The following is a 57,671-nucleotide window of genomic DNA, read 5'->3' on the forward strand; positions in this document are numbered from 1 at the left end:
AAAAATCAGCGGCGGCACCCAGAATTCCCACCCCTGCGTAATGGATTCCACAACAGCACCAAGACTAGCAACTGTGATGATTATCAGCACAACGTTGTGCATCCGATCATTTATGGTTGTTTCGTCGTTCACTGTAATTTACCTTCCTAACAATAATATTTTACGGTTTTACGCACACATAATCTCGAAAAATTCTATAAAATTTTATATTACTGGATATATGTCAACGTGGTTTTTCTAAAGCAGCTGATCATACGACATATGGCTGAATAAATCAGTCCAAAACCATAGACAATACCGATGGTATTTTCCTTTTTAAAAAATACAATGCAGCTGAGTGCAATGATCATATCCACAAGACCATGGAAAAACTTCAGTTTCCAGGAACCTGCACCTACTCTCCTGGACTCCATGGCTCTCAATATCTCCACAAGGCCGGCAAAGGCATGGATAGTTGCCAAATATAGCAATATATAAATATTTGGTACGCTGAGAATTGAGACTGAAAAAAGCCCCAGGTCCAATAGGACAAGGCCCTTGAACAGTATAAGCCGACCGTTCACCATAAACCTTGCCATATTAAAGAAATATGCCAAGGTGTTTAACCCGGAAAAAGTCAGTGCCAGGGCAAGCAGGGATAAAACCCTGCTACTGCTTCCATTTGGAAAACCAATAAGATCAATCCCCAGCAGAAATATGATCAAAGCAGCAAAAAAAGATTTTATACGTTGAAACTTTGTCATCCGATTTCAGCATCTCCTATTCTGAATATCTCTTTTGAAAAACCTGCCAGAACATTCTTTGATTTGTAAATCCTGTTTGTTACCATGCTCTTTTGGGCTATGGCTCCATCAATAAATTTACCGAGAAACGTATCCTTTTTACTATCCTTGGAAGCATCAATATACTCCTTCGTATATTTTTCCAGCTCGAAATCTGCGATACTTTCCCCGGAAAGCTCCTCACCAAAAATTTTCCAATCGTCGCTTGCAATAAGTTGTCTTTTTTCAAGGATCTCCTGAATTCTGGAGGAACAGTTCTCTATGGCGTCATAGTCATACGTTTCCAGTTCAAATTTCTCTGATTCTCCTCTGATAAATTTCATAGCATAGATCATCTGGCAAAAAGCCTTTCTATAATCAGAGGGGTTATCCTTTGTGATAACAGTGTAATCACCCCAGGCGGGAACATATTTATACCTCATAAAGCAATAATCCGGAAGATGTCCTGCCCGGCCATGACCAAGATTCATAATTGAATTTTCATTGGTCTGCGTGATGGAATTAGTAAAAATGCCATTTTCCAGATCATCCGGAACAGAGGTACTGTGTCTGAACTTAATGGCCCTTTCGCTCTTATTTTCCCCTGTCCCGAGAATTTCTGTAAAATCATAATCTGTATTATTGATAACCAGTGACGGGGTTCCCGCAAAATTAGAATGTGCCCAGGTATCCGCAAGAACATGCATGGCTATCCCAACTGATTGAACCGGTTTGTCCTTCGCTAAGGTAACGGTATCCTTGACAAGGCTGCCGTTAGGTCCGCAGATAAGCCTGTATTTATACATATAGCGCCTTGTTCTGCCCTTTTTCTCAGCATACAGGTCTTTGGGTAAAAAGTGAAAGGATGCCCATATTCTGGTTATATCCTGAAGCCCTAAAATATCAGTTCTTGCGTCCATAAGCTCCAGCGAAAGCTGTGTTGTTGCCGCATCCGACGGGCCATGTATCTTAGATAAAAATGATCTTGAACACAGATCCACAAATTGCGCACTGTAAGCTATATCAAGGCTTTCTTCATGGGAATAACCGGCCAGAAATGCGGCGCAGTATGTGGCATAATAATGAAAATCTTCCTGCATGTTACTGCCTTTCCTCATGCTCTAATTTACGTTCAATTTTACTGATTCTAATGGTGGAAATAACTATATCGATAAGCACAATTATGAGAGTTATATCTATTAAGGCAGATGTTATTGCTGTATCAAAGTTTTCTATATTTCCCTTCAGGTCCTCAAATGTTTGAGGAATGGAAGCAATATACCATACAGCAGTCAAAGCAGTGGGGATAAGGAAAAATCTTTTCCTTGAATAATACCTGCCCACCTTCATGGCACATCGCCCCAGGTAATAATGTACCAGGATCAAAATAATAATAAAAATAGCAGCAAAAATATAAATAAACATAAGCTCTGCAGCCGGGTTTTCCGCATCAAGTTCAATTTCATTAAGACCAAGAACATCATCATCTGCTATTACAGATATTGCCACCTTCAAAAGACTCCATACTCCGTAAAGCAAAACGCCCAGTCCGCTTATATAAACTGTATGTCTTAGTTTTCTCAGCTTCTGTTGTTCATCCATAACAATCACTCCAAATCCTTATAAGACACAAAAAAATCATGATAAAATATCGTTTTATTAACAATATTTTACCATGATTTAGTAATCAAGATATGAAATTATCTATCAATATAATTATTTACCAAATACAGCAAGGTAGTCCTTCTGGAACTTCTCGATACCAGCATCTGTTAAAGGATGATGTGTCATCTGCTCGATTACCTTGTAAGGAACTGTAGCGATGTCAGCACCTGCAAGAGCGCAATCTGTTACGTGCATAGGATGACGGATGCTTGCTGCGATGATCTCTGTCTCGATGTTGTGGATGTTGAAGATCTCAGCAACCTCAGAAATAAGGTCCGTTCCACGAACGCTGATATCATCAAGTCTTCCAAGGAATGGGCTAACAAATGCAGCGCCTGCTCTTGCGCAAAGAAGAGCCTGGTTAGCTGTGAAGATAAGAGTCATGTTAACCTTGATGCCTTCCTTAGAAAGAACCTTACAAGCCTTAAGTCCCTCTACAGTCATAGGAATCTTAACAACCATGTTAGGATGGATCTTGGCAATCTCACGTCCCTCAGCGATCATGCCCTCAGCATCTGTAGTTGTAGCCTTAACCTCACCGCTGATAGGTCCGTCTACGATTGAAGCGATCTCTGCAACAACTTCATATACATCACGGCCTTCCTTAGCGATAAGTGAAGGGTTTGTAGTAACACCGCAAATAACGCCCATGTCATTTGCTTTTCTGATTTCGTCAATGTTAGCTGTGTCGATAAAGAATTTCATAATCACTCACCTCTTATAAACGTTAATAATTTAATTAAAACACCAACACACATATTAGCACTATTTCGTCCCTAAAAACAGACAATTATTGCTTTTTTATATTCACATAGTGCTTGAACTAATCTAATCTTACAGAAACAGTTGTCTCTGAATGATATTCAGACGGCATGAAAAACCTTTTACCTTCATCAGGATAAAATTTCCCAATCCTCTCAATGCGATTCTGTTCGTATACGTAACCTATATATTTGTATTCGCCGAATTTATACAAAGTCTCCTTGTTATATGCAGTTCCGGGTTTATTATCATATTTATAGCTAACGCTAATTTTATTATGTTTATAATTTTTTACTGCAATATCACACTCGGTAAAAACATTAACAGTAAATGAAGTAGTTTTTTCATTTCCATAGGTTTTTACATTAAATTCATCGGGATCATGTATTTCTTTTTCATAGGATGATTCTTTAAAGCTGTCTGACTCCGGGTCATAAGCAAATGCTTGCTTGTATGTGTCATAATACTCTATTTTAATCCCCTCTGCCGGCTCATATATTTTATTCTGATACATGTTTATAAAGTATTCATCATCAAGTTTAGCAGTTTTATCATATTCTGATTTTTTCATATATTGATCAGTATTATAGTCATATATTTCAGGATCCTCATCAGTAGGGGAATTAATTATATATCTATCATGAGAATCACATACATACTCCACAAATCCATCATTGCAGTATAAAGTAATTGAATATATATGATCCCGGAAGCTCAAATACTTATCAAAGTCTAATATGCTCTCATATTCCAGGCAGGATTTAGAACTGATAATATAGCAGTCATTAATGTTCGAAGAGTTGCTGTTTAAGACATAGTTTTCAACGTCTTCTTTCGTAAACGAAGAGGGAAAAAGGTTACTTCTTACGGTATCCTCGTACTTATAGGAAGGATTTCTGTAAGAAGTAGTGGTTATAAAATAATCAGGTTCAAAAGTAAGAACAAGATCATCTTCATCAGATATCCCAAGCTGCTCCTTAAAGTATTCTGCAGTATACTCATTTGCATATTCCACAAGATCATCAGTATAGTACTCATCTGAAGCCAGATTATATGAAATTCTATGCTTTTTTAACTTGTAGTAATAGGTTCCTGTAACTAATTGAGTCAAACCATCAGTTTGAGTAAATCCTCCCCAATCAGTTTCATTACGTACTGAAGTAAGTTTACTAAAGGGTTTATTCATTAAAAGCCAACCGGTAAGATAATATCTGCCTACCGCCTTCTGAATAAGTGCACTTGAAATGCTATATCCCCTGCCGCAGCCGGTAATCGTTGCAGAAAAAATCATTATGATAAATAAAATAACTACTCTCTTTTTCAGTCTAAACTTCATAGTCTTATCCATTCTCCCAAAGTCAATGGTGTATAATCTGATCTTTTACAAAAACAATTTATCATATTACAGGGAATTGTGCTCTCGTGCTCACTGCCAATAGGAGTATAGGGAGTTTCTCTGATCAGATTGATGATCCTCTGCATAAGGATCTCATCTCTTGTTTCATGGACATGACCATACATCATGTAGACTTTGGGATCGCCGTTATGCCTTTTTCTATACTGTCCTTCATAAAATGGTATCGGATAATGGCAGCAGACAATCTTTTTCTGTGAATCAGTTATTTCTCTATAATTGTCTATCCATTCAAATCTACCGGAATCAAAGTCCGGTGAATCAACAAACTTATCATGATTTCCTTTAATAAGGCAAAGCTTACCCTTCAAACGATGGATAAGCTCATTGGTCTCTTCTACTTTTCCAAGAGACAGGTCCCCAAGAATTATGACAGTGTCCTGATTGGTAACCTTGTCATTCCACTTTTTTATCATGTATTCATTCATTTCTTCCACATCCGCAAAGCCCCTGTGGTCCATCTTGGTATTGAGGGCTGCGTGGTAAAAATGACAGTCTGCAATATAATAAATCATAAATATATCTTTCTAAATTTACTTAAGATCTCCGCCGTCATCATGTAACAATGTGGCAGGATCAGCATCTGCAGCGGTGGTGGCCAGTTCGTCGCACCTCTCATTTTCAGGGTGTCCTGCGTGCCCCTTTACCCAGTTCCACTTGATCTTATGGGGTTCTGCGGCTGCAAGAAGTCTCTTCCAGAGTTCAACATTCTTAACAGGCTTCTTTCCTGCTGTTTTCCAGCCATTCATGATCCACTTGGGAATCCAGCCCTCATTGAAAGCACTGATGACATACTTGGAATCTGAGTACATCTCAACTTCGCAGGGTCTGTTCAAAGCCTCCAGACCCTTTATTGCTCCCATGAGCTCCATACGGTTATTGGTGGTCTTGTCATAGCCTGCACTTATCTCTTTTTCATGAACTTCGCCCTTAGGATCCACATAGCGCATCACAACGCCATATCCTCCGGGTCCGTCCGGGTTACCTCTGGCAGAGCCGTCGGAATAAATTTCTACTTTCATAATTACTTTCCTTTAATCCCAGTGTCCTGTGCTAAGGAACTTCTCAGCAAGACTCTGGGCATTATCTACGATATTCTCATCATAGCCCAGTACATTAAGGAGCTTGATGGCATTTCTTGTGGTGGCAGGGCCACTCTTTATCTTATAGTCAAAGTGAACGTCGTTATCTGTGATCTCTCCTTCGAAATGATATATTCCGAAGTAATCCTTCAAAAGGCTTGTGAGCTCGATATCATGGGTTGCCGCAAGGCACATGATATTTTTACCTGCGAAGTTCTTAAGAATCTCAGTAGATGCAGCGATTCTCTCAACTGTGTTGGTTCCTCTAAGGACCTCATCCACAAAGCAAAGTACCGGATTTCCCTCTTCCTTGGATGCATCCAGAATTCTCTTGATGGATTTTATCTCAACTATGTAGTAGCTGTCTCCTTCAAAGATATCATCCTTGAGAGCCATGGAGGAATATATCCTGTAAAGTGGTGCCTTATACTCTTTTGCCAGAACAGTGTGTATGGACTGGGCAAGGAGTGCATTAAGAGCACAGGTCTTAAGGAATGTACTCTTACCTGAAGCGTTTGAACCTGTGATAAGAACTCCTCTGTCTGCGTTCAGATCATTGGCAACAGCGTTCTCGATAAGAGGATGATAAAGATCTTTAGCCACATAGTTATTGCCTTCAAAAATCGGCAGACAATAGTTATCCTTAACAGATTCTCTATAGCAGGCGATTGAGATATAGGTTTCTAAACGACCTGTAATCGTAAGAATGGCATCCAAAGAGTCCTTGTGGGCCATGATCTGTACATACATCTGATTAAACTTGATGATGTCAATGTGGGTAGACATCCTGAGGAAATCCACCAGAGCTTCGATAGGATTACCGGAGTTCATTCTGGTAGGTGACATCAGAATATATGAGCCTCTGATAAAAGACTTAAAATCTGCAGCCGCATCATTGAGAGCCTTGATATCATCGCTGATCTCAGGATCATCAATTTTGGAAAAAGCATCAACAGACTGAATAACTCTCATAATATAGCCATAGCTTGCGAGATACTGCTCAATCTTTCCTTTATACCTGAAGTACAGGATGATGTTGATCATAACAAGCAGTACAAAGACAGCAAATCCGACAGTAAAATTGAAAAAGCAGCCAGCTATAGCTAAAATCATAAGGCCGATCATTAGGAAATGCTTTTTATTACTGAAATTCTCAACATTATCAAGATACTCGATATAGTCGTAGATTGAATACCTGATTCTTCTGCCAATCTTGGCAAAAAGGACCTGCATTTTGCGGCGCTTCTCATGATTTTCCGCAAAGAACTTTATCTTCTTTTCCATATCGGAGTAATCATCAGTCTGGGAAGGAGTTCTGAGAATATAGTACAGATATTCCTCACCGGTGGCACTGAAGCAATAGTTCATTCTTGCAAAAACGCCGTCCATATTCAGGTCATTCCAGGTGGCATCATCTATCTGAAATCCATCCTTGTGTTTCAGATAATACCCCTGCAAATGATCAAGATCATCAGCCTTATACTCTCTTTTTGGAGCCTGACCAAAATCTTTTGTAAGCTTGGCAATAAGCCTTTTTTCAAGTAATTTCTCATCCCTGAGGCCCAGAAGGTATGCTAAAAGACACACACCTGTAAGGGCAGATAAAAAAATAATCGCTTCCATAAAAAAATCCTTTATGCATATAATCTTTTTGAAATCTCATAGGCCTTGGCATAGATCTCATCAGGCTCTGCTCCGATATTGAACTTGCCTCTGTTATAGCGGATTATACCACCGATCATGGTCATAAGAACATTGCTCTTAGATCCGCTGTAAACAATATTCTTAACAATATTATTCTCAGGCTGCATATTAGGCTGGGTCATATCAAGCATGATGATGTCCGCCAGCTTGCCCTCTGCAAGAACATCAGCATCCTTCAGTCCCATTGCATGAGCCCCGTTAACGGTAGCCATCTTAAGAACCTCTGACGCATCCATGCTGGCAGCATCCATATTCCTTATCTTGGAAAGTGCGGTAACCAGGAACATCTCCCTGAACATATCAAGACAATTGTTGCTGGCAGGTCCGTCAGTACCTATAGCCACAGGTATGCCCTTTGCCACATAATCTGATATAGGAGCCACTCCACTGGCCAGCTTCATGTTGGAAGCCGGATTTGTAACGGCATAGAGACCTCTCTTTTTCATGATCTCCATGTCCTTATCATCGGTCCACACAAGGTGATATCCACCTCCGCCGTAATCGAAAAGTCCCAGGCTGTCAAAGAATTCCACAGGAGACATTCCATAGCGGTCACGGCATTCCTTAACCTCGCTCTCAGTCTCAGATATATGAGCCCAGAAAGGCGCTTTATATTTGTGAGTAAGCTCTGCTGTCTTCTCCAGGAGTTCCTTGGAGCAGGTATACTCCGCATGAATACCGAGGATAAAGGAGTTGTACTCATCCCTGCCATTAAGGTCTGTATAATATTTCTCAAGCAGTTCCACGGACTGGCTGAAATTGTTGACACAACTGGTCTGAACGCACCTGAAGCCGCAGTCTCTGAAAGCATCTGCCACTGAAAAAGGTGTCAGATACATCTCAAAGGCTGCAGTCATGCCGCTTGTAAGATATTCCATGATTGAAATCTTAGAAAGATGATAGATATCTTCTACTGTCATCTTGGCTTCTATAGGGAAAATCTGTGTTCCCAGCCAGTCAGACAACGGAAGGTCATCAGCCTTGGATCTCATAAGAGCCATGGCTGAATGAGTATGTGCATTTTTAAAACCCGGCATCAGAAGATTCTTCTTGCAATCAATCTCTTCATCCCATACAAGGATTGTGTCCTTGTGGGAGTCACAGTAATGCCTTCCCTCTTCTTCTGTTCCGACAAAAATAATCCTGTCCCCGACTACCCAGAGCTCTCCCTCGAAGATATCCCTTCCATCCTCCATGGTAAGGATTCTTGCGTTATAAAAACGTGTTCTCATTATTAACTTACACCCCAACAAAAGTTTTTAATATCAGATGGTAAATCTCTTGATTGATTCTGTTACAAGCTTGGTAAATAAAGGAGCTGCCTTGTCTGCTGCCTCCTGAACCTCTTCATGGGAAAGAGGGCTGTCTGAAAGGCCGGCTGCAAGATTGGAAATACAGGAAACTCCGCAGATCCTCATACCCATGTGATTAGCAGCAATAGCCTCATTAACTGTACTCATGCCAACTGCAGAAACACCGAGTTTTCCAAGAAGTCTGATCTCTGCGGGAGACTCGAAAGAAGGTCCTGTAAGCTGAGCATAAACGCCTTCCTTAAGGTCAATTCCATTCTCCTTGGCAACCTCTCTGATAACATCCTGAAGATCCTTTTTATAAACATTGGACATATCAGGGAAACGAGGTCCGAACTCATCAATATTCTCGCCAATAAGTGGATTGGGAGCAAACATTGAAACATGATCAGTGATAAGCATAAGATCACCGGCTCCAAAGCCCTCTCCGAGACCGCCTGAAGCATTGGTAAGGAAAAGGATCTTTGCTCCCAGCATCTTCATAACTCTGTGAGGAAGTACAACATCCTTAATGTCATAGCCTTCATAGAAGTGGATCCTGCCCTTCATGCAGACAACCTTAACATCTCCAACATATCCGAAGATGAATTTTCCTGCATGTCCGGGAACAGTTGATACCGGAAATCCGGGAATGTCACTGTAAGAAACCTCTGCCTCTATCTTGATGTTCTCTGCGTAGTTACCAAGGCCTGATCCAAGAACCAGGGCCACGTCGGGCACAAAAGAAGTCTTGGCTCTGATGGCCTCTACACATTTTGCAACCTTTTCATAAGCTGATGTACTCATAATCTATACCTCTCTTAATTAGTCTAAGTCAATTTTTCTGAAACAACATACATAGTATATCATAGAACCCTTGAATTTTCGGCATTTTCTTACTTTTTATGTATCTTCTTCAATATCTTCCGCATCTGTTATAACTACTTCTGAAGAATGCGTAATTTCCTTACCTTCTTCTGCAGATTCTTCCAGTTCATCAATAACAGGTTCAATGTACTCCGGCACTGACAGCCTTCCGTGTATTACCGGCTGGAAGGTATTCTTTACCGCATGAACAAAGGCTTCTTTGACACCTCCTTTATAAAATCTGTTGATAAGCATACCCTGCATACCGCCAAGCCCCTCTGTACTCATGCTCATTATTGCATCCATAAGCATTACGGTGCCGGGAGTTTCAAGAAGTCTTATCTGAATGCCGGCAGGAACGGAAGGGTGAATGAAAGTCCCTTTTCTGTCCTCTCTGTCTGTGGCATCATCATCAAAACAAATATTAAGGGTTCTGGTGCAGGCTTCCTCTAGAAAACTGATTTCATTTCTTATCACAAGCCTGTTATATTCATCAGTCTTGCAGAAAGAAGTAAGTGAAACCTTATAGATCTCGCCGTGCATATTGATGTCGCTGATATATCTCTTGCCGCCAAATCCGCATCTTAGCTTGTAGATGGCGCTTCCTTCATACAGATCTATGTAAAAAGAGTTATTCTCCCCTATCCTAAAGCCTATCTTATGAATTCCATCGGTAAAGTTGTTATGGACCACCTGCATCATAAGAGGGAAAATACCAACTCCGGTGACATCCAGATCATAGGTCTTTCCGTCAAGCTTTTTAAACCAGGTGCCCATAAGTTTATTTTCATTTCTCACATTGAAGGAATTGACCTGGGCCTTGAAACTGCCCCTTCTGTTTTCGAAGGAAGCAACTTTTTTCCTGGGTCTTCCGGTGGTCATGGTCACAGTTCTCTGTTTCCAGCCTCCTGAGCATATGATCGGATACTCAGCATTACACCCACTTACGGATTTTGCAAGAGCCTTCAGGTCAGATAATGCAGCAAAGTCCTCGGGAAGCGGCTCGTCGCTGACCTTTATCCTGTTCTTAAAGGCTTCTCTTATATACGTGGCCATGGGACTTGTCTGGAAAATATCACTGTTTCCGGCATTGGTAACTACAACCATATCAATGTCGGGATATACAAAAACATTCTGTCCAAGCATTCCGTTATAGGCAAAAGAACCCGGTCTGTCATCATTTATCCACAGCTGATATCCGTAATGCCCATTATCTTCTTTTCCTGTCTCGATCTGCCATTTTATGGATTCCTCAACCCACTCTGCAGGAACGATCTGATTACCGTCCCACATACCCTTGTTAAGGTATAGCTGACCGAGCTTTGCCATGTCCTCAGCCCTGATAAACAAGCCCCATCCACCTTTAGTGATACTCTGGGGACAGCTCTCCCAATATACCCTCTTGATACCCATGGGATTAAATATTCTCTCCTTACAAAAATCAAAGGCTGACTGTCCTGTGATCTCTGTAATAATGGCTGAAAGCATGTAGGTATTCATGCTGTTATATTCAAATTGTGTTCCGGGATCAAACTTAAAAGAACTTTCCAGATAGGCTTTCCTCCAGTCATTGCCGCTGATTGCACCGGCCTCACTGAAATCCACGCCGCTGGACATATTAAGAAGATTGTGGACAGTGACATTTTTCCTGAAAAACCCAAAGGGGCTTACTCTGGCACTGAAAATGTCACTGAGTTTATCATTGGTAGAAAGCTTTTCTTCTCCCACAAGTATGCCTATGGCCATTCCAATTATACTTTTACACATGGAATAAGACACATGCCACATATCCATGCTGTAGGGTTCGAAAGCACATTCCGCTATCACATAGCCATGTCTTAAGAACATGAGCTTATGCACATTGCAATCTTTATTCTCTGACAGAAATCTTATCAATTCAGTAAAAAAAGCAGAACTGACGCCCTGTGATTCAGGTGTTCTTCTCTCAAGATAAGTCTCCCCAATGGGGGTAAATTCCATAAAGGCGGGTTTCTGAGGTTTATAATCAACCTTGCTGATTTCCCCGGTCTCTCTGGCAACTAACTTTAAAAGAAGCTCTCCAACGTCAAGTCCTGCTCTGGCCATTGCATATCCCTCCGATAAATTAGTCCTTATACTTAAGCGCTCTCATGGAATTAAGGATTGCAATAACAGCCACTCCGACATCACCAAACACTGCAAGCCACATGGTTGTAAGTCCCAGCGCACCAAGAATAAGGATTGCCAGCTTCACAGCCAGAGCAAATACAATGTTCTCTTTAACAATTCGGATAGTCTTTCTTGCTATTTTAACAACTGATGAGATCTTTCTGACATCATCATCCATAATTACTATATCAGCGGCTTCAATTGCTGCATCGCTGCCCAGAGAACCCATGGCGATACCTACATCAGCTCTCATAAGAACAGGAGCATCATTGATTCCGTCTCCAACGAAAGCAAGCTTATTATTATTATCCGATTTTAAAAGTAATTTTTCAACCTCGCCCACTTTGTCGGCAGGAAGCAGCTCTGAATGAACCTCATCGATGCCGATCTGCCCTGCAACATACTCTGCAGCAGCCTTTCTGTCGCCGGTAAGCATAACAGCCTTCTTAACACCGGCCTTCTTCATACGACTGATGGCATCGGCTGCGCCTTCCTTGATGACATCTGAGATAACTACACAGCCCGCATATTTGCCGTCATAGGCCACATATACGATTGTGCCGGCTTTATCAGATGCTTCGTAGGTAATCTTCTTATCCTCAAGAAGTTTGGTATTTCCGAGAAGGAGCTCTTTTCCGCCATAGACAGTACTGATACCTCTACCGGCAATCTCTTTTGTCTGAGAGCCATCAAGCTCTTCAAATGTAGCATTACCGTTGGCCTCCGTATAAGCTGCCAGAATGGATTTGGCTATAGGATGATTTGATAAGCTCTCACCGGCAGCAGCCAGCTTAAGAAGCTCATCTTTGTTAACTGTGCTGTTCTTAGAAGGAACCACATCAGTAACTCTGAACTCGCCCTTTGTAAGGGTTCCTGTCTTGTCAAAAACAACTGTTGTGATCTTGGAAGCTGCTTCAAGGAAGTTACTTCCCTTAACCAGGACACCTATCTTGGAGGAAGCACCGATACCTCCGAAGAATCCCAGAGGAACAGAGATAACAAGGGCGCATGGGCATGAAACTATAAGGAAAATGCAGGCCCTCTTTATACTGTCTGCAAATGCCATGTATCCGAAAAGCGGAGGAAGTATGGCAAGAAGTACTGCTCCTATGGTAACAACCGGTGTGTAGTATCTTGCAAACCTGGTTATAAAGTTCTCCATTCTGGACTTCTTATTGCTGGCATTCTCCACCAGTTCCAGGATACGGGCAACTGTGGAGTCCTCGTAAGCCTTCTCTGCTCTTATCTTAAGAAGTCCCTCACCGTTGATACATCCGCTGATAACATTATCTCCCTCAACAGCTCTTCTCGGAACGGACTCGCCTGTAAGGGCCGCTGTATCAAGATAGGACTCACCTTCTGTTACAACGCCGTCTACAGGAATCTTTTCACCTGCTCTTATAAGAAGTATATCACCAATAGATACCTCTTCCGGGTCTACCTCATTAACACTGCCGTCTTCAGCAATCACATTGGCAAAATCCGGTGCTATGCTCATCATATCTGAAATGGACTGTCTTGATTTTCCTACAGCCACAGCCTGGAAAAGTTCTCCTACCTGGTAAAAAAGCATAACTGCCAAGGCCTCAGAATATTCTCCGATGCCAAAGGCACCGAATGTAGCTATCATCATCAGGAAGTTTTCATCAAACACCTGACCATGGCTGATATTTATAGCCGCTTTTCTGATTACGTCATAGCCTATGATCACATAGGGCACCAGATAAATGGCAAACTGTACAAACCGGGGTACAGGCTGCATGATTCCTGTCTTATCCAATATCAGCAATGCAAAGAACATTACAAGAACTACAATTATTCGATTTCTAACTTTTTTCTGCTTTTTTGTCATACTGTCACCTATAATCCCACATGATTTAAATGCCATTTCGAAGTGAAATGGCATTTTCTAATAATCTCATTCAGATTTCAATTTCGCAGTCAGGCTCAACCTTCTTGCAGGCCTTAACTGCCTGATCCAGTACAGAATCAAAAACATCATCTGCAGCCTCTAAAGAAAGTTTCTGAGTCATAAAATTAACTCTTGCACTTACCACTCCCTCAATCTTCTTGATAGCTTCTTCCATCTTAGCTGCACAGTTAGCACAATCTACTTCACACTTATAAGTCTTTTTCATATCATTATCCCTTTCTGCCTTAGGCAAATAATTTACTCGGTAATATGGTTAATTCCCTGAGCAAGAATGGTTCTCACATGCTCATCAGCAAGAAAATATATAATAGACTTGCCATCTCTTCTGTTACCTACAAGCTTGCTCTGCTTGAGTATCCTGAGCTGATGGGAAATAGCTGACTGTGTCATATTCAGTGTCTCAGCTATGTCACATACACACATCTCTGATTCAAACAAAGCCACTAGAATTCTGATCCTGGTTGAATCACCAAAAACCTTAAAAAGCTCTGCCAGATCATAAAGAAGATCATCGTCAGGCATCAGATTATTTACGCTCTCAACCTTATCGCTATGAACGTGTACTTCTTCGCAGCACTCTACGTCATTTATAGCCATATGCTTCATCCTTTCATTTATTTTGAATTACATATGAATATCTGTTCATATGTTTAATATATCCTTCAATCACTGATATGTCAATACTTTTTTATAAAAAAAAGCCTCTACCCATATAGTAGAAGCTTCTTCCAATTAGTCAGATTATTCTTTTGTCATGGAAACAATGCTGTATCCATCAAAAATACTACTGATATTCTTCTGAAGTACAGCTGTATAATTATATTCTGTAACATCTGATCCATCTAAAGATGATTTTTTGAACTTTCCTATTACAGTGACAGTTTCACCATTTACTTCCGCCTCCCAGGATTCAATGTTTCCATTGTAATAACCACTGGAAGTGTTATAAGCATCAATTGCGTCGCCATCAGAAAGGGATTTAAACTCAATCTTTTCTCCTGTGAGATCATAGGAGATGCTCTCAACATCTTTTTTACTTAAAATGCCATTTCTGGTCTTTATAAAGTCATTGAGATGTCTTGTGGCAAAATAGCTGTTCTGTAAAAAGAAGTTAATGAAGTCCTTCTCCCAATTATCAGCCTTAACTGCCTCTTTGGATTCAAAACTGTCATAAATAAGAGCAATTTCCTCAAGAGCATCCTTCATGTTATCCCCGAGATAGAATCCGTTTTCAGGAATGATATCTCCTATTTTCGTAGAAAGAATACTCCAGTTGGATTCATTACTGCGATCTACAATCTTGAAGCCCTTATAGGTCTCAAGGTAGAACCACATATCTCCCGTCTTGGAAATCTTGTAAACATTGCAGCAAAACTCAATGTCCTCACCGGAAAGATAGCATTTATTTACATCCAGCTCATTATTGTCCCTGAGAATGATCTGCACGCCTACGCAATCAGACATGTCATCATATAAAGATGCGATATTATTGGCTTCCTCAAAAGAAACCTCTTTTGCTCCGTAGAGTTTGTATACGCCATTATCAGCATAAAGAGCATATGGGATATTGCTTCTGGCATAGAGACACTCTTCAACGGTGCTCTCGGTATTGTCAGTCATTGCATAGCTGCAGTGGGCGTCAAGAGTCCAGAACAACTCATTGTTCTCATCAAAGGTCTTGGTTCCTCTGAAATTAAGATCAGGAACCGCATTAAGGAGCTCGTCATTCTTAAGAGTAAATACATATCCAATCTTATCTGCGCCGCAATAGCCGTTGAGAGTTATGTAATTTAAGCCCCCGATCTCCAGATACTGCTGCTTGGATGCTATTTCATTATCCGGAGCAGTCCCTTCAAGTAAATGAGGCGTAAGCTTCTCATCCACAAAATATATATCGGCCGCATATACGTAGTCCAGGGTATCCTCGCTGTCTACATCTCCTGAAATCTTACCGATAAAGCCCGGCAGAACAAATGCCTCATTCTTCCCATCATTATCCAGATCTACCACAAAACTGCAGAACTTCTCTTTTGTTCCCAGTTCAACATCAATGGCAGCGGTAAACTCGTTTTCACCAAAGCTAAGAGCTATCTCACCTTTTCCTACCTCGATATCCAGAGATTCTTCTTCCTCTTCTTCAATCTCCTTAGCCACCTCAGAAGTAGCTGTTATAGCTGCATCATCAGCTTCAGCCGGTTCCTCTGTAAAATTCTGTGGAAAAAGATCCTCGTCAAAAGATGAAAGTCCAATGGTGCTGTTCTCCGGTATTTTATCTTTACCACATGCTGACAGCACAGTGGCTGCCAGCATGCATACTGTAATAATGTTTTTTCTCATATCAGAACTCAGCAGTTACCTTCTTGTAAGACTTCTTACCCTTGCGGACCATAACGCCTTCGCCGAATACATCCTTGGTGTAGGTTGACTTAACATCAGAAACCTTCTCCTCATTAAAGGTTACACCGCCCTGCTCAACTGCACGTCTTGCTTCACTTCTTGTAGCGCAAAGGCCTGCAGAAACAAGAACCTGAAGAATATCAACAACGCCGTCTCTGAAGTCCTCTGCCTTAAGAGAAACAGAAGGAACATTGGACATATCTCCGCCGCCTGCGAAAAGTGCTCTTGCAGCATCCTGAGCCTTCTGAGCTTCCTCCTTGCCGTGAACGAGAGCTGTAAGCTCGAATGCAAGGATCTCCTTCTTCTCGTTGATTCTGGATCCATCCCACTTCTCCATCTCAAGGATCTCCTCGATAGGAATGAATGTGAGCATCTTGATGCACTTATCAACGTCAGCATCGCCAACGTTTCTCCAGTACTGGTAGAAGTCGAAGGGTGATGTCTTGTTAGGATCAAGCCATACAGCGTTTCCTGCTGTCTTGCCCATCTTCTTGCCCTGTGAGTCGGTAAGAAGTGTGATGGTCATAGCGTGAGCATCCTTACCAAGCTTACGACGGATAAGCTCTGTACCACCAAGCATGTTGCTCCACTGATCATCTCCACCGAACTCAAGGTTGCAGTTGTACTTCTGGAACATGTAATAGAAGTCATAGGACTGCATGATCATGTAGTTAAACTCAAGGAAGGAAAGTCCCTTCTCCATACGCTGCTTGTAGCATTCAGCACGAAGCATGTTATTAACTGAAAAGCAAGCACCAACCTCACGAAGAAGCTCGATGTAGTTGAGGTTCATAAGCCAGTCAGCATTGTTTACCATCATAGCCTTGCCTTCGCCGAAGTCGATGAACTTCTCCATCTGCTTCTTGAAACACTCAGCGTTGTGATCGATATCTTCTCTTGTAAGCATCTTTCTCATATCGGTTCTTCCTGAAGGATCACCGATCATTGTTGTACCACCACCGATAAGAGCGATGGGCTTGTTGCCGGCCATCTGAAGTCTCTTCATAAGTGTGAGAGCCATGAAATGACCTGCTGTAAGAGAATCTGCTGTACAGTCAAAGCCGATATAGAATGTTGCCTTACCTGCATTAACAAGTTCTCTGATCTGTTCCTCATCTGTAACCTGTGCGATGAGGCCTCTTGCCTTAAGTTCTTCAAAAATCTGCATATAGCACCTCCAAAATAAATTCGATTGGAAGGACGGTTTTCTGCAAAAAAATAGTCCTTCGCAATCATGTTAATGATTACAAAGGACGGAAATACCGTGTTACCACCTTCATTCACGCATAGTTCACACCATGCGCCTCATCAAGTACACCGCTCATGCACTAAGGCATTCACATCATACTCATCCGATGTAACGTATCGGAAATCGTCACAGCTTACTAGACAGATCAATCATTCTTCTGTGCAGCTCACGGAGGTATTCGTCCTCATCCTTAACCAGCGCCTCTCACCAACCGGCAACTCTCTGTGGTCAGACTATGAATCCTACTTGTTCCGATCAAAGCCTTTGTTTATTAAACCTACGCTTTATTTTATATTATCTCAGATTAATGTCAATATTCTTTTAGTATAAACACAGAAAAAGGGCGCATACCCGAAACTCAGGTATGCGCCTATATAATTATCTCTTTTCCTTATTAAGCGAAAGGATTCTCTGTAGGATAAGGAAGTGATGCAGGCTGGTTGTAGCCGATTACTTCTGCTCCAACATACTTGAATACTTCGTAGATAGCCTTTCCGTAGTGACCAAAAGCAACTGCTCCGTGGTGAGGGAAGTTGTGCTGTATAAGAATGTGTCTGTAGAATCTTCCCATCTCAGGAATAGCGAATACACCGATACCGCCGAAGGATCTTGTAGGAACGTTAAGTACTTCGCCCTGTGCAACATATGCCTTAAGGTGGTTGTCAGATGTGCTCTGCAGTCTGTAGAATGTGATGTCGCCGGGAGCGATATCACCTTCAAGTGTTCCCTGTGTAACTTCCTCAGGAAGGTTTCTAGCCATAATTCTCTGGAACTTCATCTCGCAGCTTGAAAGCTTGCTTGTGCAGGTATTTCCGCAGTGGAAGCCCATGAATGTATCTGTGTGCTTGTAGTCGAACTTGCCCTTGATGGACTCGTTGTACATATCAGCAGGTACAGAGTTGTTGATATCAAGAAGTGTAACAGCGTCATCAGAGATGCATGTTCCGATGAACTCTGAAATAGCGCCATAGATATCTACTTCGCAAGATACAGGAATTCCGCGTCCTGTAAGTCTTGAGTTAACATAGCAAGGAACGAATCCAAACTGTGTCTGGAATGCAGGCCAGCACTTACCGGCGATAGCAACATACTTCTTGCCACCTCTGTGTCCCTCGATCCAGTCAAGAAGTGTAAGCTCATACTGAGCAAGCTTCTCAAGGATTTCAGGCTTCTTGTTACCTGCGCCAAGGTCATTCTCCATATCCTTAACAACATCAGCGATTCTTGGATCACCTGCGTGCTTGTTAAAGGACTCGAAAAGATCAAGCTCTGAGTTCTCTTCGATCTCTGCACCCATGTTGTAGATCTGCTGAATAGGAGCGTTACAAGCAAGGAAGTTCATAGGACGAGGACCGAAAGAAATAACCTTAAGGTTAGCAAGTCCATCAAGTGCTCTTGCGATCGGAACGAACTCGTTGATCATCTTAGCGCACTCATCAGCTGTTCCAACAGGATACTCAGGAATATAAGCCTTTACTCCACGAAGGTGAAGGTTGTAGCTTGCGTTGAGCATTCCGCAGTAAGCATCTCCTCTGCCGTCGATAAGGTCACCCTGTGACTCCTCAGCAGCTGCGCAGAACATAACAGGTCCATCAAACTTCTGAGCAAGAAGTGTCTCAGAAATCTCAGGTCCGAAGTTTCCAAGATATACGCAAAGTGCGTTACATCCTGCCTTCTTAACATCCTCAAGAGCCTCAAGTGTCTGAGTCTCGCTCTCGATGATACATACAGGACACTCATAAACGTCCTTATCGTTGAAGTTCTTCTTGTAAGCCTCAACAAGTGCCTTTCTTCTGTTTATTGCAAGTGAAGCTGGGAAACAGTCACGGCTTACTGCAACAAGTCCAATTTTAACCTCTGGAATGTTAATCATAAAAAATCCCCTTTCTAAATCCATAAAAAATCTTGTTATATTTGAGGGCTTTCGCCCTTACTGCCATATTTAGTTAATTCAAAATCAAAGCTGTGCAAGCTCTTTGTAATCATCCTTAAGATCAGCATAAAGCTTCTGATAGAGCTTGTGATACTTAGCATACTTCTCAGCATTCTCTGCTACAGGAGCTGTCTCAGCTGACTTGGTGATGATCTTGTCGCAGGCTGCCTGAACAGACTCAAATACACCGCTACCTACACCTGCAAGAATAGCAACACCGAGAGCCGGGCCCTCTTCCTGCTTGATAGTAGCTACGTTGCAGCCATAGAGATCTGAAAGCATCTGTCTCCAGATCTTGCTCTTACCGCCGCCACCGCAGGCCATCATATCGTTAACCTTAACGCCCATCTCATTGAGGATCTCGTTGCAATCGCAAAGTGAGTAGGATACGCCCTCCATAACGGCTCTCAGAAGGTGCTTCTGTGAATGGAAGCCTGAAAGTCCGAAGAATACGCCTCTTGCCTCAGCATCAAGGTGAGGAGTTCTCTCTCCGTTAAGGTAAGGAAGATAAACAAGTCTGTCACTTCCTACAGGAACGCTTGCGATATCCTCGTTGATAAGATCATAAGGATCAACTCCAAGCTCCTGAGCCTTGGTAATGTAGCTCTGGCAGAAGTTATCTCTGAACCACTTAAGCGAGAAACCTGCAGCCTGGGTAACACCCATGATGTGCCATGCGCCCGGAACTGCGCAGCAGCATGTATGAACACGACCCTTAGGATCAATGCTAACCTTATCTGTGTGAGCAAATACAACACCTGATGTACCGATGGTTGTAAATGCTGTTCCTTCTCTTACAACACCTGTACCAACTGCAGCTGCGGCATTATCCCCGGCGCCGCCTACTACAACGGTCTCTGTTGAAAGACCAAGGTCTGCGGCAACATCTGCCTTAACCTTGCCTGTAACCTCACAGGACTCGTACATCTTACCAAGAAGTGCTCTGTCAATCTCAAGCTTGTCAAGAACCTCCTGAGACCAGTCTCTCTTGGCTACGTCCATGAGCTGCATACCTGAAGCATCTGAAACCTCAGTAGCGAACTCACCTGTAAGGATATATCTGATATAGTCCTTAGGAAGAAGAATGTGCTTACATCTCTTGTAATTCTCGGGCTCGTTCTTTCTAACCCAGAGGATCTTGGCAGCTGTCCATCCTGTAAGAGGTGGATTGGCAGTGATCTCAATCCATTTCTCCCTTGGCATGATCTTGAGCATATCCTCTACTTCAGCGCCTGTTCTCTGATCACACCAGATAATGGAAGGTCTGATAACCTCACCATTCTCATCCAGCATAACAAGACCATGCATCTGACCGGAAATACCAATGCCCTTGATATCATCAGCAGCTACGCCCTGCTCCTTAACAACCTCTTTTACAGTGTATAAAACTGCGTCTCTCCAATCCTCTGGTCTCTGTTCAGCCCAGCCGTTGTGAGGTGTAAGAAGATCGTACTCTTTTGACTTAGATCCAAGTGCAACTCCGTTCTCATCAAAAAGAACAGTCTTGGTTGCTGATGTTCCAACATCAATTCCTAATAAGTATCTCATACCTTTTCTCCAATCTTGTCTTTCCTCTTAAAGCCTGATGTGTGTACGTTAACACATCACTTAAAATATTAAAAAGGAACCCAGTGTTTGTCAATAGACATGGCCTCATAAAAATGACCAAAATTAGAGGTCAAAAACTGATAATAATTCCTTTTTTTCAAAATTAAAATCAAATATTCTGTTCAATGTGTATGCTAAGTTCGGTGTAATTAACCTTGCTGGGTTGAATGCCGTAGGCAAGATAATTAAACAAAAGCTCCAAAGGCAGCTCTCCCTGTTTCTCCGGCTCCTGACATATGGTGGCACTTATGATACCGTCCTTGAACATGTCATACTGGATGGGAACCAGGTCGTTGGTGATGATCTTGATCTTATTCTCCTTGTCCTCTGCCGCTATGATTCTGCATATGCTGTAATCCATAGGATTGATAACATAGACAACATTGGTCTCAGGAGCCTTCTTAAGCATCTGCCTCACTGCTCTCTTGTTCTGAGCCTTGTCTGAGGTAATATCCCATTTTCCCAGGATCTTCATATCAGGATATCTGATATTCGCCTCCTTGAGGAAGCCGTGAATTCTCTCGTCCGCACTCTCGCGGATGCTGCCAAATTCAGAGAAGAAGCACACCTTGGAATCGGCGCCGCCTGTCATGGCTGCAAGCCCTGCTGCAAGCCTTCCGGAGGACACATAATCGCATCCCACATAGGCTATGGAGTCAATTCCCTCTATCTTACTGTTGTAGAACACGATGGGGAAAGGTCTTTTCCTGGCCTCATCAGCAATAAGCTTGTTAATCGATGAATCCTTACCAAGAATACATGCTCCATCATATTTTCCAATCTCTGCGGTAAGCTTCTTGATAAGCTTATCCTCATCGATACTTCTCTCAGGATAGTCATAGACATCCGTCTCAACACCGTAGGCCTTCAGCTCCTGAATCTTCTTCTCAGCGCTTTGCCTCACAGGAATGAAAAAGGGATTATGCAGGGTCTTGGGAGTCATGTAGAGGAATCTAAGCTTCTTCTTCATAACTGCCAGTCCCTGCGCTACCCTGTTAGGCTCATAATTAAGTTGTTCCATGGCCTTCTCAACCTTGGTCCTGGTCTCTGCCTTGACATAGCCCCTGTTATGAAGGACTCTGTCAACGGTACCTATTGATACACCGGCCATCTTAGCAATTTCAATTATTGTCGCCATCTATATCAATATTTACCCCGAAAAGACCCTCGTATGCTCCGTCCTTGATCTCAGAAGCATCCTTGTGAGCCAGAAGCCATTTATTAGTTGCAAAAAGAGTTCTGTCATCAAGGTTCTTACCTGCAGTCTTAGCATTGCCAACATTAGTCCCCTTAGGAAGTGCAACAAGTACCTTGAAGCCCTTAGCCTTATCAGCATGGCAAGGAGCATAGTGAAGTGTTGTAGCGTAAACCTCTACAAGAACTCCCTTAGGTACGAAGAACGCCTTAACCTTGGATGTATCAAGCTTGCCGTCCTCAAGATCGGAAAGTCTTGCGAGAAGAAGAACGAAGTCCTCTGTTCCCAAGTTGAACTCGCTGTCTCTGTGGTACTCAAGGCAATTGAGCTTGGTGTTGTGGCCATTGCAGTATCCAAACTGGAAAGGCATGCCACCGAAAAGGCTGGTTCCAAGTTCCTCAGTCTGTGCCAGCTTATGAAGCTCTTCCTCTTCAGGCTTGTAAACAACGTCATCAGGAAGTGGTGAGCACTCATCAAGAGTCTTAAGGATCTGGTCTACCTCATATCCCTCAACAACTCTTCCATAGGTCTTGAATTCAGGATCTGTAACATTAATAAACTGCATAACTCCTCCAATCTGTATGAAACAATATAGTTTTTACCCGTTTTATAATCATACATTTTTAGTAATAATCATTCTACTGTGTTTTGCACAAAGATTTCAAATCATATTTTGCTATTATCACAACAAATATTGCCTAAATAGCTTGCATATCCTATTCGAATAAAGTATGATTAGCACGTAAAAAAAATAACAAATGCAGAGTAGACCTTTAAGCGTCAAGTGCCGGGTGAACAGGGAGTTGTCATCCGGACGAAGGAAACAAGCTGGTTTCCGCGGTTTTTGGGTCGCATCCCGCTGCTACATCAAAAGGCTTATACTGTGTCCTCCGATGTGGTTAAAGGAAAAAACTGCAGAGGAGGAAAAATTATGTATAACGAAAACAACAAAAAACGACTGAGCTTTTCATCCGTTGGACAGCTCAAAAACATCTATGTCCTTTGTATCTGTGGTCTTATGGGTGCACTTGCCATAGCCCTTCACGGCGTTGCCACCATCAAAGTCGGTGATTATCTTCGAATTGGTTTTTCAAATATTCCCAATGAAATAGTTGCGTTTCTCTTTGGTCCCTGGATTGGAGCAATCTTCGGTGCTGCCATGGATATCATCAAATGGTTCTTATTCCCTACCGGCGCATTTTTCCCGGGTTACACCCTCACAGCCCTGGTTGCAGGCATAATCTACGGCGTATTCTTTTATAAAAGGCCTATCAAGATCTGGAGAATCCTTGTGGCAGAGCTTTTGGTAAAGATTTTCTGCAATCTTGGGCTTAACACCCTCTGGATCATGATGACCACAGGAAATGCATTTAAGGCGATCGTTGTTCCAAGAATTGCCGCCAACGCTGCTAAATTACCGGCTGATACAGTTATCATGCTGATCCTGTTCCCGGTTATCAGACACATCATTCAGCCCACTCTTCTTAATATCCATGACAAAATGAAACACAAAAAGCCTGAAACAACTGAGGAATAATCCATATAATGGCAAAAAATAACAGATAACCTTGATAATTCAGGGTTATCTGTTTTTGTTATGTCTTATTTACCAATCCAGAAGGCTGCTTTCAACCTTCTTATCTCTCATCATAAGCTCTTCCAATACTTCTGAAGGAGCCTTTCCTTCAAAAAGGATATCGTTAACGCCTTTTACAATAGGCATCTCAACATCATATTTCTTGGCAAGCTCCAGTGCTGCCTTGGCGCTGTATACGCCCTCGACAACCATGTGAACCTCATCCATGGCTTCCTGCATGGATTTGCCCTGTCCGATAAGAATTCCGGCTCTTCTGTTTCTGGAATGCATGGAAGCACATGTAACAATCAGATCTCCGATTCCTGACAGACCGCTGAAGGTCTCAAATTTGCCTCCCATAGCCATTCCCAGACGACCGATCTCTGCGATGCCTCTTGTTATAAGTGCTGCCTTGGTATTATCCCCGCAGCCGTAGCCGTCAGCCATTCCTGCAGCAAGAGCTATAACGTTCTTAAGAGCGGCTCCGATCTCAATTCCCAGCATGTCAGGACTGATGTATACCCTGAAAGTATTGCTCATGAAGGTATTCTGAACATATCTTGCAATTTCTTTGTCAAAAGCACCTACAACAATGGTTGTAGGCATATCCTTTCCAACTTCTTCAGCGTGGGAAGGTCCGGAAAGAACACATACATTACAGCCCGGGATCTCGTCCAGAATAACATCTGACATCACCATCAGAGTGTCTTCTTCAATACCCTTGGTACAATTGACGATTATCTGCTTATGTTCATCATTTTCAAGATCTATGAAAGGTGCTATTTTCTTAACAGTCTCTCTCATATGAGCCGAAGGAACCACAAGAACTATTATATCCTTGTCCCTGACAGTCTCTTCAATGTTGCAGGTGAATCTCACGCAATCTGGCAAAATTACACCGGGAAGCTTATCCTCATTGCCGTGGTATGCAGTCAGTTTGTCAACAGATTCCTGACTTCTGCTCCACACAATAACATCATGTCCGTTCTTAGTAAGAAGATAAGCCAGCGCAATTCCCCAGCTTCCGGCTCCTACGATTCCAATCTGTTTGCCCAAATTTATGTTCTCCCCTTTGAAATCTATTAGTCAATCTTATTCTTTTTGAAAATATAGGTTTTTCTTTCCTGGCCTGCAAGGAGCTTCTTGATGTTACCTCTGTGCTGATAAAAAGCCAGAGCTGTAAGAATTCCCACAAGGATATATACTTCTATAAGCGCTCCCTGAGGAAGTGCTCCGAAAAGTCCCATCTGTCCATAGATAATGGTCATAACCAGCAGCGCAGTGTAATAGAAAAGGCTGCATACGGATACGATATGGAAAAGATTAAAGGGCAGGAAAAATGATATAACACCCATCAGGATAAAGAGCCAGTTAAACTGAATACCAAGATAGATGGTATAACCTGCGGTACATGCGATTCCCTTGCCGCCCTTAAACTTAAGGTGAATGGGAAAATCATGACCAAGAACCGCGCCTGCTGCTGTATAAGCCATGTACAAGATTATGTAAGCCGGATTATTCCTTCCAAAAAGCAGGTATGTGATAAGAATGGCAGCCATACACTTGAGCATATCTCCAAGAAGAACGATTGCTCCTGCCTTAGGGCCCATAACCCTCAGAGTATTGGTTGTTCCCGCATTTCCGGAACCAACGCTTCTGATATCAACACCCTTCATCTTGCCGTAGATAACAGCAGTCTGAAAGGTCCCGAATACATAACCGATCAATGCACAGATAATTCTCTCCACCAACAAATTCCCAACCATAATTACTTGTCCTCTTTTCTCTCCCTGATGATGAATCTAAGGGGCGTTCCCTTAAATCCAAAGGCCTCTCTTATCTGATTTTCGATATATCTTGTGTAACTGAAATGCATCAGCTTCTTGTCATTGACAAAAATAACGAATGTAGGCGGCTTAACAGATGCCTGAGTAATATAGTAAAGCTTGAGCATCTTACCCTTATCGCTGGGTGGCTGCTGCATTACCACAGCCTGAGTCATGATCTCGTTAAGCACACCGGTAGCTACACGGAGTGAATGATTCTCGCTGACCATATCGATCATGTCATAGAGCTTGACAAGTCTCTGTCCTGTCTCTGCTGAAATAAAGATAATCTCAGCATAATTCATAAAGGACAGTGTATTGCGGATATCCTTGGTAAACTCTTTTACAGAATGATTATCCTTCTCAATAAGATCCCACTTATTAACTGCGATGATAACAGCCTTGCCGCTATCGTGGGCAATTCCTGCGATCTTGGCATCCTGCTCTGTTACGCCCTCTTCAGCATTGATAACAAGGATAGCAATATCCGCTCTCTCAACGGCACCTACGGTTCTTACGATCATGTAGTGCTCAAGCTCGTCCTTGACCTTATTTTTTCTGCGAAGTCCGGCAGTGTCGATAAAGGTGTATTTCTTGCCGTTGTATTTAACTTCAGTATCGATGGCATCTCTGGTGGTGCCTGCGATATCTGAAACAATAAGTCTGTTCTCACCGATGAGCTTGTTGATAATGGAGGACTTACCTACATTGGGCTTACCGATAATGGCAATCTTGGTATTCTCATCCTCTTCCTCATTGGTTGAATCCTTGGAAAAGTGGCTTACAACCTCCTCAAGAAGATCGCCTATACCCTGCTTGTTAACCGCCGAGATAGGGAAAGGTTCGCCGATTCCGAGGTTGTAGAACTCATAAACATCCAGGGAATCTCTGTTGTAATTATCAACCTTGTTTACGCAAAGAACCACAGGCTTGCCGGATCTGCGGAGCATGTCTGCAACCTTGTCATCCGCATCTGTAAGTCCCTGCTTAACATCAACCATGAATACGATAACATCCGCGGTATCGATGGCGATCTGAGCCTGCTCTCTCATCTGTGAAAGGATAATATCCTTGGAATCAGGCTCAATACCACCGGTATCAATGAGAGTAAAGCTGTGATTAAGCCACTCCACATCCTGATAAATTCTGTCTCTTGTTACGCCGGGGGTATCCTGCACAATGGCAATCCTGCTTCCGGCAAGGGCATTGAATAATGTGGATTTTCCAACATTAGGTCTGCCCACTACTGCTACAATATTTTTTCTGCTCATAAACTATTCCTTACTTCTAAAAAATCAAATACTATTTACTCAGGCTCTACCCCAAAGAGGATAGCTGCCAGATAGTGTCCGTCGCACTTGGAAATACCCACAGGAACCTCCAGGGCCTTGCTGATATCTCCTATGGTCACATCATCCAGAAGATAGTCTTCTCCGCTTCTCAAAAGGTTCTCAGGAAGGAAAAGCTCCTGTCCCAGTTCCCTGCCCTTAAGCTGTTTAATTATATCCTGTCCTGTAAGAAGACCTGAAACTGTGATCCTCTCGCCAAAAAACTCGTTTATTATCTCATAAACATGTATCTTTATGCCAGGGGAAATTTCAGAAACTTTATCCGCAAGCTCTTTTATGCAGGGATAAACCAATCTTCCGGTGGCAATGGAGATCTCCTGCTTAAAGTCCTTAAGCTTATCTCCATATCGTTGCTTTATATCCTCAACAGCTTCATCAAATTCATTTATAAGGAGCCTCATCATGCCCACGCCATTTTCAAGCTGAATATAGCCGTCGTAGCGCTCCTCCTCGGGGAACGGCCTGCCTGCCAGGAAATACCACTCATCACTGGCATGGATAAAGTGAATTCCGTGCTCTGCATAGATCTTTTTCTGCCAGCTCTCAATCTCGTCAATGACCTTTTTGGCATCTTCTGAATCAAAGGGTTCTAACGGATAAAGGCCGTCTCTGTATTTGGAAAGTCCCACAGGTACCACTGATACGCTCTGAAGATTCGGGATATACTTGGTCAGGTCCGAAATAGACCTCTCAAGCTCATCTCCGTCATTTACTCCCTTGCAAAGTACGATCTGTCCATTGATCTCTATTCCTGTTCCGGGAGCACAAAGCCTGTCAACCTTCTTGAGGGCCTCTCCGGCGAATCTGTTGCCAAGCATCTTGCAGCGAAGCTCTGGATTGGTTGTCTGGAACGACACATTTATGGGGGACAGGTGATATTTCAGGATCCTGTCGATGTCCTTGTCAGACATATTGGTAAGGGTAACATAATTGCCCTGTAAAAACGAAAGTCTTGAATCATCATCCTTAAAATAAAGGGTTTCTCTCATGCCCTTGGGCATCTGATCGATGAAGCAAAAGATACATTTATTGCTGCAGGACCTGTAATCATCCATGAGCCCGTTCTCGAACTCAATTCCCAGCTCCTCATCAAAATCCTTGTCTATATCAAGAAGCCATTCTTCTCCGTCAGCCTTCCTGATAAGTATATCCAGGTGATCCTCCTGAACCATGTACTGAAAATCGAAGATATCCTCGATTATCTCATCATTGATCTTAAGGAGAAAATCTCCCGGTTCTATATTAAGTTCCTCGGCTATGCTTCCTGGCATGACCTGACTTATCTTGTGTCCATTATATTTCTTCAATACTAATTCCTCTGATACTTCAAAAAATAAACGCTTAAAATTAGGGTGCCTAATGTACAAGCAAAAAGCACCCCAATTAACTCCGCTATTTCTACCATTATACATGAAATTTCTTGACGTGTCAGTAGCTGTAATGATAAAACAGTATATGGTAAACTATGAAATTTCCAAAATGAAGGGGACAATTATGCCGGATTTTCACTCTCTTGAGGGCACTATTCCTGTAGCGCCGCTCAATCTTATTGTAATGGAATCAGCCAAAGAGCTTGGAGAAAGCGTCAATAATTATATTTCCCAGTTCAGACATGAATTATATAAAATGCCCGAAAACGATCCTGCTTTTCACGGATACGTAAAGGACAATTACATGATCAGCTATAATCTTGACCGTTTCGGAAGCGGTGAAGCCAAGGCTACCATCAAGGAATCTGTTCGTGGTAATGACGTTTATATTCTCACAGACGTTTGTAACTACTCTATTACCTACAAGATGTACAACTACGTTAATCACAAGTCTCCCGATGACCATTATCAGGATCTTAAGCGTGTTATCGGAGCTATCACAGGTAAGGCCAAGAGAATCAACGTTATCATGCCCTTCCTTTACGAAGGAAGACAGCACAAGAGAAACGGCATGGAGTCTCTTGATGCAGCTCAGATGTTTAAAGAGCTTCATGACATGGGCATTTCCAATTTCATCACCTTTGATGCCCACGATCCACGTATTTCCAATGCCAAGCCCCTGGGAGGATTCGACAACTTCCTGGCTTCTTATCAGTTTATGAAGGCTCTTTTATCACATATTGATGACCTCATTGTAGATAAGGACCATCTGACAGTAATCTCTCCTGACGAGGGAGCCCTTGACAGAGCCGTATATTTTGCCAACGTTATCGGCGCTGATACAGGTATGTTCTACAAGAGACGCGACTATGCACACGTTGTTAACGGAACCAACCCTATCGTAGCTCATGAGTTCCTGGGTTCAGACATTTCAGGCCGCGATGTTATCATCATCGACGACATGATCTCCTCAGGATCTTCCATGATCGATACAGCCAAGCAGCTTAAGAACATGGGCGCCAAAAGAGTATTCATCTGCACCACCTTCGGTCTTTTCACCGACGGTATGAGCAAGTTCGATGAGGGCTATAAGAACAACTACTTCGATGCAGTTATCACAACCAACCTTACATACATGAATGATGATGTTAAGTCCAGAGAATACCTCTTCGTTGCAGATATGGGTAAATTCCTTGCAACCATCATCGACTTCCTGAATCACGATGCTTCAATGTCTACAGTTAACATGCCTACAGACAAGATCCACGAGATTGTAGGCAAATACAATTCAGGCTGCAAGACACCGGAAGAACTTTTCGACTGATTAAATAAGATTACAAAAATAAGCCAGGGCCAAAACCCTGGCTTCAGACTGAAGACAAAGTCCACGGCTTACGCCGTGGATTTTTCTATACAAAAACTGTTTATTCTAATATTTTTATAAATTGACTAAAGTTTTGCCAATAATATGCAGATATATATCTATATGGGCTTCTATACACAAAAATCTTTTTAGGATCATAATCCGGGAGGTATTAAAATGCGCAACAAACTCCTATCATGTGTTTTAGTTCTGGCTATGACACTGAGTCTTTTTACTGCATGTGGCAAACAGTCTGCTAATGACGGAAATGAGGTGGCTGACACAGATGCTTCGCAGGAAAATGCCGCAGACGATAGCGCCGGCACAGGTTCCGAAGCTACCTGGCCGACCACCCTGACCAATTCTGTACACAACAGCGCAGCCCCTGACTGGACTGAGTACAATCAGCTCATCTTTAACATTAAAAACACCACTGACTACAATGAACGTGAGGTAATGATGCACCGCGCAGAAGATATCCTCATGTCTACAGGTGCTGTGGTGCCGCTCTATTATTATAATGATCCTTATCTTCAGAAAACCTCCATTAATGGAATCTATTCATCTCTCTTTGGTACCAAATACTTTATGTATGCAACAGGCTGCGCAGACAACATTTTGAGGGTGAGCCTTTCATCAGATCCCACATACTTGGATCCCACCCTTAACTCCTCTGTAGATGGAGCATGTCTTGTGGCAAACACCTTTGCCGGACTCTACACCTATAATGCGGAAGGAGAATGCATCCCGGCTCTTGCGGATCCGGCAAACCCTTATGAAGTATCGGAGGACGGCTTATCCTATACCTTCCATTTGAGAAAAGATTTAAAGTGGTCCGATGGGTCACCTCTTACAGCATCGGATTTCGTATATTCATGGAACAGAGCAGTCTCATCATCTCTTAATGCAGACTATGCTTATATGTTCAGTAATTTCGCAGGCTATGATGATGGCAAAGTTAAGGCGAAGGCAATTGATGATAATACCCTCACCTTCCCCCTCACATCTCCCTGCGCATATATCCTTGACCTTATGGCCTTTCCTATATTCTTCCCGGTAAATCAGGCCTGTGTTGATGCTGCAGATCCTGATGGAGTTAATCCCGGGGCCTGGGCAGAAAATGTTGGCTTTGTAGCCAGCGGAGCCTTCACTTTGCAGGAATGGATTCCCGGCGACAAAATGGTATATGTCAAGAATCCATATTTCTACGATGCAGACAACGTATCGGTAGATCAGCTTGTCTTTTTCACGACAGCTGACGAAGAAGTGATATTCAGCGCTTACAAAAACGGAGAAATTGACTTTGCGGATTCAGTACCCACTGAAGCAATTCCGGGTTTTCTTTCCTCCAACGATCCTGAATTTGTTATAGCTCCAAGCCTTGGAACCTACTACTTTGCTTTTAATGTAAACAGCCATATGTTTGACGGTAAGTCCTCAGCTCAGGCTGCTGCCATGAGACGTGCCATGGGGCTTCTTATTGACAGATCTTATATCGTAAATAACATCGGACAGACAGGACAGGTCATTGCAACCTCTTTTATTCCTGAGGGAATGCTTGACGGTAATGGCGGTGTGTTCAAGACCAGTGATGATAAATATGCTTTCCCGGATGCATCTTCAACCGGTTATTATCCTGCAGAGAAGACAGATGCATCTGTCAATGAGGCAAAAGCGCTGCTGGAAGAGGCGGGATATTCCTTTGGTTCAGACGGAAAGCTCTCACCGGATACTCCTATTGCTTTTGATTTCCTGACCAATAACAGTCAGTCCCACATTCTTGTAGCAGAAGCAATTAAAAAGGACCTGGCAGAGGTAGGAATAGAGGTAACTGTAGTGCAGGAAGATTGGCCAACCTTCCTGCAGGACCGCAAGGACGGCAATTATGATGTGGCCCGCGAAGGCTGGCTTGCAGATTTTAATGATCCTATAAACATGCTTGAGATGTTCATTACAGAATCCGGAAACAATGATCCTCAGTTTGGCCGAGAGCCCTTTGATGAAGAAGAATAAGGAGGGAGCCATTTATGTTTAAGAAAACAAGTTTACTATCTAAGATGCTCCTTGGAATAATTCCTGCTGTTGCACTGGCACTTATTCTTGTAACAACAGTGAGCGTGAGCAGATCATCAGAGTCAATACAGACTCTGACAACGCAGAAGGCAGAAGAGTCAATTCTTGCAAATGTAAGTGATATAAATGCTACCCTCATGACCCTAAGGTCCACTGCAGTAACCCTGGCAAATACTGTGGGCGGAACCTACAGTTCCACCGATCTTGATGTGTACCAGGCTATTTTTAAAAAGGCTGTTTTATCAAATGATGTTATTTCAGGAGCCGGCATATGGTTCAAGCAGGGAGTATATGAGCACAGGACATATGCAGGTCCTTACTGGTACAGAGACGGAAATACCATCACTTATACTGATGAATACTCCAATGCAGAATATGATTATTTTTCACAGGAGTACTATACAGTAGCAGCAACCCTTCCCGAGGGACAGTGCAACATTACAAATCCCTATTATGACCCATCCAGCGGAAAAGTAATGGCAACCTGTTCAGCTCCTATTTATGATGTTGCCGGATATTACTCAGGCTGTATAACTGTTGATATATATCTGGATTCGATCCAGAACATGGTATCAGGCATCTCCCTGGGCAAAAACTCTGCTCCGATACTTCTTGATTCTGAGGGCGCATATCTCTATGATGCAGACGACGGTAAGATCTCACAGGCACTTAATATTGCCAATGATCCCAATGCTTCCCTTGCAGCTGCAAGTACTCAGGTGATGGCCAATTCATCAGGTGTGACCTCTTTCACTCAGGATGGTCAAAAGTATCTGTTATTCTACGGTACTGTTCCGGATGTTAACTGGAAGCTGGGCGTAACGCTCCTTGAAAGTGAGATGAATGAGAGTATAAATTCCATAAGGACATTCCTTCTTTTTATAGGCTTAGTGGCACTTATTATCTGCGTTGCCATCATAACTCTGCTGGCACTGTCCATTGTTAAGAATGTCAACAGCGTTAAGGCCTTTGCGGGAGAGCTTGCAAAGGGCGACTTTACTATTGATCAGATTAAAACCAGGAGTTCTGATGAACTTGGACAGATGTCCCTGTCCTTAAATAACATGTATGAGAGCAATAAATCTGTTATTACACAGGTTTCAGAGGAGTCCGGAAGAATCGATGAAGCTTCTACAAATCTTGGAAACATGGCTGAACAGCTCACCAATGATTTCCAGATGATCAGAAACAACATGACCGGCGTTAATGATGCCATGATGAGTGCATCCGCTGCGACGGAACAGGTTAATGCTTCAATCGAAGAAGTTAATGCTTCAGTACAGATGCTTTCCGGTCAGGCCGATGAAACCAGGACTCAGGCAGATGATATACAGCGCAAGGCTGCAGATATCGAAGAAAAATCAAGGAAGGCCAGTGAAAATGCTGCTCTCATTGCTTCTGAAAGAGAAAGAGATGTTGAGGAAGCCAATTCTCAGGCAGAAGTCGTTAAGGAAATCGGATCCCTTGCTGATTCCATTGCGGAGATTGCAGACCAGATCAATCTTTTGTCATTAAATGCTTCGATCGAGGCAGCAAGAGCCGGCGAACACGGCAAAGGCTTTGCGGTTGTTGCTTCCGAGATCAATAAGCTTGCGGGAGAAACTGCAGAGGCCGTAGGCCAGATTCAGGGCACAGTAGAAAATGTTCAGGCTGCATTTGAGAACCTTCTGAATGCCACCAATGAGCTTCTGAAATTCCTGAATGAGACGGTAAAGAGCGATTATGATAACTTTGTAAATATTGCGCAGGAGTATGGTAATGACGCCGCATCCTTTGGCCGCCAGTCAAGCTCCATCGCTGAAATGGTGGGTACAATACGTGGCGCAATGAATGAAGTAAGCAGTGCTATTCAGAATATTACAGAATCAACACAGGATACCGCATCAAGAAGCTCCGAGATCACAGATACTGTCAACACCGTATCCGGTGTGGTTGACAGCGTATCCGATATGTCTGTCAAACAGCAGGAGATTTCCAGAACTTTGTCGGATGTTGTCGGAAAGTTCAAGTTAAGAGCATAAAGTTCAGGTTAAGATCACAAAAGTTAACGGGGACGGTTTGAACCGTCCCCGTTTAAAATATACGTATATTTATAAATTTGTCTTAGTTACATGATAGAGTCTGATATAGCACTTACCTGAGAAATACTTGGCGTGATCTCCTGTATAGGAAACTCTCTGATTATTCTTCCAGACGATTCCCTTACCGTTTCTCTCATATCCATCGGTAATGGTGATTCCGTTTTTGTCATAGCCCATAAGTATCATGTAGTGGGTGATATTGTACTTCTTGGCACTAACGGGATCGTGGCACCAGATAATATCTCCGGGCTGTGCGTTATTGGCCTTAAGAAACTCATATATTTCGGTCTTTCCAAGCTTTTTCTTGGAATCAATGATCTTGTAGCTGTCGGGAGTGGAGTATCTGCCGATCCCCAGAGCATTTTCCCAAATCTGGTCCGTCAAAGCACAGCACTGGATGGATTTAACCACACCCTTGTACTTGTATGTAGGATTAAACTTACCTTTCAGTGACTTAACGTAGGAATTGATTGTCTTAACTGCCGAACTGTTCTGCCATTTGTAATATAAATAGGAATTCTGATTCTCATAGAAATACTCATCAACTGCCCAGGTAGCATAAAGTGTGACATCTTCTGTGATCTCGAAGCAATATCCACCTGAATATACGCAGGAAGAATCCCCTGTAAGGCTCCATCCCCAGAAAGAATATCCCTCTTTATAGGGCTCAATATAGGAAACCATCACGGTATCACCTTTTTTGTAATAGGTGTTATCTACAGGAAGGTCTGCCACACCATTTTCTTCACTTACATATCTGACGGTGAAATACTGATCCTTTTCGTTTTCAAGAGCATTCTCGGAAGTATCCTCAGAATCACTTGCTCCGTTATTTCCAAAGTCTTCAAAATCAGACTCTTCCTCTACATATGAGTCAGAATCCTCTTCACATTCTTCTTCAAAGAAGTCCTCATCAATATCTACATAAGGCTCCTCGTCATAGACCTCGTCAGCTTCCTCGTAATAGTCTTCTTCGTAATAATCTTCGTTATCGGAATTTTCTTCATCAAAGACTTCATCAGAAAGAGTTATCTCCTCTTCAGATAACAATTCTGAGTCATTTTCTATGGCATTAGCAAAAATGCCAAATGAATTAAAAACCAGAACAGCAGAAAGAATAACCCCCGCTCTTCGGAAGATGAATCCATTCATCATTTTTCCCTCCAATTACATAATAGGCTGCGAAATCCTTTTCTTCGCCGAAGCGCATCAATGCTTACATTAAATTATAAAATAATTTAGGTCCTTGGGTCAAATGAACAAATTATTAATAGATCATTCTTCCGGATCTGCATCTGCAGCGTCAAATTTGAGAAATACAGTAAAAAGATCCCCATCAATCCTGATATCGAACACACCTCCCTGGATCTCAGTCAGGCTTTTCGCAATAGAAAGGCCCAAACCGCTTCCTTCGGTGGTTCTTGACACATCTCCTCTGATAAACCTCTCTGTAAGCTCGGTTTCATCGAGGCTGAGTTCATTGGCGGAAATATTTTTTATTGAAAATACGACAAGTCTCTTTCCGGTCTCAGCATCATCCTGATATCCAATTCCCAGGAAAACCCTTGTTCCTGCCAAAGCATATTTACATACATTATTAATCAGATTTTCAATAACTCTCCACAAATGACGGGGATCAGCCATTATCTCCATCTGTGGTTCATGAGAATGAACAACCGGTTTAAGTCCATGCTTCTCGAATTTTTCGTAAAACTCCCCTACAGTCTGGTTCATGAGCTCAACAAAATTAATCTTTGAAAGAGTAATATTGATATTACCCGAAGAAATCTTGGACACTTCCACAAGGTCCTCTGTGAGCTGTTTCAGTTTATAGGACTTAACTTCAAGAACATCAAGGTACTCTTTTACCTTTTCATTCTCTATATCCTCTCTCTTCAAAAGATCAACATAATTGATAATAGATGTAAGTGGAGTCTTTATATCATGGGAAACATTGGTAATAAGATCAGCCTTGAGCTTCTCATCCTTCATGCTGGTATTAACCGCAAGGCTGATTCCTTCGCTGATGGAATTTACGGCTCTGGCCAGATTAATATTATCAGTATGAAACTCATGAATGTTTACCTTCGCCTTACTGTCCCCATTTTGAATATTCTCAATAACATGTATGATCCTGTCTCTGTCAAGGTTCTGTCTGTAGAGATAAATTCCTACAAGGATATCAAGAATTGCAGCGATGACAATACCGGATATTCCCAGATTTATCAAAAGGATATTCAAAACCACAAAAGTGAGATAAGGTACCCATGTTCTGATAATGATATTTCCGTTATCCGTGGTCTTAACAATTACATCTTTCATTGCCAGACCGATAAAGTTCATGAAACTGTCTTCCCACAGTCTGCCGGCTTTAGCCTTGGATGCCAGGGTATATACTATGAAAAGCAGCCCAATATCCATGACAAAAGCCATCCCTGCAGCCACAAAAGGGAAGAATGAGAGTTTTACAAGCTTTCCTATTCCATTGCCTGAAATATAGCTGTAAGCCAAAAGAGTAACTATGGGAATTGCTATTACCACTCCTCCCATAAGGATAATCCCTTCGGTAAAAAGGCTATGTTCTCCTTCAGTCTTATTCTCAGATGAAATATTCCTGAGATTAAAATACAGACAAAACAAGTACAGCACAGCTGCAATACCTATAAGTATAAGCATTTGCCTTTTATAGGGCATATATTTGGAAAATCCACGTTTTCCCTGAGCAATGCTATCTAAAACTGTATATTGGTTGGTATCAACAGCAATATAAACCTTGATCTGATCCGGGAAAGCATAACCATATTTTTTGATGATCTCTCTTAGAACATCCTCTTTTATCAGAGTGTTGGTCTCATAATCCAGCTCGTAAGGGCAATAGTAAATATATTTTCCATAACTCTCAAAAAGCCCCATGACATCCACACCTGCAGTCTCTGTCCTGAGGTTATCGATATTAGTAAAAATCTCATTCTTACCATTAACAGTTCTAATGATAAAATACCTGAGATTGCTGTTCTCATAGCTATAATATGATGACAGTTCCTCATATTCCTTATAATTCTTCTGAAGTTCCTTGGAAGCCTCTTCCACATAAGAACAAAGGAGGTTATACTCATCCCAACCCGCCACGAGATTTTCAATATTTTTCCCATTGGCAGTCTGATATCTCTGCAAAAGAACTGTATGGTCTCCGCCGGAATTATCAGTGTTTCCGGTAACAGAAAAGGCGACACTGTTATTTTCAATCTGGGAACTCAAGTAAGAATTCATGCCCCCGGAAGCCATGTTGTTTTTTAGGTGGGTATAAGTAGTGGAACTGCTGAGAAAAGCAGCACTTTCCTCCTGAGTAAAGCTTCTGGTCTCATAAGTAAAACCGGCCTGGGCCCACTTCAAAAGATCTGAAACCTTATAAACAGCAGTAAGATAATCACCGAAAAGAACTGAATTTCTATTCACGTAGGCAGTTACATCAAGCTTTTTCTCCCCGTCATACTCTCCCCTGGTCTCAAGCTGACTCTTCTGGGCAGCAAGCCTTATAACATCCGACAGATTATTACCAAGAATGTTATTAAAAAGATATGAATCCTCATAGCTGCGATTCTTGTCAGATTCGTAAAGGTTATAAGAATAGTCCCCTTTTACTCCGGATATAATAATGTCAGATCCGGTCAAAACAAGTATAAAAAGCACTGCTGTCACAGCTGCAAGAATATGTTGTATAAGTCGAATAGCTCTTATATTTCTAGTAAAAAAGTTCCCCATTAAATTAAGTCATCCTCTATCTTATATCCAACTCCCCAAACAACCTTCAGATATTTGGGATCCTTCGGGTTAATCTCAATCTTTTCTCTGATGTGCCTTATGTGAACAGCTATGGTATTGTCTCCTCGCCCTCCGACACAGTCCCAGATTGCTTCATAGATCTGTTCAATAGAAAAGACCTTGCCTTTGTTTTTTATAAGAAATGCAAGTATATTGTACTCGATAGGGGTAAGCCTTATCATCTCGCCAAAGACTGTAACTTCTTTGGAATTATCATCAACCATCAACCCGCCTGAGGTATAAACATTGGGCCTTGTCTTATAATTTCCAAGATCTATATATCTTCTTAGATTGGACTTGACTCTGGCCACAAGTTCCAACGGATTAAAAGGCTTACAGATATAGTCGTCAGCTCCGACATTAAGTCCCAAAATCTTATCTGCATCCTCGGATTTGGCAGAAAGAAAAATAACAGGAATCTTACTGAACTGTCTTAACTCTTTTACAAGTCTTATGCCATCCATTCTTGGCATCATAACATCAACGATAGCCAGATGTACCTTGATGCCCTTAAGAACTTCAAGCGCTTCTATGCCGTCATAGGCCCTGATGGTTCTGTATCCCTCCTGTTCCAGATAAATCTCGATAGCATCCACTATCTCTTTGTCATCATCCACAACCAATATATTTTCCATTACAATTTCTACACTCCCTAATAACTTTTAATCTCGTTTTATAGATAAAAACGCGCAGAGATTTCCCCTCTTTTCCCCATGAACTCTGTGCGAGAACAGAAGCTCCGGATTACATTTGGTACAAATATCGGTAACCAGAATGTTTTCTTCTTTTACACCGGCTTTTAGCAGGCTAAGCCTGATGGCATTCCACAAGAAAAGCCTGTACTTATTATTCGGATAAGGCACTAGGATTCCGTTATCCCGCAGTTCCTTTTCTGTGTAAGCTGTGGCAAATTCCTGCGCAACATCCTCCCCTATTTCATAGCAGTCTCCGCATATGGAAGGTCCAATGGCACAGATGCAGTCAGAAGCTGCAGTTCCATAGTTATCCCGCATCTTCTCCAATGTGACAGCAGCAATATTCCCCCTTGTTCCCTTCCAGCCTGAATGAGAAAGGCCAATTGCCCTGTTTACAGGATCAACAAAGTAAATGGGCGGACAATCAGCATGAAACGTGCCAAGAATGATTCCGGGAACATTGGTCACGAGGCCGTCAATATCCGTATAATCCCTGGCAATTGCCGGGCCTTTTCCCCTGTCCTTTTCTGTAACCACCATCACATTGGTGGTATGGGTCTGAAAAGTCAGGACAAAATCATCCAATATCCTGCCATGCCCCATAACATCGGCTATTCGTCTGTAATTCTCATCAACCGCTTCTTTTTCATCCCCTCTTGTATAACTGAGGTTCATCTCACTGTATGGCCCCTTACTTACTCCGCCAAGGCGGGTACTGAAAAGATGATCGACAAAATCAATCTCATTAAGTCGTGGAAATTGCAGATATGTCACGTCCCTGGTATTCTTAACCAGCATATTTCCTGAGCCTTCGCATCTTTTAATCTCAATATTCATCTTATTCTCCCAACAAACTCACTCAATATAATCAAAGGCATTTTTATGCCACTTTACTGTGACAGCCCCCTGTTCTCCGCTAATTGCTATAACATCATATCTAATGGGAATTTCATCGGATTTTAGAATGAAATAAAGAAAATGTCTAGATACTTTGGAAATCTGTCTCTGCTTTCGATAGTCAACTGCCATTTCAGGCTCGCCGCATCTGTTGTCCCTGCGATATTTGACCTCAATAAAACAAGTGTATCCGCCATCATTGGCCACCAGATCGATTTCTCCGCTTCTGGTTCGATAATTTCGTTTTACTATTCTGGCCCCCTGCTGCTTGATGTATTCAGCCGCAAGATTCTCGTACCAGGTTCCGGTATTTCTTTTATTCATAATTTTATTAACCAATCTATCATAATCATGTGTTTTTTCTGTGATCTTTTGCCTTAATCTTGTCCATTGCATCCACAAAAACAAGAATCTCAGCCACCACCTCATATAGCTCAGGAGGGATCATCTCCCCGATCTCCAGGCGTGAAAGAGTATCCGCCAGTTTGTCGTCCTCATGAACCGGAATATTGTTATCCCTGGCCTGTTCGATGATCTTTTCCGCAAGGGCTCCTTTACCTGATGCAATAACCTTAGGAGCTCCGTCTTCGTTGGGATCATAGCCAAGGGCGACAGCAGTTTTTACTTTTTCTTTTGAATTATTCTGATAAGCCATTCTATGCCCTCGCATCAAAAGAAGCTGTTGATAATACTGGTGTCTTCATTACATTCAGCATCTCATCAACAGCAGCATCCTCACCATCTATCTCATCCTGAAGGCTCATTTTGACAGTAAGAGAATAACCTCTTTTTTCAAGCCTGTCATTAAGGATGTAGATGTTATCGTTAATAAGATCCAGCGCTGATTCATCAGCAACATAAAAGTTGGTGGTTACCTTTGTATCTATCATTTTGACATATACATCAACGGGGCCGAGATTTTCCATATCGAGATGAAGAATGGCGCTTACTGAGCCGTCTTCACTCATTTTCTTGTTCTTATTTTTGTACACATAAAGATCTCCGTGTACATTCTGCCCTGTCATCTGAAGCGGCAGCTGAACATATTGGAACATCTGATTTATCTGGTTCATAAAGCCCAGATTGTTACTGAGGTTGTTAGCTGATTGAGAAAGCTTTGCCTCAGCGCCAAGGGTGTTATTCATGGTCTCCGCAAGGGCTTTGGCCTGATTTCCAAGCCTTTGATAGAGATTCTCAATATTTTCCTTCTTTTCCACATCCGTGGGCTTAAGAAGCCACTGGGATTCGATATTATCCTTAAGCATCTTGTTATAGGTATCATCTGAAAAGAGCTTTTTCCATGCTGCCGTCTCCACCGGACTTGAAAGATCGGCCTCTTCAAAAAGAGTGGATAATTCCTTCAAAAGAGCGCTCTGGTCCTTTAAGGTAATTCCCTCTTTAGCTGAATTCATAATATTGTTAATGGTCTTCTCAGAAACACCAAGATTCCTTAAAGTGTTGTCAAAGCCCTCAAGCTTATAGTTATATCTGACAGTCTGCTCATTTGAGGCATCCTTAACCAATGGAGACGAATCATCTTTTGCAAGAGTTTCCGTTGCAAGAGCGTCTCCGGCTTTAGGAGTCTGTCCCTGTATCTGCTCTGTTTCTCCATGAACCTGCCCTGTCTCACCCTGGACCTGACCTGCCTCGGCCTGTGTCTGAGATACTTCTCCGGGAATCTGTTCTGCCGCAGTCTCAACGCCTTCAGTAAACAGCTTTAATACATTTCCATACAGATTAACTGCGCCTTTATCATCACCGGCGGCAATCAGCTCATTAAAGGCCTCAGGGATCTCATCCATGATGTTCTGCATTTCACCAATTACCTGATGCTCATAATTCTTGTAACTGTTATACTGAGCCAGATTGTTATCGGTTATAGGTATATTAAGGCTTTTCATCTCTACCAGTATAGAAATTGATGCGTTGGGGTATGCTGACAGATTTTTGTTCATTTCAAGAAGGGAATTCTTGTCGATTGGAAGGGATGCTGACATCATCTCCTTTACCATCTGAACAGTGTCATTATTTATCTCGATTCCTGCAGCCATCAGAGCCTTCATGGTGCTCTGGTCCACAGATGTATTCTCATATAAAGGGGTTATGGAAACAGTGCCGTTTCCCTGTCCCCTTACCATAAAATTCAGGAACTGTCCCTCTCTAAGCCCCATTTCACTGGAAAGCTTAGCATTTATCATGTCGTCTCCGATATTTATCAGAGCAGTTTTACCATCTTCTCCCTCGGTAACGGACACAACCGTTCCCTGAATGGTAGATCCGTTCTTCAGAACCGGAGCATTTTGCTGCTGGCTCTGTTCAGGCTGTTCATTACCATTCACATAAATGGGAGCATTAGATTGTGTCACACCTGTAATATTGCTCATACAAAATTACCTATAAAGGATCTTCTGTGAATAGGACAGGGTCCGTATTTTTTCAGGGCAGCTATATGATCCGCACTGCCATAGCCCTTATTTGAATCAAAACCGTACTCGGGATATTGAGCGGCATATTCTTTCATAAGCCTGTCCCTAGTAACCTTGGCTACAATGCTGGCAGCGGCGATTGAAATGCTCTTGGCATCTCCCTTGATTATAGAAACCTGCTTATAGGCTTCCAACTGAGGAATATGCACAGCATCAATCAAAAGAGCATCCGGCTTTGGCGTAAGACTATTAACAGCCTTAGTCATGGCTTCATAGGTTGCCTGGAGAATATTTATCTCGTCGATTCTCTCAGCTTCATTGCTGCCAATTCCAACAGCTACAGCCTTCTCCATGATAACATCATAGAGCTCTTCTCTCTTTTTTTCGGTTAATTTCTTGGAATCATTTAGATATAAGATGTCGCAATCCTTAGGCAAGATAACAGCCGCTGAATAGACCGGTCCGGCAAGAGGGCCTCTGCCCACTTCATCAATACCGCACAACAGCCCCAACTCCCCATACTGTCTCTCGTATTCGCTCATCTTATAGATTCTGTCAATTTCTTTTAAAAGATTATCAAGGCGCTTTTTTGCGGTATCAACCATTTTGATAACGCCTGCCCTGCCATCATCAGAAAAACTCTCGATAAAACACTCTAACTTTTCTCTGCCTGAAGCAGCCTGTAAACATTCCTTTATTTCTGATATAGACTTCATTTTCTGATCGCTCCAAAGCTGTCGAAAGGATAAATTCTTATAAATGCTCGTCCTAAAATATCTGACTTCTTAATGCTTCCAACAGAGACATCTCTGCTGTCCATGCTGTGATTTCTGTTGTCTCCCATTACAAAAAACTCATCACTGGCCAAAGTAACCTCTTCAACGGCACGACCGGGATCCAGAATAACCTCAGCACCGTAATTCTCCTGAAGAAGCACATCATTTATATATATATTTCCTTCGTAATCAATTCTAACAGTCTCACCGGGAAGGCCTATTATTCTCTTGATAAAAAACTCGTCCTCACCATATCTGTAAGGGAAAATAATGACATCAAAGCGCTCAGGGGCTTTGAATCGGTAAGTGATCTTGTCCACCAGAAGCGAATCCTTATCATGAAGCGTAGGCTCCATAGATTGGCCGCTTACATCTGTTCTCTGCATAACAAATGTAATAAACAAAAAAGTTAGCAGAAAAACAATAGCGAAATATAAAACTGTGTTAAGAATTTCCTTAATAGCCTTACTCATATGTCACACCGCATTTCCGTGCAAAAGCACTGTATTATGGTCTTTCCAAAGAAATCCTGCCAAGTCTTCCGTTTCGAAAATCATCCAAAAGTAGCCCGGCTGCCCTGTCCATATCGGGCTCAGCTCCCTGTTTATAGCACTTTCTGTTGATTGCTATAGCAGAAAGCACAGCACTCAGAGGTGTCTGATACTCCATATCCATGAGTTCATCCACCTGCTCCTTAGTTATATTATACTTCTCATAAACAGCATTTGGATAGGACTCTTTAAGAATATTTATAAGCTCACAGGCAAGTTCAACACTGTCAAGGTTCTCATCATTCATAGATCCGATAAGAGCAAGGTGAAGTCCCACTGTCTGATCCTCAAATTTGGGCCAGAGAATACCGGGAGTATCAAGAAGCTGCATATTCTTACTAAGGGTGATCCACTGTTTTCCCTTGGTAACACCGGGCTTGTTACCGGTTTTTGCAGAAGCCTTTCCTGCAAGCTTATTGATAAAAGTTGACTTACCAACATTGGGAATTCCGGCAACCATGGCTCTGATAGGTCTGCCAACGATTCCTCTCTTCTTGTCTCTTTCTATCTTCTCGGCACAGGCAGATGTGATCATTTCCTTCACTTTTCCTGCCTCATTTCCTGTTTTGGAGTTCATCTCCATTACAAAAAGTCCCTGTGCCTGATAATACTCACGCCATTTCTTGGTTACCACAGGATCCGCCAGATCTGCCTTATTAAGAACTATTAGTCTGAACTTGTTTTTGCCAAGCTCGTCTATATCCGGATTTCTGCCTGCCGCAGGAATCCTGGCATCAGTAAGTTCAATTATGATATCTATCAGCTTGATGTTTTCCTGCATCATTCTGATAGCCTTAGTCATATGACCCGGATACCACTGATAATTCATCAATTCACCTCATATTTCAATAACTGAATCAGTCAAGAATAAAACCGGCGCCGCCCTGTTGATTCTTGACCTTAAACCATGCTTTGCCAACCATCATCCTTGTGGTAACCACTCCGATGTTGGCGCTTCTGGAATCTTCACTGCTGTTTCTGTTATCACCTAAAAGGAAATATTCTCCACTTCCAAGCTTCAGCTCAGAAGCAGCAATTCCTGCATCTTCCATTTTATCATAATCAATGTTGCCTGTTTTCGAAACAACTCCATTGATATAGAGATCACCGTCAATGATCTGCACCTTGTCACCGGGACAGCCCACAACCCTTTTCACATAATAATGTGAATTGGTATTGCCGTTAGGTAAAAATACTACAACATCGCCGTTCTTTGCGCCGAAAAGCTTAAAAATCAAGCGATCAACCAGTACTCCCTGTCCGTTATATATTGTAGGTTCCATGGAATCTCCAATGACCTTAACCTGCATTCCGAAGGCTGTAACTATAACAAATGCCAAAAACACAGCCATAACAGTAACAAGTATCCAGGAAAAAATCTCTCGTATCAGTTTGGGTGTTATTATTCTTTTCTTCTGATGAAATGTAAAAGTGTTTTTCTTTTTTCTGAACATAATATCCCCGAAATCCCCTATTATACGAGAAAGAGGCAATTACTATAAAGTAACTGCCTCTCAAATAACAAATTATCTGGTAACAAGCTCCTTAACCTTAGCCTTCTTACCTGTGAGTCCCTTAAGGTAGTTCAGCTTAGCTCTTCTTACCTTACCTCTTCTAACAACCTCAACCTTCTCAACGATAGGTGAGTGAAGGGGCCATGTCTTCTCAACGCCAACACCGTAAGACTCTTTTCTTACTGTGAATGTTGTACGGTTGCTTCCGCCCTGGATCTTCTTAACAGTTCCCTCGAAAATCTGTACTCTTTCACGGTTTCCTTCTTTGATCTTAGCGTGTACTCTTACAGTATCGCCAGTGTGAAACTCAGGTGCGTTAGCGTTCAGCTGCTCTTTCTCGAGCTCTTCGATAATTGTACTCATAATTCTTTCTCCTATTCCATGGACGTTCTTAATACATAGGTTCTGTAACAGAGGACCGTCTGATTGTCACAACGTACTATACTATACCATAAACCCATGGAATAAGTCAAGGCAAATATACTAATGATAATTTTTGATCAGCCCAAAAGATCCTTAGGGCCAAATCTGTAGGGCAAATTCTCTACCAGAGTCTCTGTTCTGTACTCATTCTCGGACTTGGCGGTAATAATGAGGAAATCGTCCTTGCAGAATTCACTCATAACCTGCCTGCACACGCCGCAGGGAGCACAATAATCAAGCTCAGTAGCCCCGTCAGGACCACCTACTATTGCGATAGCTTCAAATTCCTTAACACCCTCGCTGACAGCCTTGAAAAATGCAGTTCTCTCCGCACAGTTGGTTGGTGTAAAGGATGCATTTTCAATATTGCAGCCGGTATAAATTTTGCCGTTTTTAGCCAGGATTGCAGCTCCCACATTAAAATGGGAATAAGGAGTATAAGAAAAATTCCTCATCTCCAACGCCTTAGCTATCAATTCTCTGATCTTACTTTCTTCCATAAAATTACCTTGATCCCTTATCGTATGGAATACCCTCTGCCTTGGGAGCTCTTGAATTAGCTGATGTAAATGCAAGAACTACCAGTGAAATAATGTATGGCATCATGTTATATACAGATCCCGGAATATTAAGTGCAGCCAGGAAATCAAAGCCTGAATATACGTTGGAAAGGGCTCTGAAGAATCCGAAAAGCAAAGCTGCCAGTCCGATATTGATAGGCTTCCACTGTCCGAAGATCATAACCGCAAGAGCAAGGAAACCAAATCCTGCTACACCTACTTCGAACTTCCACTCACTAACGCCGGCTGTAATATAAACGATACCGCCTACGCCTGCCAGCATACCTGAAATAAGTACGCCTGCCCAGCGCATAGCATAAACATTGATACCTACTGAATCTGCAGCCTGAGGATGCTCACCGCAGGCCATAAGTCTTAAACCGAATTTGGTCTTGTAAAGTACTACATAAGCAGCGATAAGTGCTATAAGAGCAACCAGCATAAACCAGTTAAACTGGAAGCTTCCCATGTTGACTACAAGAGCCTTTTTGGTCTGAACGTACTGAACGTTGGATGAAACGTTATCAGGGTTCTCTGCAATGTTGATTGACTTAACAATAACAGTTGCAGCTGCTGCAGCAAGCATGTTAAGAGCTGTACCTACCAGTGTCTGATCAGCCTTAAGGTTGATACATGCCACAGCTAAAAGTGTGGAGTACAATACTCCGCAAAGGATTGAAGCTGCCAAAACAGCTAAAACAATCAAAAGTGCCGGTGTGCTGGGAGAAATATACTTAAGTGTAAGGGCTCCTCCCAAAGCGCCCATAACCATGATTCCTTCAAGTCCCAGGTTGATAACTCCGGAATGCTCGGAAAAGCATCCGCCGAGAGCAACAAGAATCAGAACTGAGGCAAATAAAAGTGTGTACTGAAGAAGCAGAATCATTCTTTCTTACCTCCTTCCTGATTATTTGCTGAAGAAATTGTCTTCTCTTTTGCCGTCTCCTTTGTCCTTCTGAGATAGCTGTTAAGATGAAGCTTAAAGAAAAGAACAAAACCGCAGAGATAAATAATAATTGCGGAAATAAAATCTGAAATCTGTGAAGGATAAATGTTCTTATCAAGGTAAGAACCGCCACTGGTGATATGCTGGATAAAGTAGGAAGCAAAAATTGTTCCGATAGGATCCAGTCCACCAAGGAATGTAGCCGCAATACCATTAAATCCCATGCCAGGAACTGAGGACTGTGTAACAGACCACTGCTCATAGCCTGAAAGGAAAAGGAATGCAGCACCAAGGCCTGCAAGACCACCACCTATAAACAGAGTGATGATAAGGTTCTTCTTCTCTTTCATTCCGCTGTATTTAGCGGCATCCTTAGCAATACCTGTAGCCTTGATCTCATAACCGAAAACAGTCTTGCTGAGAATGATCTTAAGAAGAATTGCAATAATGACAGAAAGCGGAATTGCAATTGTCACATATTTGTTATTGGTAAAGAACTTCTCCATTCCCAATGAAGGAAGAAGTGCACCTGAATTAACATTTGCTATCTGCACTGTATAAGGACTGGCAGTCTCTTTTACGCCGCTAAGTAGCATGTTAACTGAATAAAGACCGATCCAGTTAAGCATGATTCCCGAAATAACTTCGTTAACATTAAGGTATGACTTAAGCACACCTACGATAATACCAAAGATACCGCCTGCAAGAAGTGCTGCTATAAGGCATACAGGCCAAGGAAGCTTGAGCTGCAGAGCGCAGAAAAGTGCTGCTCCGGCACCTGCCACATACTGTCCTGCGGCACCGATATTAAACAGACCCGCCTGATAACAGAATTGGATTGAAAGAGCACACATAAGAAGAGGTGCTGCCTTAACCAGAGTATTACCAAGATACTTCATAGCCGCCTGTTTGGAGGGGTATGTAAAATAATTCTTCAAAATAGTGATGATCGCATTGGTTGCGCCTGCCGGATTGATAAGAAGAAGCGCTATATATCCCACTAAAAGTCCAATGACTATGCATAAAAGCGCAGCCAGAGTAGACTGAACCGCAGGCTTGGAAAGGATAGCACGGGATACGCTTGGTTTATTTGATTTTGCCATTATGCTCCAATCTCCTTTCTCTTAGCACCTGCCATGTAGAGACCAAGCTCTTCAGGGGTTGTTGTCTTAGGATCAAACTCTCCAACAAGCTCTCCTTCGTACATAACAAGGATTCTGTCAGAGATACTCATAACTTCTTCCAGCTCAAGAGATACCAGAAGGACCGCATGACCTGCATCTCTCTGGGCTATAAGCTGCTTATGGATATATTCGATAGCACCTACATCAAGACCTCTTGTAGGCTGCACAGCGATAAGAAGATCGGGATTCTTGTCAATTTCTCTGGCAATAATAGCCTTCTGTTGGTTACCACCGGACATAGAACGGGCAATTGTAGGAGCGCCCTGACCTGATCTGATGTCGTACTGATCTATAAGCTTATTGGCGTAATCATTTATCTCTTTTTTCTTCAAAAAGCCGGCCTTGGTGCTGAACTGAGGCTCAAAATATCTCTGAAGAACAAGGTTATAAGCCAGTGAATAGTCCATAACAAGACCATGCTTATGTCTGTCCTCAGGAATATGGCTCATTCCGTTGGTGGAACGCTCTCTGATGGATGCATGGGTTATATCCTTGCCGGAAAGAGTGATTTTTCCTGATGAGCAGTTCTCAAGTCCTGAAAGGCCGTAAACAAGCTCAGTCTGTCCATTGCCGTCAATTCCGGCAATACAAACAATCTCTCCTGCCCTTACATCAAAGGATACATTCTTAACAGCGTTATTATGATGAAGCTTGGAAGGTACTGTCATATTTTCAACATGAAGAATAACCTCACCGGGCTCCTTGTCTTCCTTGGTAGCGACAAGCTGAACATCACGTCCTACCATCATGCGGCTTAGCTCGTCCTGATTGGTATCGGCAATGTTAACTGTTCCGATATATTTACCTCTTCTGAGAACAGAACATCTGTCTGCAACTGCCATGATCTCAGCAAGCTTATGAGAAATAAAGAGGATAGATTTACCCTCCTTGGCAAGGTTGCGCATGATCTCCATAAGTTCATCGATCTCAGCAGGAGTAAGAACAGCTGTAGGCTCATCGAAGATAAGAATCTCGTTGTCTCTGTAAAGCATCTTAAGGATCTCAGTTCTCTGCTGCATACCAACAGTGATGTCCTCGATCTTGGCATCAGGATCAACCTTAAGACCATATTTATCAGAAAGCTCCATAACCTTTTTTCTGGCTACGTCCTTCTGTAAAAATCCATATTTAGTTGTCTCAACGCCCAGGATAATATTGTCCAGAACCGTGAAGCACTGAACCAGCTTGAAGTGCTGATGGACCATACCTATACCAAGGTCATTGGCATCATTGGGATTGTTGATTTTTACTTCCTTGCCATCCTTCTTGATGATACCTTCCTCTGCCTGGTAAAGGCCAAAAAGAACGCTCATAAGAGTAGACTTACCAGCTCCATTTTCCCCAAGCAGAGCATGAATCTCACCCTTTTTCAGCTGAATAGTAACGTTATCATTGGCAATAATGCCAGGGAAACGTTTGGTGATATTCAGCATTTCAATAGCATAATTATTGTTATCTGCCATTGACGTGACCCTCCATACTTTTTAGATTCCTCATTGAAATATGGATAAAACCTCCATATTTTAGAAAAAGGCCGGTAGACTATGAATCCGCCGGCCCTTGTTAGCGCAAGTGCGCGTATATTTAATTTAATTACTTAATGTTGCCCTGGAAGTTGATCTTAGCTGTTGTTGCAGAAGGCTGCTCAGCTGAAGAATCGTTAGATACAGAAACCTTACCGTTAACCATATCACCTACAAGTGCCTTGTAGTCATCCTGAGTAAATCCATCAGTCCAGATTGTTGAATCAGCAAGTCCAACATAGTTGAGGCTCATATCATCAGCAGAAACAAGACCAAGGTTCTGGATCTGTCCAGCGAAAGAATCCCACTGGCCATCTCTGATAGCTGAAAGAAGTGTCTGAACAGTTGCCTGAAGACCCTTCATAGCAGATGTGATTGTGATGCCATCGCCATAGCTTCCGTCGATTGTAGCAGCCTGGTCAACGTCAACACCGATAACCTTGCCACCAACCTTAGCAGCTGCCTCACCTGCAGATGTGAAGATACCGCCACCGCAAGCGAATACAACTTCTGTGCCGCCCTGATACCATGTATCCATAGCAGCTGTGATATCAGAATCACCGTAGAACTGGTTACCATAAGCATAGTTAATCTCTACATCAGCGCCAAGCTCTGCAGCAGCAGCGTCAGCACCCTGTACGAAACCGTAACCATAACGGATAACAGCAGGAACTGCCATACCGCCAAGGAAACCAAGCTTTGTGTAGCCCATCTTTACTGCAGCGTAGCCAGCCATGTATCCGGGAAGCTCTTCCTGGTATACTGCTGAGAATACGTTAGCATAAGTCTGGTTGTTGAAATCAGAAGCATCACCTTCAAGGTCATACTCAGAAACGTCAAGTGCAACGAACTTAACCTCAGGATAAGTCTCAGCTGTCTCTTTGATAGCGCCGGCAAAAGCATAACCAGGCATAACGATTACGTTATATCCGTCAGCAACTGCCTTGTCGATCATAGCAACACGCTCAGCATCAGAATCGCCTTCAGGCTTGTAGTATGTGAAGTCAACACCGTTAGCCTCACCAAAAGCCTTACAAGCTTCATAAGTTGACTGGTTGAAAGACTGGTCTGTGATATCGCCGTAGTCTGTAACCATAGCAACCTTCATGTCGCTAGCTGCAGCTGTATCAGCCGGAGCTTCTGTTGTGTCTGCTGTCTCAGCAGGAGCCTCTGTTGCAGGAGCCTCTGTTGCAGGAGTCTCTGTCTCTGTTGTAGCTGCGCCAGTGTCAGATGAACCGCATGCTACGAGAGAAGAAACCATTGTTGCAGCCATAAGAACTGCTAAAATTTTCTTTTTCATAATTTCCCTCCATTTTTTGGTTTGTCATAAAGACAATTGACTTGTATAATAAAACCTTTTCAGGCTTTATCCAAAGCTATCAGACGCCTTACAGCATCTATTGTGGTCTTATAAACCATATCCATCTCATGAACCTGTGGATTGGAAAGTCCCTTCTTGGCTCTCTCCTGGTTAGCAACCACCAGCATTACCGCACCGGTGCGGCATCTAAGATAATTACCGACTATAAAAAGTGTAGATGACTCCATCTCTGAGCAAAGTGCACCACACTTAATCCATGCATCCCATTTAAATAAAAGCTCAGGTCCTACGGGCTTAGTCTCAGGCTCATGCTGTCCAAAGAAAGAATCCTTGCACTGAACAACACCCACATGATACTTGGCTCCTGCGGTCTTGGCGCCCTCAACAAGCGCATTTACAACCTCAAAGGATGCTACAGCAGGATACTCTATAGGAGCGTATTCCTTGGAAGTACCCTCAGCACGGATAGCACCGGAAGCAATAACTATGTCGCCGCCGATAACATCATCCTGCATTCCGCCGGAGGTTCCCATCCTGATAAAAGTGTCTGCGCCGCACTTAGCCAGCTCTTCAACGGCAATTGCAGTAGAAGCGCCGCCGATTCCATGGGACATGACAGTAACAAGCTCACCGTCAAGTGTGCCTGTATATGTATTGTATTCTCTGTTATATGCTACAAATCTGGGATTATCAAAAAGATGGGATATTGATTCGCATCTTCCCGGGTCACCGGTAAGAATAACATACCGACCAACATCACCTTTTTTTACATGAGTATGGTACTGATATCCAGCCCCTTCTGTATAATCTACCATATAATAATTACTCCTCAAAATAATACATGAATTTAATCTACATTTAATCGCTCTTTCTATTATAATCCATTTAGCGAAAAATGTCATTAGTTGATATACAGTAAATTACATCAAGCCATCCAGTACATGTATAACCATCTTGCCTTCTTCGGGAGCTATGCTCTTAACACAGTCCTTGATAGCAGGGATATAGATTTTCTCTCCGTTATCCTCTCTTACCATCTCATAAACATCGTTTGCACCGGTCTGAAGGATGTCAGATATCTTACCGAGAAGCCTGCCATCCTCATCTACGACTTCAAGGCCTATAAGATCCGCACAGTAGTACTCTCCCGGCGCAAGCTTAAGGGCATCCTTCCTGTCTATGGTGAGCTCACAGCTTCTGAATTTCTCAACTTCATTGATGTCATTGAACTGCTTGAATTTAACAATTACGAATTTCTTGAAAAATCTTGCGCTCTCAATATCAAGCTTAAAATTCTCACCTCTCTGGGTAGTAAGAGTGACCTTCTTAAGTTTCTTGAATCTGTCAGGGTCTTCTGTTGTAGGAAAAACATTAACTTCTCCCTTAAGACCATGTGTTGAGGCAATTACACCTACCTGAAATCTCTCTGTCATTTATCATCCTCTTCTCGATATAAAACTGCGCCTTCAAGCTTCTGTATGATTTCTTCAATCTTCGTTAATTTTTTTCTTCTTCTGTTCTTAGGCTTCTCAGGTTTATTCTCCTCAAGCCACTTCTCATAGAGATCGGGACGTCTTTCTTTTGTTCTTATAACCGATTGCTCCAGGCGCCACTCATCCACTTTCTTGTGGTCCCCTGACATAAGGATTGCAGGAACCTTTTTGCCCATCCACTCCTCAGGTCTGGAATACTGAGGATATTCCAAAAGATTGTTATTAAAACTCTCCGTCTCTGCGGATTCATCATTATTAAGGACTCCGGGAACAAGTCTTGAAATGGCATCTATCATTACCATTGCAGGAAGTTCACCGCCTGTAAGAACATAATCACCTATGGATATATAATCCGTGACAATCTCCTCCAGGACTCGTTCATCAACACCTTCATAATGTCCGCACAAAAATACAAGATTATCTTCCTGAGCCAGCTCCTGAGCCATTGTTTGGTTAAAGACACTGCCCTGGGGAGTCACATAGATAACTCTCGGTGCTTTTTCGGAATTCTCTTTTATTTTAGCACTGATTGCCTGAAAACAGTCATAAATAGGCTGTGCCTGCATAAGCATCCCGGCACCGCCTCCATATGTATAATCATCCACCTTACGGTGTTTATTGTCAGCTGAATAATCCCTGATGTTAACAGCGTCAAAGGATATATATCCCTTATCCTTGGCTCTTCCGGTAATACTGTTGGAAAGCCCCTGCTCGATCATTTCGGGAAAAAGTGTCATCACATGAAAATTCATAGAATCATTTCTCTTTTTTAATTCTTAACATGATACAAGAGTCGAATAAAGCAAAATGCCCTATTCGACTCCTAAAATTCTCTGCTTAGACAATCTCAACATCAACCTTGAGGTTTTCTCTTGTTGAAGCTGCCTTAACAACTGCACGTATAGCTTTAGCGATACGGCCCTGTTTGCCAATTACCTTGCCCATGTCTGAAGGTGCAACATGAAGCTCGATCAAAATATTGCGCCCATCAGTCTTCTCAGTAACTACTACTTCTGAAGGATTGTCAACAAGCGCCTTAGCGATTACTTCGACTAATTCTTTCATTGCTCATCCTCCGACAAATTATTAGTGAATTTGAAACAATACTTATTCAAAAACAAGTATTTATCACTTCTGAATGCCGGCCTGCTTGAAAAGCTTAGCAACAGACTCTGTAGGCTGTGCGCCGTTTGAAAGCCACTTCTTAGCGAGCTCAGCGTCAACCTTTACAGTGCTGGGATCTGTATTAGGATCATAAGTTCCGATCTCCTCGATGAACTTACCCTGTACAGGGAACTTAGAATCTGAAACGATGATTCTGTAGAAAGGAACCTTCTTCTTACCAATTCTCTTTAATCTGATCTTTACTGCCATTTTAAATTTCCTCCATTTAATAAAATATAAGATAGATAATAGTTTTTATATGTATGAAACAGCGATTAGGCTGCGAACATATCTTTTTAAATAAGTTAAGACTTAGAAAAACTTACCGCCGCCGGGGAACTTACCAAGTCCTCCCAATTTACCAAGACCGCCTCGTTTGCCCATAAGTCCGGGCATCTGTTTCATCATCTTCTGCATCTGTTCAAACTGCTTGATGAAACGGTTAACGTCCGCAATATCATTGCCGGATCCCTTGGCAATTCTGAATTTTCTCTGAGGAGACATAAGCTTGGGATTGCGTCTCTCTTCAGGGGTCATGGAAAGCACGATGGCTTCCATTCTGGCAAGCTGCTTCTCATCAGGAAGCTGATCATCACTGATCTTGCCCATTCCGGGAAGCATACCCATGATAGATGCAAGGCCGCCCATGTTTCTCATGGCTTTCATGCTCTCGAGATACATCTCAAAATCAATCTTGCCCTTCTTCATCTTCTGAGCCATTTCGCGGTCTTTTTCCACGTCACGCTCAGCGTTGGCCTCAACTGCCTTGTCAATCAGGCTAAGTACATCGCCCATACCCAGGATACGGCTTGCCATTCTGTCGGGATAGAACTGCTCCAGATCAGAAAGCTTCTCACCCATACCTACAAAAACAATGGGCTTGCCTGTTACAGCCTTGGTTGAAAGAGCTGCACCGCCTCGTGTATCACCATCCATCTTGGAAAGGATGATCTCGTTGATACCGACCTTCTCATTGAACTCCTCAGCAACATTGACTGCGTCCTGACCGGTCATGGCATCAACTACAAGTATTGTATGATGTACCGCAATGGCATCCTTGATGTCACGAAGCTCTTTCATCATGGCTTCGTCGATCTGCAGACGACCGGCGGTATCGAAAATAACTATATTTAATCCCTTCTCCTTGGCATAATCCATAGCGGATGTAGCTATCTTAACCGGGTTAACATCTGTACCCATGGAGAAGAACTCAACTTCCTGCTTCTTGGCATTGATCTCTAACTGATCAATAGCGGCAGGTCTGTATATATCACAGGCTACCAGCAAAGGCTTTCTGCCCTTCTGCTTGAACTTGCCTGCAAGCTTGGCTGCGGTGGTTGTTTTACCTGCACCCTGAAGTCCGCACATCATGATAACTGTGATGTACTTGCTGTCCTGAAGAGTGATCTCTGTGGTCTCTGAGCCCATGAGCTTGACCATCTCTTCATTAACGATCTTGATAACCATCTGAGCAGGATTAAGACCGTTTAAAACGTCCTCACCGATTGCTCTCTCCTGAACAGCTGATATAAACTGCTTAACAACCTTAAAGCTGACATCCGCCTCAAGAAGCGCCATCTTTACTTCCTTAAGGGCGATCTTGACATCTTCCTCTGTGAGGCGTCCCTTGCTCTTCAGGTTCTTGAATGCATTTTGTAATTTATCTGTAAGACTTTCAAAAGCCATCTGTTATGTAAGCTCCTCTATAATATTGCCCGAAATAGCCTTAAGCTTGTCCCGAAGAACCGCGCAGGGCAAATCCTCTTCATCGGCCAGTGCATTTATTTCTTCCGCTCTGAGCTTGATAGCTTCAAAACGCTTGATCATATGCAGTCTGTCTTCATAGCCCTGAAGTGTATTGGTACATCTCTTGATAAGATCATGTACTCCCTGCTTGCTGATACCATTCTCATCAGCTATCTCTGTAAGAGACATATCCTCATAAACGGCTGCTTCATATATCTTTTTCTGATGTTCTGTAAGAAGCTCGCCATAAAAGTCATACAACAAGCCCTGTTCTACGATTTGTTTCATATTAGACTCGTCAAAAAAGCATTTTTAGTAAACCCATAAATAACACAAATGATATAATACATAAAACGAAAACAAGTGTCAAGTATTTTTTCTTGACACTTGCAAACCCACATTTTTACTGAAAAATATCAGATTTTTACCTCTGAGGGAAGTACTCCCAATTGGTTCTTAAAAGCCCTGCTGAAGGTGGAATAATCCCTGAAGCCGCAATCTAGACAGGCATTGGTAGCGGGAGTCCCGGACATTATAAGGCTTTTGGCCTTCAGTATCCTCTTTTCCGAAATATACTGATGAATGGAATATCCGGTTTCATTCTTGAATATCCGCATCATATGGTACTTACTCATGTAAAAATGATCCGCCAAAATATCGATGGAAAGATCCTTTTCCAGATTATCCATGATATACTCTATGATCTCTATGACCTTTCTGTTATATCTGGCCTCAGGCTTAAATCCAAAATCCTCTTCAATACATGCCCTGTTAAAACAGATAAGCGCTTTGAGAACATCCAGTCTTGTCTGCAGTTTGCCGGCATACTGTGTCTCCTCGCAGGCTATGTCCTTTTCTATCCCGGAAAAGCTCTCAAAGATCTCTGCACTGACATTTGCCGGAAATCTCACCACATGACTTCCCAACTCTCTCGTCTTTTTAAATGCATCAAGCAGCTCATATTTATCAAGAAAATCATGATTCAGGTAAAGAATTATTCTGTCGTATTCTTCTTCACCGCTCTCCACCACAGGCTTGTGAATAAGATTTCTGTTTACCAGCACAAAATCGAAGGGCAGGAGTTCATACTCCCGTCCTTCGATAAGATACTTAACTTTGCCGCTCAATATCAGGATCAGCTTGTCAAAATCATGATAATGATACGGAATATCCAGTTTTTCCCGATTCTTTATGTGAAAGAATCTAAAATCCTGATTCAGATACCCTTTCTGTTCGTAATCCTCGTAAGAAAGGTTAGAATCAAATTCCTTGTTTTCTCTCATATCAATAGTCTGTTATGCAAATGTTAAGGTCAACGTTGCCATCAATACCATCAACCTGGCCGTTTGATGAATACTGCCAGATATCGAAGTGATAAGGATAATACAAAGGTGTTCCGTAATATGCAATCCAGGTACCATAATCGTCAACATCTGCCGCATCCAAAAGAAGTGTGTAAGACTTGACATTACCGTATATCATCGGGGTGTATCCTGCCTGTTTAACAGTATCACAGAAAGTTTTGGCAACAAGCTCATACTGATCGCTTGTCATATCATTAGTCCTGGCAGAATCAGAATCTGCGGACTCAATATCAATAACCACAGGGAATGTGACGGTATAGGGCTCGATCAGGTCAAGCACCATCTGCACTTCCTCTTTTGCCTCTTCCTCATTGATTGCCTGGGAATAAAAATATACACCTACTTCAATACCGTTTTCAGTGGCATTCTTGATGTTATACTCGAAGTAATCGTCAACCAGAAGCTTTCCTTCAGTGGTTCCGCGAAGTCCTGCTCTTATAAAAGCAAACTCAATGCCTGAGTCCTTTACCTTCTCCCAGTCAATTTCACCCTGAAATCTCGATACATCGATTCCGTTTCTGAATTTGAAATTGGAATCGCTTCCCTTATATTCCATAAAGCCCTTATCATTGATCTCAAAATCATCGGGACCAAAGCCATGCTTTTCAATAGTATCGAGAATAGGGAAAAAATAGTATCTTCCGGAGCTGGCTACAACCATCTGATCAGGAAAAAGAGATCTGATGGCAGAAGTTGTTCCATCGCCGTTTTCCAGCTTTTCCTGAATGCTCTTTCTGATATTAACAGCCTCTTCCTGTGCTCCCTGCTGCTGTGCTTCTTCCACCAGCTTCTCAGTTTCTGCTGTAGTGTAATAGCCTTCCGCATTAAGAGCATCAAGTTCGCTCCTTATTGCATCTTCCTGCCTCTGAAGTGTTGCATTTCTGATAAGAAGAACAACACTGAAGGTCAGGGCCAGAAGTGCAACCAGACTCAAAAAGATAATAGATATTATATTATGTGTATTCCTAACGCCTCTGCGTTCTCTTGTTTCCGGTGAAATATTACCCATAGTTTACATTCTCTCGTCAAAATAGCTTTTGTAGCCTTCACCAAATATTTCGCTCGCACTGGATACAATCATAAATGCATTGGGGTCTTCATCCCTGACAATATCCTCAGCAAGAGGTGACAGTCTCTTTTTAATTGCACACATGATAACCTTTTTATCCTCACCACTGTAGGCACCCTTACCTATCACATGGGTCGCGCCAACATCCAGCTCCTCAAGAAGTCTTGCGGTGATAATATCAGGCTTATCGGAAATAATAAATATCAGCTTGGCTTCATCCCTGCCGTAGAGAACAAAATCAACAACAATGGATGTTACTATGACCGACATAAACGAATACAGCGCAGCAGCAATATCGTTAAATACGATAGCCGCGATCACCAGAACCACCATATCCGTCAGAATATATAACGCTCCCGTCTTGATATGGGGATACTTAAGTCTGAGAAGTTTGATGATAACATCGGTACCGCCACTGGTGGCATGGCACTTGAATATCAAGCCGATAGCCACAGCCGTTGCCGCACTTCCGAATACTACAGCAAGAATCTTGTCATAGATAACAAATGCAGAAAAGAACTTGGTACAAAGATCTGTAAAAACAGAGATCAT

Annotated in this window: 57 protein-coding genes, 1 riboswitch and 1 other annotated feature (2 of these 59 cut by a window edge); of the genes, 5 read left to right on the forward strand and 52 right to left on the reverse strand. The window is 42.4% G+C overall.

Going from position 1 to position 57,671, the window contains the following annotated elements; translation table 11 throughout:
• On the reverse strand, positions 1-132 hold the beginning of the coding sequence (locus T359_RS0101355) for a hybrid sensor histidine kinase/response regulator (protein ID WP_026515912.1). It extends 1,938 nt beyond the left edge of the window; 132 of the gene's 2,070 nt are visible here — the first part of the coding sequence; the start codon lies at positions 130-132; the stop codon falls past the left edge of the window.
• A gap of 77 nt (positions 133-209) precedes the next feature.
• Complete coding sequence (locus T359_RS0101360; RefSeq protein ID WP_330370147.1) at positions 210-578, reverse strand: hypothetical protein; 369 nt, start codon at positions 576-578, stop codon at positions 210-212.
• Between T359_RS0101360 and T359_RS22945 the strand changes: the two genes are divergently transcribed.
• A complete protein-coding gene (locus T359_RS22945; protein WP_242839057.1) occupies positions 538-732 on the forward strand; it encodes a hypothetical protein in 195 nt (64 codons plus the stop codon). The two genes, T359_RS0101360 and T359_RS22945, sit on opposite strands and share 41 nt — an antisense overlap.
• Before the next feature lie 7 nt (positions 733-739).
• On the opposite strand, the gene T359_RS0101365 is transcribed toward T359_RS22945, so the two are convergent.
• The 19 genes from T359_RS0101365 to T359_RS0101455 form a co-directional block, all read right to left on the reverse strand.
• Entirely contained in the window at positions 740-1,861 is a 1,122-nt protein-coding gene (locus T359_RS0101365; RefSeq protein WP_026515914.1) for a DUF6765 family protein, read from the reverse strand.
• 1 nt (position 1,862) lies between these two features.
• Positions 1,863-2,363 (reverse strand): hypothetical protein, encoded by a 501-nt coding sequence (locus T359_RS0101370; RefSeq protein ID WP_026515915.1) that lies wholly within the window; start codon positions 2,361-2,363, stop codon positions 1,863-1,865.
• Positions 2,364-2,477: 114 nt separating this feature from the next.
• Positions 2,478-3,131 carry a fructose-6-phosphate aldolase gene (gene fsa / locus T359_RS0101375; protein ID WP_026515916.1) on the reverse strand — a complete coding sequence of 218 codons (654 nt, stop codon included), beginning with the start codon at positions 3,129-3,131 and terminating at the stop codon, positions 2,478-2,480.
• 118 nt (positions 3,132-3,249) lie between these two features.
• Positions 3,250-4,524: a hypothetical protein gene (locus tag T359_RS0101380; protein ID WP_026515917.1), complete on the reverse strand. Its 1,275-nt coding sequence runs from the start codon at positions 4,522-4,524 to the stop codon at positions 3,250-3,252.
• The gene (locus T359_RS0101385) at positions 4,521-5,117 is read right to left on the reverse strand and encodes a metallophosphoesterase (RefSeq protein ID WP_026515918.1); all 597 of its coding nucleotides are present in this window, start codon (positions 5,115-5,117) and stop codon (positions 4,521-4,523) included. The genes T359_RS0101380 and T359_RS0101385 overlap by 4 nt, the downstream gene beginning before the upstream one ends.
• Before the next feature lie 18 nt (positions 5,118-5,135).
• The gene (gene rnhA / locus T359_RS0101390) at positions 5,136-5,624 is read right to left on the reverse strand and encodes a ribonuclease HI (protein ID WP_026515919.1); all 489 of its coding nucleotides are present in this window, start codon (positions 5,622-5,624) and stop codon (positions 5,136-5,138) included.
• A 12-nt stretch (positions 5,625-5,636) separates the two neighbouring features.
• Positions 5,637-7,307 (reverse strand): MutS-related protein, encoded by a 1,671-nt coding sequence (locus T359_RS0101395; RefSeq protein ID WP_026515920.1) that lies wholly within the window; start codon positions 7,305-7,307, stop codon positions 5,637-5,639.
• 11 nt (positions 7,308-7,318) lie between these two features.
• On the reverse strand, positions 7,319-8,620 hold the full coding sequence (locus tag T359_RS0101400; RefSeq protein WP_026515921.1) for an amidohydrolase family protein: 1,302 nt from the start codon (positions 8,618-8,620) through the stop codon (positions 7,319-7,321).
• 33 nt (positions 8,621-8,653) lie between these two features.
• Positions 8,654-9,484, reverse strand: coding sequence for a purine-nucleoside phosphorylase (locus T359_RS0101405; RefSeq protein WP_026515922.1), 831 nt, complete (start codon positions 9,482-9,484; stop codon positions 8,654-8,656).
• Between the two features lie 96 nt (positions 9,485-9,580).
• Positions 9,581-11,629 carry a serine hydrolase domain-containing protein gene (locus tag T359_RS18940; RefSeq protein WP_051544851.1) on the reverse strand — a complete coding sequence of 683 codons (2,049 nt, stop codon included), beginning with the start codon at positions 11,627-11,629 and terminating at the stop codon, positions 9,581-9,583.
• Between the two features lie 19 nt (positions 11,630-11,648).
• The gene (locus T359_RS0101415) at positions 11,649-13,544 is read right to left on the reverse strand and encodes a heavy metal translocating P-type ATPase (RefSeq protein ID WP_026515923.1); all 1,896 of its coding nucleotides are present in this window, start codon (positions 13,542-13,544) and stop codon (positions 11,649-11,651) included.
• A gap of 70 nt (positions 13,545-13,614) precedes the next feature.
• Positions 13,615-13,830, reverse strand: a complete 216-nt coding sequence (locus T359_RS0101420; protein WP_026515924.1) for a cation transporter — start codon at positions 13,828-13,830, stop codon at positions 13,615-13,617.
• Positions 13,831-13,862: 32 nt separating this feature from the next.
• A complete protein-coding gene (locus T359_RS0101425; protein ID WP_026515925.1) occupies positions 13,863-14,222 on the reverse strand; it encodes an ArsR/SmtB family transcription factor in 360 nt (119 codons plus the stop codon).
• Positions 14,223-14,366: 144 nt separating this feature from the next.
• Complete coding sequence (locus tag T359_RS0101430) at positions 14,367-15,962, reverse strand: hypothetical protein (protein WP_026515926.1); 1,596 nt, start codon at positions 15,960-15,962, stop codon at positions 14,367-14,369.
• 1 nt (position 15,963) lies between these two features.
• Positions 15,964-17,190, reverse strand: coding sequence for a tyrosine--tRNA ligase (tyrS, locus tag T359_RS0101435; protein ID WP_026515927.1), 1,227 nt, complete (start codon positions 17,188-17,190; stop codon positions 15,964-15,966).
• A 78-nt stretch (positions 17,191-17,268) separates the two neighbouring features.
• Positions 17,269-17,539 (reverse strand) — a binding site (T-box leader).
• 126 nt (positions 17,540-17,665) lie between these two features.
• Positions 17,666-19,144, reverse strand: a complete 1,479-nt coding sequence (locus T359_RS0101440) for an L-fucose/L-arabinose isomerase family protein (RefSeq protein WP_026515928.1) — start codon at positions 19,142-19,144, stop codon at positions 17,666-17,668.
• Between the two features lie 84 nt (positions 19,145-19,228).
• Entirely contained in the window at positions 19,229-20,752 is a 1,524-nt protein-coding gene (gene xylB, locus T359_RS0101445; protein WP_026515929.1) for a xylulokinase, read from the reverse strand.
• A 169-nt stretch (positions 20,753-20,921) separates the two neighbouring features.
• Entirely contained in the window at positions 20,922-21,950 is a 1,029-nt protein-coding gene (locus tag T359_RS0101450; RefSeq protein WP_026515930.1) for a LacI family DNA-binding transcriptional regulator, read from the reverse strand.
• On the reverse strand, positions 21,934-22,572 hold the full coding sequence (locus tag T359_RS0101455) for a DUF4867 family protein (protein WP_026515931.1): 639 nt from the start codon (positions 22,570-22,572) through the stop codon (positions 21,934-21,936). Before T359_RS0101455 ends, T359_RS0101450 begins: the two co-directional genes overlap by 17 nt.
• Before the next feature lie 194 nt (positions 22,573-22,766).
• Positions 22,767-22,871: riboswitch (THF riboswitch) on the forward strand.
• A 67-nt stretch (positions 22,872-22,938) separates the two neighbouring features.
• Here T359_RS0101455 and T359_RS18945 point away from each other — a divergent pair.
• A complete protein-coding gene (locus T359_RS18945; protein WP_035783445.1) occupies positions 22,939-23,544 on the forward strand; it encodes a folate family ECF transporter S component in 606 nt (201 codons plus the stop codon).
• Positions 23,545-23,613: 69 nt separating this feature from the next.
• Here the strand turns inward: T359_RS18945 and T359_RS0101465 are convergent, their stop codons facing one another.
• Genes T359_RS0101465 through T359_RS0101480 form a run of 4 tightly spaced genes read right to left on the reverse strand, consistent with a single transcriptional unit; the run spans position 23,614 to position 28,029 of the window.
• The gene (locus tag T359_RS0101465) at positions 23,614-24,639 is read right to left on the reverse strand and encodes an NAD(P)H-dependent glycerol-3-phosphate dehydrogenase (protein ID WP_026515932.1); all 1,026 of its coding nucleotides are present in this window, start codon (positions 24,637-24,639) and stop codon (positions 23,614-23,616) included.
• A gap of 26 nt (positions 24,640-24,665) precedes the next feature.
• On the reverse strand, positions 24,666-25,349 hold the full coding sequence (locus T359_RS0101470) for a glycerol-3-phosphate acyltransferase (RefSeq protein ID WP_026515933.1): 684 nt from the start codon (positions 25,347-25,349) through the stop codon (positions 24,666-24,668).
• Between the two features lie 2 nt (positions 25,350-25,351).
• Complete coding sequence (der, locus tag T359_RS0101475) at positions 25,352-26,680, reverse strand: ribosome biogenesis GTPase Der (protein ID WP_026515934.1); 1,329 nt, start codon at positions 26,678-26,680, stop codon at positions 25,352-25,354.
• Between the two features lie 35 nt (positions 26,681-26,715).
• Entirely contained in the window at positions 26,716-28,029 is a 1,314-nt protein-coding gene (locus tag T359_RS0101480; protein WP_051545003.1) for a DUF512 domain-containing protein, read from the reverse strand.
• A gap of 223 nt (positions 28,030-28,252) precedes the next feature.
• On the opposite strand from T359_RS0101480, the gene T359_RS18950 reads away from it, so the two are divergent.
• The 3 genes from T359_RS18950 (at position 28,253) to T359_RS0101495 (ending at position 33,585) form a co-directional block, all read left to right on the forward strand.
• Positions 28,253-29,452, forward strand: a complete 1,200-nt coding sequence (locus T359_RS18950; protein WP_035783446.1) for a ribose-phosphate pyrophosphokinase — start codon at positions 28,253-28,255, stop codon at positions 29,450-29,452.
• 216 nt (positions 29,453-29,668) lie between these two features.
• Entirely contained in the window at positions 29,669-31,504 is a 1,836-nt protein-coding gene (locus T359_RS0101490) for a peptide ABC transporter substrate-binding protein (RefSeq protein WP_026515936.1), read from the forward strand.
• A gap of 14 nt (positions 31,505-31,518) precedes the next feature.
• Positions 31,519-33,585 carry a methyl-accepting chemotaxis protein gene (locus T359_RS0101495; protein ID WP_026515937.1) on the forward strand — a complete coding sequence of 689 codons (2,067 nt, stop codon included), beginning with the start codon at positions 31,519-31,521 and terminating at the stop codon, positions 33,583-33,585.
• Positions 33,586-33,654: 69 nt separating this feature from the next.
• Here T359_RS0101495 and T359_RS0101500 read toward each other — a convergent pair whose 3' ends face one another.
• The 27 genes from T359_RS0101500 to T359_RS0101630 form a co-directional block, all read right to left on the reverse strand.
• Complete coding sequence (locus T359_RS0101500; protein ID WP_035783447.1) at positions 33,655-34,800, reverse strand: InlB B-repeat-containing protein; 1,146 nt, start codon at positions 34,798-34,800, stop codon at positions 33,655-33,657.
• 120 nt (positions 34,801-34,920) lie between these two features.
• On the reverse strand, positions 34,921-37,407 hold the full coding sequence (locus tag T359_RS0101505; protein ID WP_026515939.1) for a sensor histidine kinase: 2,487 nt from the start codon (positions 37,405-37,407) through the stop codon (positions 34,921-34,923).
• Positions 37,407-38,102 (reverse strand): response regulator transcription factor, encoded by a 696-nt coding sequence (locus T359_RS0101510; protein WP_026515940.1) that lies wholly within the window; start codon positions 38,100-38,102, stop codon positions 37,407-37,409. The genes T359_RS0101505 and T359_RS0101510 overlap by 1 nt, the downstream gene beginning before the upstream one ends.
• A 27-nt stretch (positions 38,103-38,129) precedes the next feature.
• Complete coding sequence (gene pgeF, locus T359_RS0101515) at positions 38,130-38,999, reverse strand: peptidoglycan editing factor PgeF (RefSeq protein WP_026515941.1); 870 nt, start codon at positions 38,997-38,999, stop codon at positions 38,130-38,132.
• Between the two features lie 18 nt (positions 39,000-39,017).
• The gene (locus T359_RS0101520; RefSeq protein WP_026515942.1) at positions 39,018-39,383 is read right to left on the reverse strand and encodes a YraN family protein; all 366 of its coding nucleotides are present in this window, start codon (positions 39,381-39,383) and stop codon (positions 39,018-39,020) included.
• 25 nt (positions 39,384-39,408) lie between these two features.
• Positions 39,409-39,714 carry an EscU/YscU/HrcU family type III secretion system export apparatus switch protein gene (locus T359_RS0101525; protein WP_026515943.1) on the reverse strand — a complete coding sequence of 102 codons (306 nt, stop codon included), beginning with the start codon at positions 39,712-39,714 and terminating at the stop codon, positions 39,409-39,411.
• Between the two features lies 1 nt (position 39,715).
• Positions 39,716-41,443 (reverse strand): flagellar hook-length control protein FliK, encoded by a 1,728-nt coding sequence (fliK, locus tag T359_RS0101530; RefSeq protein WP_026515944.1) that lies wholly within the window; start codon positions 41,441-41,443, stop codon positions 39,716-39,718.
• Positions 41,440-42,201, reverse strand: a complete 762-nt coding sequence (locus T359_RS0101535) for a ribonuclease HII (protein ID WP_026515945.1) — start codon at positions 42,199-42,201, stop codon at positions 41,440-41,442. Before T359_RS0101535 ends, fliK begins: the two co-directional genes overlap by 4 nt.
• On the reverse strand, positions 42,198-42,734 hold the full coding sequence (gene lepB / locus T359_RS0101540) for a signal peptidase I (RefSeq protein WP_026515946.1): 537 nt from the start codon (positions 42,732-42,734) through the stop codon (positions 42,198-42,200). The genes T359_RS0101535 and lepB (T359_RS0101540) overlap by 4 nt, the downstream gene beginning before the upstream one ends.
• Positions 42,735-42,768: 34 nt before the next feature.
• On the reverse strand, positions 42,769-43,641 hold the full coding sequence (ylqF, locus tag T359_RS0101545; protein ID WP_026515947.1) for a ribosome biogenesis GTPase YlqF: 873 nt from the start codon (positions 43,639-43,641) through the stop codon (positions 42,769-42,771).
• A gap of 28 nt (positions 43,642-43,669) precedes the next feature.
• Positions 43,670-44,266 (reverse strand): signal peptidase I, encoded by a 597-nt coding sequence (gene lepB / locus T359_RS0101550; protein ID WP_026515948.1) that lies wholly within the window; start codon positions 44,264-44,266, stop codon positions 43,670-43,672.
• Between the two features lie 72 nt (positions 44,267-44,338).
• Positions 44,339-44,689 (reverse strand): 50S ribosomal protein L19, encoded by a 351-nt coding sequence (gene rplS, locus T359_RS0101555; RefSeq protein ID WP_026515949.1) that lies wholly within the window; start codon positions 44,687-44,689, stop codon positions 44,339-44,341.
• Between the two features lie 137 nt (positions 44,690-44,826).
• A complete protein-coding gene (locus T359_RS0101560; protein ID WP_026515950.1) occupies positions 44,827-45,249 on the reverse strand; it encodes a cytidine deaminase in 423 nt (140 codons plus the stop codon).
• Between the two features lie 4 nt (positions 45,250-45,253).
• Entirely contained in the window at positions 45,254-46,195 is a 942-nt protein-coding gene (locus T359_RS0101565) for an ABC transporter permease (protein ID WP_026515951.1), read from the reverse strand.
• The gene (locus T359_RS0101570) at positions 46,192-47,358 is read right to left on the reverse strand and encodes an ABC transporter permease (RefSeq protein ID WP_051544852.1); all 1,167 of its coding nucleotides are present in this window, start codon (positions 47,356-47,358) and stop codon (positions 46,192-46,194) included. Before T359_RS0101570 ends, T359_RS0101565 begins: the two co-directional genes overlap by 4 nt.
• Entirely contained in the window at positions 47,358-48,902 is a 1,545-nt protein-coding gene (locus T359_RS0101575; protein WP_026515953.1) for an ABC transporter ATP-binding protein, read from the reverse strand. Before T359_RS0101575 ends, T359_RS0101570 begins: the two co-directional genes overlap by 1 nt.
• A gap of 130 nt (positions 48,903-49,032) precedes the next feature.
• Entirely contained in the window at positions 49,033-50,262 is a 1,230-nt protein-coding gene (locus T359_RS0101580) for a BMP family lipoprotein (protein WP_026515954.1), read from the reverse strand.
• 59 nt (positions 50,263-50,321) lie between these two features.
• Positions 50,322-51,098: a uridine phosphorylase gene (gene udp, locus T359_RS0101585; protein WP_026515955.1), complete on the reverse strand. Its 777-nt coding sequence runs from the start codon at positions 51,096-51,098 to the stop codon at positions 50,322-50,324.
• Positions 51,099-51,203: 105 nt separating this feature from the next.
• Positions 51,204-51,716, reverse strand: a complete 513-nt coding sequence (rimM, locus tag T359_RS0101590) for a ribosome maturation factor RimM (RefSeq protein ID WP_026515956.1) — start codon at positions 51,714-51,716, stop codon at positions 51,204-51,206.
• Positions 51,713-52,528 carry a tRNA (guanosine(37)-N1)-methyltransferase TrmD gene (trmD, locus tag T359_RS18955; RefSeq protein WP_051544853.1) on the reverse strand — a complete coding sequence of 272 codons (816 nt, stop codon included), beginning with the start codon at positions 52,526-52,528 and terminating at the stop codon, positions 51,713-51,715. Before trmD ends, rimM begins: the two co-directional genes overlap by 4 nt.
• 85 nt (positions 52,529-52,613) lie before the next feature.
• Complete coding sequence (locus tag T359_RS0101600; RefSeq protein ID WP_026515957.1) at positions 52,614-52,841, reverse strand: KH domain-containing protein; 228 nt, start codon at positions 52,839-52,841, stop codon at positions 52,614-52,616.
• 63 nt (positions 52,842-52,904) lie between these two features.
• Positions 52,905-53,150, reverse strand: coding sequence for a 30S ribosomal protein S16 (rpsP, locus tag T359_RS0101605; RefSeq protein WP_026515958.1), 246 nt, complete (start codon positions 53,148-53,150; stop codon positions 52,905-52,907).
• Positions 53,151-53,252: 102 nt separating this feature from the next.
• Complete coding sequence (gene ffh, locus T359_RS0101610) at positions 53,253-54,626, reverse strand: signal recognition particle protein (protein ID WP_026515959.1); 1,374 nt, start codon at positions 54,624-54,626, stop codon at positions 53,253-53,255.
• A 3-nt stretch (positions 54,627-54,629) separates the two neighbouring features.
• Entirely contained in the window at positions 54,630-54,974 is a 345-nt protein-coding gene (ylxM, locus tag T359_RS0101615; RefSeq protein WP_026515960.1) for a YlxM family DNA-binding protein, read from the reverse strand.
• 128 nt (positions 54,975-55,102) lie between these two features.
• Positions 55,103-55,969, reverse strand: coding sequence for an AraC family transcriptional regulator (locus T359_RS0101620; RefSeq protein ID WP_051544854.1), 867 nt, complete (start codon positions 55,967-55,969; stop codon positions 55,103-55,105).
• Position 55,970: 1 nt separating this feature from the next.
• Positions 55,971-57,059, reverse strand: coding sequence for a glycoside hydrolase family 25 protein (locus tag T359_RS18960; protein ID WP_051544855.1), 1,089 nt, complete (start codon positions 57,057-57,059; stop codon positions 55,971-55,973).
• Positions 57,060-57,062: 3 nt separating this feature from the next.
• A protein-coding gene (locus T359_RS0101630) for a YitT family protein (RefSeq protein WP_035783452.1) crosses the window boundary here: on the reverse strand, positions 57,063-57,671 show its 3' portion. It continues 270 nt past the right edge of the window; the window shows 609 of its 879 coding nt (coding positions 271-879); its start codon lies beyond the right edge, outside the window — the gene reads right to left on this strand; its stop codon occupies positions 57,063-57,065.

This window comes from Butyrivibrio sp. MC2021 (assembly GCF_000621605.1).
In the GTDB taxonomy this organism is placed as follows: Bacteria; Bacillota; Clostridia; order Lachnospirales; family Lachnospiraceae; genus Butyrivibrio.

Excerpts from the sequence above, each read along its gene's own strand:
- xylB (WP_026515929.1), bottom strand. The coding sequence starts at position 20,752 with ATGAGATACTTATTAGGAATTGATGTTGGAACATCAGCAACCAAGACT.
- ylqF (WP_026515947.1), bottom strand. The coding sequence starts at position 43,641 with ATGAATTATCAGTGGTATCCGGGTCATATGACTAAGGCTATCAGAATG.
- T359_RS0101575 (WP_026515953.1), bottom strand. The coding sequence starts at position 48,902 with ATGGCAGATAACAATAATTATGCTATTGAAATGCTGAATATCACCAAA.
- T359_RS18960 (WP_051544855.1), bottom strand. The coding sequence starts at position 57,059 with ATGGGTAATATTTCACCGGAAACAAGAGAACGCAGAGGCGTTAGGAAT.
- T359_RS0101480 (WP_051545003.1), bottom strand. The coding sequence starts at position 28,029 with ATGCCAGGAAGCATAGCCGAGGAACTTAATATAGAACCGGGAGATTTT.
- T359_RS0101470 (WP_026515933.1), bottom strand. The coding sequence starts at position 25,349 with ATGGTTGGGAATTTGTTGGTGGAGAGAATTATCTGTGCATTGATCGGT.
- T359_RS0101525 (WP_026515943.1), bottom strand. The coding sequence starts at position 39,714 with ATGGCTTATCAGAATAATTCAAAAGAAAAAGTAAAAACTGCTGTCGCC.
- lepB (WP_026515946.1), bottom strand. The coding sequence starts at position 42,734 with ATGAGTAAGGCTATTAAGGAAATTCTTAACACAGTTTTATATTTCGCT.
- T359_RS0101385 (WP_026515918.1), bottom strand. The coding sequence starts at position 5,117 with ATGATTTATTATATTGCAGACTGTCATTTTTACCACGCAGCCCTCAAT.
- T359_RS0101370 (WP_026515915.1), bottom strand. The coding sequence starts at position 2,363 with ATGGATGAACAACAGAAGCTGAGAAAACTAAGACATACAGTTTATATA.
- rnhA (WP_026515919.1), bottom strand. The coding sequence starts at position 5,624 with ATGAAAGTAGAAATTTATTCCGACGGCTCTGCCAGAGGTAACCCGGAC.
- T359_RS18945 (WP_035783445.1), top strand. The coding sequence starts at position 22,939 with ATGTATAACGAAAACAACAAAAAACGACTGAGCTTTTCATCCGTTGGA.
- rimM (WP_026515956.1), bottom strand. The coding sequence starts at position 51,716 with ATGACAGAGAGATTTCAGGTAGGTGTAATTGCCTCAACACATGGTCTT.
- udp (WP_026515955.1), bottom strand. The coding sequence starts at position 51,098 with ATGGTAGATTATACAGAAGGGGCTGGATATCAGTACCATACTCATGTA.
- T359_RS0101570 (WP_051544852.1), bottom strand. The coding sequence starts at position 47,358 with ATGGCAAAATCAAATAAACCAAGCGTATCCCGTGCTATCCTTTCCAAG.
- T359_RS18940 (WP_051544851.1), bottom strand. The coding sequence starts at position 11,629 with ATGGCCAGAGCAGGACTTGACGTTGGAGAGCTTCTTTTAAAGTTAGTT.
- T359_RS18950 (WP_035783446.1), top strand. The coding sequence starts at position 28,253 with ATGCCGGATTTTCACTCTCTTGAGGGCACTATTCCTGTAGCGCCGCTC.
- T359_RS0101455 (WP_026515931.1), bottom strand. The coding sequence starts at position 22,572 with ATGCAGTTTATTAATGTTACAGATCCTGAATTCAAGACCTATGGAAGA.
- T359_RS0101400 (WP_026515921.1), bottom strand. The coding sequence starts at position 8,620 with ATGAGAACACGTTTTTATAACGCAAGAATCCTTACCATGGAGGATGGA.
- T359_RS0101440 (WP_026515928.1), bottom strand. The coding sequence starts at position 19,144 with ATGATTAACATTCCAGAGGTTAAAATTGGACTTGTTGCAGTAAGCCGT.
- fsa (WP_026515916.1), bottom strand. The coding sequence starts at position 3,131 with ATGAAATTCTTTATCGACACAGCTAACATTGACGAAATCAGAAAAGCA.
- T359_RS0101395 (WP_026515920.1), bottom strand. The coding sequence starts at position 7,307 with ATGGAAGCGATTATTTTTTTATCTGCCCTTACAGGTGTGTGTCTTTTA.
- T359_RS0101510 (WP_026515940.1), bottom strand. The coding sequence starts at position 38,102 with ATGGAAAATATATTGGTTGTGGATGATGACAAAGAGATAGTGGATGCT.
- T359_RS0101505 (WP_026515939.1), bottom strand. The coding sequence starts at position 37,407 with ATGGGGAACTTTTTTACTAGAAATATAAGAGCTATTCGACTTATACAA.
- T359_RS0101415 (WP_026515923.1), bottom strand. The coding sequence starts at position 13,544 with ATGACAAAAAAGCAGAAAAAAGTTAGAAATCGAATAATTGTAGTTCTT.
- fliK (WP_026515944.1), bottom strand. The coding sequence starts at position 41,443 with ATGAGCAATATTACAGGTGTGACACAATCTAATGCTCCCATTTATGTG.
- rpsP (WP_026515958.1), bottom strand. The coding sequence starts at position 53,150 with ATGGCAGTAAAGATCAGATTAAAGAGAATTGGTAAGAAGAAGGTTCCT.
- T359_RS0101420 (WP_026515924.1), bottom strand. The coding sequence starts at position 13,830 with ATGAAAAAGACTTATAAGTGTGAAGTAGATTGTGCTAACTGTGCAGCT.
- T359_RS0101600 (WP_026515957.1), bottom strand. The coding sequence starts at position 52,841 with ATGAAAGAATTAGTCGAAGTAATCGCTAAGGCGCTTGTTGACAATCCT.
- T359_RS0101405 (WP_026515922.1), bottom strand. The coding sequence starts at position 9,484 with ATGAGTACATCAGCTTATGAAAAGGTTGCAAAATGTGTAGAGGCCATC.
- der (WP_026515934.1), bottom strand. The coding sequence starts at position 26,680 with ATGAGCAGAAAAAATATTGTAGCAGTAGTGGGCAGACCTAATGTTGGA.
- T359_RS0101380 (WP_026515917.1), bottom strand. The coding sequence starts at position 4,524 with ATGAAGTTTAGACTGAAAAAGAGAGTAGTTATTTTATTTATCATAATG.
- T359_RS0101430 (WP_026515926.1), bottom strand. The coding sequence starts at position 15,962 with ATGAGAAAAAACATTATTACAGTATGCATGCTGGCAGCCACTGTGCTG.
- T359_RS0101450 (WP_026515930.1), bottom strand. The coding sequence starts at position 21,950 with ATGGCGACAATAATTGAAATTGCTAAGATGGCCGGTGTATCAATAGGT.
- lepB (WP_026515948.1), bottom strand. The coding sequence starts at position 44,266 with ATGTTCAGAAAAAAGAAAAACACTTTTACATTTCATCAGAAGAAAAGA.
- ylxM (WP_026515960.1), bottom strand. The coding sequence starts at position 54,974 with ATGAAACAAATCGTAGAACAGGGCTTGTTGTATGACTTTTATGGCGAG.
- ffh (WP_026515959.1), bottom strand. The coding sequence starts at position 54,626 with ATGGCTTTTGAAAGTCTTACAGATAAATTACAAAATGCATTCAAGAAC.
- T359_RS0101580 (WP_026515954.1), bottom strand. The coding sequence starts at position 50,262 with ATGAAAAAGAAAATTTTAGCAGTTCTTATGGCTGCAACAATGGTTTCT.
- T359_RS0101425 (WP_026515925.1), bottom strand. The coding sequence starts at position 14,222 with ATGGCTATAAATGACGTAGAGTGCTGCGAAGAAGTACACGTTCATAGC.
- trmD (WP_051544853.1), bottom strand. The coding sequence starts at position 52,528 with ATGAATTTTCATGTGATGACACTTTTTCCCGAAATGATCGAGCAGGGG.
- pgeF (WP_026515941.1), bottom strand. The coding sequence starts at position 38,999 with ATGAATATTGAGATTAAAAGATGCGAAGGCTCAGGAAATATGCTGGTT.
- T359_RS0101565 (WP_026515951.1), bottom strand. The coding sequence starts at position 46,195 with ATGATTCTGCTTCTTCAGTACACACTTTTATTTGCCTCAGTTCTGATT.
- T359_RS0101560 (WP_026515950.1), bottom strand. The coding sequence starts at position 45,249 with ATGGAAGAAAGTAAGATCAGAGAATTGATAGCTAAGGCGTTGGAGATG.
- T359_RS0101360 (WP_330370147.1), bottom strand. The coding sequence starts at position 578 with ATGGCAAGGTTTATGGTGAACGGTCGGCTTATACTGTTCAAGGGCCTT.
- T359_RS0101495 (WP_026515937.1), top strand. The coding sequence starts at position 31,519 with ATGTTTAAGAAAACAAGTTTACTATCTAAGATGCTCCTTGGAATAATT.
- T359_RS0101500 (WP_035783447.1), bottom strand. The coding sequence starts at position 34,800 with ATGATGAATGGATTCATCTTCCGAAGAGCGGGGGTTATTCTTTCTGCT.
- rplS (WP_026515949.1), bottom strand. The coding sequence starts at position 44,689 with ATGAGTACAATTATCGAAGAGCTCGAGAAAGAGCAGCTGAACGCTAAC.
- tyrS (WP_026515927.1), bottom strand. The coding sequence starts at position 17,190 with ATGCAGATTTTTGAAGAACTTAAGGCAAGAGGCCTCATCGCACAGGTT.
- T359_RS0101365 (WP_026515914.1), bottom strand. The coding sequence starts at position 1,861 with ATGCAGGAAGATTTTCATTATTATGCCACATACTGCGCCGCATTTCTG.
- T359_RS0101490 (WP_026515936.1), top strand. The coding sequence starts at position 29,669 with ATGCGCAACAAACTCCTATCATGTGTTTTAGTTCTGGCTATGACACTG.
- T359_RS0101520 (WP_026515942.1), bottom strand. The coding sequence starts at position 39,383 with ATGAATAAAAGAAATACCGGAACCTGGTACGAGAATCTTGCGGCTGAA.
- T359_RS0101620 (WP_051544854.1), bottom strand. The coding sequence starts at position 55,969 with ATGAGAGAAAACAAGGAATTTGATTCTAACCTTTCTTACGAGGATTAC.
- T359_RS0101535 (WP_026515945.1), bottom strand. The coding sequence starts at position 42,201 with ATGAAGTCTATATCAGAAATAAAGGAATGTTTACAGGCTGCTTCAGGC.